Raw genomic sequence first — 49,793 nt, forward strand, 5'->3', positions numbered from 1 at the left:
TATGCAAGGAGTTTAAAATGGCTTTTAGTAGTTACAAAACGATTAGTAGCGTTCTTAAAGAGTATCAGGTTTCCTACGTGGAATCAAATTTTATGGGTGAAGCTGAGTTTAAAGTTTCTGATTACTTTCGTGAAGACTTAGAAACAGTAATGCGGGAAGGAGTTATAAATAACTCAGAGTATGCTATTTGCGAAAATCTAATATATCCAGTTTTAAAAGAAGTTTGGAAACGCTACAGTAGCAAGTTCACTTTATGGAGCCATGAATTTCTTGATTATAACGAAAAGTTAACAGGTTATCCCGAATATATTCTTGCTAAAAGGTCATCTTTAGGAAAAGTAGTATTTGACAAGCCATATTTTATACTTGTAGAAGCCAAACAAGATGATTTTGAGGGTGGTTGGGCACAATGTCTAGCTGAGATGATAGCTGCTCAAAGGCTAAATGGCGAATTTGTGATAACGATATATGGCATTGTTTCTAATGGTACCACATGGGAGTTTGGTAAGTTGGAAGCTAATAAATTTACCAGAAATATTACTCCTAATACTATTTATGAGCTAGATAAACTATTTGCATCTGTTAATTATGTTTTTCAACAGTCTGAGTTACAACTCGATGACTTGTTAGTTACTTAAAGAGAACATTTCATGCGTGCGGTAAAGGCTTAAACATTAAGAGAATGGCTGCTGCTCTTGCCTAGAAAGGATTTAAAGCTATTTTTTAGACGTATTTAGCATAACAAGTAATGAAGAAGCAAAAATATTAGCCATTGTGAATTTTTCTTGGAAATTTAAATTGTGAGACGTGATATATCACGTCTCTACATAATCAACTTGATAGTTGATTTAACCAATTTGCTAAATCCTCTGCGGTTGTAAAATCTAATAAAGCCTCAGCTAAATTTTCTAACTGGGTAACTGTAAGACTGCGAATGCGTTCTTCTACATCAGGCGCCATTAAACCAATTTTGCGGTTAAGCAGACGCATGACAAGTTCTAACTTTCCTTCTTGTTTACCTTCCTCTCTACCTTCCTCTCTACCTTCCTCTCTACCTTCCTCTCTACCTTGTAACTGCCAACTAGTAATGATTTCCATAACTGCCTCCTTTTTAACTGGTTCTAGTTTAACTATTTCTGACTGGAAAATTTGTTCCTCTGCTTGGTTTAGCTTGAGGTAAGTATCTACGAACCCTGAAACCATTTTCGTTCGTGCTTTGTCGAGACGTAAAGTTGATAACAAGCGTAAACACTCAAATTTGACCTTTGGACGGTCTTTAGCTGCTATATTCATTTTAGCCATTAGTGCAGCAGCTACAGGATTTTGTTTCTGTAAAAAGCTGCGCCAGTTAAATTGGTTGAGTTGAACTATTTCAAAATTGAATATATTAACTGTTTTATCAGGAAAATCAACACGATATATCTTTGATTGTGTTGTGCGTGGATTCTCGTAAGATAAAACGGCAATTGAATACACGGGTAATGCGTGTTTTTGAGATAATAGAGCAAAATAAATATACATTCTTCGCTCGAACTTACCTTGTTTATATGATTGATTCTCAATATGAATTAAGAAATGCCCATCTTTATTAGAGAAGCGTGCTTTTACTAATATGTCAGTTTCGTATTCTTCTCCTTCGGTAACATCGGTAAAGATTTCTTTATCCAAAAACTCTATTGAAGATATGTCAGTATAAGCTAACACCTGTGGGAAAAACAGTTCTAAAAATTCAACAAAAAATGTAGAGATTAATTCTTTAAACAGTCGGTCGTGGTCAATCATACTGATATTACTAAATCAATAATGTGATTTTATCAAAATTAAGTACACTAATATTCAACAAAATCTATTAAATATATTTATAAATTAGCCAAATAAATATGTTTCAATTAATTAAATAAAGTGTAAAATACTGTAATTTTTTTTGATAAACAGTGCGTCTAATTTTATGGATATTCCCTATTTGTTCCAAACTCTCACTACCTATAACCCGCGCGCTTTCCAAACGCAAACTATTACTCGCATTCTCAACCAACAAAATACTCTACTTCGGGCGCCTACTGGTTCAGGAAAAACTGAGACTGCAATAGCACCGTTTCTCTTTGCTAAAACCTTTAATCTTGATTTTCCTAATAAGTTAATTTACGTTGTTCCTTTGCGAACGCTTGCCAATAGCTTGCGTCAAAGAACAGAGGAATTAGTCGCGCGTTGGTTGCAGGTTCATGAGTTACCTCATAAAGTTGTAGTAACTTTACAAACTGGGGAAAACCCTGAAGACCCTCGCTTTGAAGGTGATATTGTTTTTTGCACTATTGACCAAATGTTGAGCAGCTTTTTAAATATCCCTTATTCGGTTGGTCGCGGTTCTGCTAATATTAATGCTGGCGCCGTCTTTGCGTCTTACTTGGTGTTCGATGAGTTGCACCTTCTTGACCCTGAGCGCTCTTTTACAACTGTTTTGAAAGTATTGCAGCAGGTTAAAGGTATTTCACCGTTTCTGTTGATGACGGCTACTTTAACTGATGAGCTTGCAAGTCAGATTAAAAATATTATAGAATTTGATCCCCCCTAGCCCCCCTTAATAAGGCTGTCGTGTACACACAACTCCTTGGCAAGGGGGGCTTTTGAAGCAGGGGAGCAGGGGAGGCGGGCATTGGGAGAAAACAGGAGGAGACGGAGGAGTGCCCAAAATGGGTATTAAAATTTTTTCTATTTACGAGTAATTAACCAAGGAGATGGATTATTAATCATATTAACCAAACCAGATAAAATTCGATTGTAGCGAGCGTAAAATTCTCGTCCTAAATCTGAGCTAATATAACCACAATCGACAGCATAATCAATCCAAGTCTGAGTTTCAGCAGCTTCGGCTTCACTATCATTCAATTTTGCAATAAAAGCCGCCTCATAGCGTCTTTTTCTCCAAGCTTCAGCTAGATTTGAGCAAACAGAGCGTGAAGAGCGACGAATTTGGCTGGTTAAAGCAGACTTTTCTTCGGGAGGAAATTTTTTAGATAACTCAAAAATTTCCATTGACACGGAATAAGCAATCTTATAAATCGCTAAATCTTTATGCTCTTTTATCGCTTCTCTAGTTACTTTTCCTTGGGTTTGCTGCATTCAAAGTATCAATAGCCTCCAAGACTGTCTCTTTATTATAGGTCTTGACTCGGACGCCTATTTAAAAAACGGTGACTCAAAGTTTATCTGGTAAGGGTTGAGCTAGCTTCCATCCTAAAAAGATGGATTCAAATTGTCTCAATCCCCGAATTAGAGTAAGCATTCCTGGCTCCCTTTGGGAACTGTAACCAGACCAACCACCTAGTCTGGCAATAAACCAAGTCGCCCAAGGTAATGAAGCACTCGGATAAGGGTTTTGTTGTTTACATGTTGTGCCTTCTAAAGTTGGAGAAAGCGAGGATAAACATTGTTGTTGTCGGCGCCCCCTGAACGCTTACAAAAAACCGACATCTTTGTTATTACCAACAACGCCTAAATCTTCTAACTTCAGCCTACCCACATGAGACTGCAAGTTAACTTCGCTGCTATCACTGATTGCTAGTACATGTTTCCCTTCGACTTGTAAACTGCAATGGTCGGAAAGACTACGTGTTAATTCAGATACTGTCACACTTGAGTTCTCCAAAAAACGATAGTATCCTATTTGTTCTGCTCGATTTCGACTTATTTGTCGAATATTTACAGACTGGTGTCGCAGCATTGAATCATACAATGCCGCCCCCTTTTTTCCAACATTAAGTCTCCAAATGCGGTTGCTTGAATGTTTTGAGCGTGAACCAGAATTGGGTTATCCATCGCTTATGCCTCTCTAAAAAAGCTGATATTAACTAGTTTACTTTCAATACTGCTCTTAGAACTCCCAAGCCCGACAAACAAATTAAGGAGGTGCCAACAGTTAAATAAAGCGACAGAAAAACTTGGCTAAATCACCCCTCCCCTGCCTCCCTGCTCCCCTGCCCCCGATGCCAAGGAGTTGTGTGTACACGACAGCTTAATAAGGGGGGAATAAGAAAGGAAACAAATTTTAGCATTATACATAAACAAATCTTAGTCTCATATATAAACAAATCTTAGCCCCCCTTATTAAGGGGGGGGTTGGGGGGATCAACAATGGAAATTATTCAAATACAAAACACCGACCTACAATTCATAGAAGCGAACCGTTGCCGAACATTCCGCGCACTTTCTCAACTAACAGCACAAATTATTTGGGATGATATCCGCGCGCATGAACGCAAGCGAGTCATAGTTATATGTAACACTGTCTCTCAGTCACAGGCATTATATAAAGACTTAGAAGCACTCGACTTTGACTTTGAGTTAAATATTACCTTGCTTCACTCAAGATTTTTACCCGAACATCGTGCGGCAAAAGAGTCTGATTTAAAGGAAAAATTTGCTCAAAATTGGAAGTTACATGATGAAGGCGCCTGCGAAGTTTTAATATCTACACAAGTTATAGAAGCGGGGATCAATATTACGTGTGAAGTTATGCATGTTCAGCTTTGCCCAATGAACTCATTATTACAACGCGCGGGACGTTGTGCGAGGTTTGCGGGTGAATATGGTGAAGTATTTGTTTATCGTTCGGTGGAAGTTAATCAAGAAAATATAGAATTAGCTGAGGCAGATATTGACCCAGAAGATAATCAAGATAACAAAATCAGCTTTTTGCCGTATCCTAAAGAAACATGTGAGCTAACATGGCAAGTGTTAGAAACACATACAAATTCCGGGATAGTAAATCAAAACGTTGGTTTTAGACTTGAGGAACAATGGATAAATCAAGTTCACACACAAGAAGATTCGCTCGAACAAAAGCGTAGACAAGATAATCGCATGGAGTTTGAGAAACATTTTGAGAATGCTGTTTTTAAAGGAGAAGAACATACTGCGCGCGAGTTGATACGAAATGTTGATAGTCGCAGTATTTTTACTTGGGATAACTCAATTATTACAGATTTTGGAGATTCAGAAACTATTGACCCTAATAAATTACTGCCTTTCTCGGTTCCTGTCTCTACTTTGTGTAAAGCTTGGCATGATTTTAAAGCCAGTCTAGACTTTGGCACTGATTGGATTTTTAAACGAATTGAGGCGCCTGCATCTAAATCAGAAACTTACGCAGAACCTAATTGTACACCAATAACTTCGCGTGATTTCTTAATTAGCAGCATTCGGATATTAGTAAACCCTAGATATATTGCCTACGATGAGCAAATTGGATTACAAATAGGTATAGATATATTTGGTAACGGTTTTGAATCACCAGCAAAGCCAGAAAAAAAAGCCACTAGCCAGTACTGCTACAAAATGGATAATTATGTAGGGCACTTAGTGTTAATGTGGAAATGCTGGCGCCAACCTTTTACAACCACTATCATCAAAAACGGTGCTTCTGAAAAAATCACGTATATTAGCGCGCGGGAAGAACTATTAACAGCAGGTGGAAAATTCATCAAAGCAAAAATCTTTCCTGACGCAACACAAAATCAAACAGAAGCATTATTTGAAATCTTAGTCTTTTTAGCAATCTTTACCCATGACCTAGGCAAACTCCAAACCAAATGGCAGCAAGTCATGCTAGGATGGCAACAAATAGCTCATCAACAATTTAAAGCAACCAATCCCAGAAACCACCTACTAGCACATACAGACTACGACCCAGAAGACAAACAGCAGTACCAAGCGCTAAAAACTTACGAACGTAAAAACAAACGTCCCAACCACGCAGTCGAAAGCGCTTTCCTCGCACACGAAATTCTCAAACAATCTCTAGCTCCACTACTAGGCGCCGAATTTGATGCTGATACTGAGCAAATTAAACACATATGCTACACAGTAATTATGTCAACAGGGCGCCATCACTCAGCTTGGGCAAGTGGATGGAATAGTCAAGACATAGCAAAGCTTCGCACCATAGAGCTACAGAAAGAAGCACACAAAGCAATAACTCAAAGCTGGCGAAACATGAAACGATTTTTACCAACAACCTTACCCTTATCTGAACCCAAATTAAAACAAAACCTCTACTCACTCAAAGAACTCGACTTAAACAAATTTGCCAACGACGAACTAGAATACTTTCAACTATATCTATTAATAGTTAGGGCACTGCGCCTGTGTGACCAAAGGTCTGTACAATTGTTACATTAAGCTAGACAAAAGCAACATCTCGCCTTATGATTAAGCAATCAGCTTGACGTTTGGCAAACCAAAGCGAGGGCAAAAACCCTAGGGGTTCTGCCAAAATCCCCAGAACCTAGACAACATAATAATTACAGCGTTTAGCATTTCTCTGTTATCAGTAATTAGTTGCAATAAGCGCGGCTAAAATGAACCTGATTTTGAGGTCTGCCAAAAACCTTTACAGAATGCTTACTACGCAAGGGTTGCAGCGCGCGGTCTTTCTAAATTACGAATCCCGTTATCGGGACTGAAACGACAAACCTTATAGCGATGACCCAGACGGAAAGGGCTTTCTAAATTACGAATCCCGTTATCGGGACTGAAACTTGCAGACATACGATGTTAACTTTAAAGAACAAGCTTTCTAAATTACGAATCCCGTTATCGGGACTGAAACTCTAAGCTCATCGACACTAACTCAAATCAACGCGACTTTCTAAATTACGAATCCCGTTATCGGGACTGAAACATAGCAAATTGTTAGATAGTCCTCTTGTCTACCTTGACTTTCTAAATTACGAATCCCGTTATCGGGACTGAAACTCCAAATTCCGCCATACTTAAATACCAAAAGCATTTTCTTTCTAAATTACGAATCCCGTTATCGGGACTGAAACATTATTGATGGCCGCGTTGAATTGGATTTTTGATATGCTTTCTAAATTACGAATCCCGTTATCGGGACTGAAACATTGGTGGCGCCTTCCTGGGATTGGGTCAACCAATTCCTTTCTAAATTACGAATCCCGTTATCGGGACTGAAACGGACTGGTAAGCACTAAAAAGGCGCTCTTTGCGTTCAACTTTCTAAATTACGAATCCCGTTATCGGGACTGAAACCTTACATAAGCGACCCTTGTAAAAGCTCCACTTGACTTTCTAAATTACGAATCCCGTTATCGGGACTGAAACATTACAAAAGAAATTCTGATATAGCGGTGGTTATTCGCTCTTTCTAAATTACGAATCCCGTTATCGGGACTGAAACTCTTCGCTTAACCATTTACGACCCGCGCGTACTTCCTTTCAAATTTACGAATCCTGTTATCGGGACTGAAAACTTACCATAGCACTCTGCTCATAATCTGTAAAAATTAAATTTATGATACGAACCGCAAAGGACGCTTCATAGCGCAAAGGAAGAGAGAAAGAGTTTAAATATGATTTTTAAGCTTAAGTAATTTAAAATCTATATTAAAACCTATATTCCGCACTTCAGAATGTCGCATAAAATATTACATGACCACTTACTGGCATTAGTAAATAAACATACTAAGAATTTTTAAGTAAGCTTATATCCTGTATTGAGCATGAAAACTCGTAGAAATAAAATAAAAAACGCACAAAAATAACAACAAAAAAAGATATCTATTAAGTATAATTTATAAAAAATATAACTATGTGTACAAGTATTTTAACGTAAAAAAATATTATTAACATGTAATTACTGGATGGTGCCTAGAATGAAAGAGCCTGTGTAATGGAATTGTTTTGGTCGCTACTAGAAAGCGTTAAAGAGCTTCTTTTTTAGAACAAAGCCACATAAGCAGAAAATAGAATCTATATTACCCCAAATAGTTATGTATTTTATTTGACATAAGTATTATAATTGAAATTATTTATATGAGTTACAAATGTTACAATAAATTTGATGAATGTGAAATATGAGTAAATCGATATTAAGAAATAAACCTAATTTTTTGCTGATAGTTTTTTCGTTGAAAATCCTGAAAGAATAGAGACAATGCTATTTTTAATGTCTTTATGTTTGCTAGTCTATAACCTTGGTCAAAGGGAACTGAGAAATAGCTTAAAAAGAATCAAAATCGGAATCAAGAACCAATTAGGAAAGCTAACTTTATCTCCGACATTAAGATGGGTATTTCAATGTTTTCAAGGAATTCACATTTTAATTTTAGATGGTATTAATCAAATCTTTAATTTAACATCAGAACGCCATTTTATTTTGAGTTGTTTACCATCATCTTGTCAAAAATATTATTTGCGTTCTTAAGTTAAACAAGATAAGAGATGCAAATAAAATTTATCAACATTCAAAGGAACAGTAATTGCTCCTCAAATTTTAGTGCTTGTATAATCTCTTTTATGGGTCAAATCTTTTATCTTTTATTATTTATTTTTAAAAATATATTCGTTTAGCACTCTATTTCTTTATTATCCTAATTTTTTACTTTTTCCTTGCTTGTAATCTTTTGTACTTCAACTTGAAGTGCGGAATGTGGGTTAAAATACACACTTTTATAATTCTCTTCGGTATCCTACCTTTGTGCCCTTTGTGGTTTATTCCTGTAGAGACGCGATTAATCGCCTCTCTACAATCGCGTCTCTACAATCGCGTGTGGTAAAAAAACCATATCACTGCACAGGCGAGGATGCCCGTGCTACAACCCAAAATTAATGACGCGAACCATTAGGAAGACCCCTATTCCAGGTAGGGTGTATTATATTCAAAAGTAAATAAATCCAGGCGCCGAGCCAAATGTTACGATTACTAATTCCAAAGAGCTATGGTAACTACGCTGACACGTTTTTCACTTTGGGTGTAGCGCGCGTTACTGAATACGCTCTCAAGCAAACTAACCAAAAAAGCCAAATTCAACTTATAGATGAGGGGACGCGCTATTGTATCCAGTTCAAAAAGGCTGTGAACATAGAACCTATAGCCAAAATCAGCTATAGTTCTGCTTTTCCACCAGTAAAGGGACAGAAGACAGATATTACTAAGATACCAGAGGAGGTGAACATTTTTAATACTGTTGAACATAATGAAGCTCGCAAGGTTTACCGCGAGTATATGTTTCAACAACGAGGTAAAGTTCAACGAACGGAAGAATCACCACAACCTCCAGACCCTAGAACTCAGAATGGCGCCATCTTAACTTCGATGCGTCATGACCGTAACCATAATGAGTTATGGCTAGCTGGTTGGGAACTTAGGGATTATTTCGGTGCCTTAATTGTTGCGCTATTCCAAGGTTTTAGTCAGGAGAATGCGACAACTGCTCTCGTAGCAGAGTTGTTTAAAACTGCGACTGGATGTAAGTTACCTGATGCTAGCGCGGTTAAGGTTTATTTACCTACTTCTGTACAGGGAGTAAATAGAGTCAAAGCGGATAGTAATAAAGTTGATTCACAAAAAACAGATTGGTTGAGTTTATGGTTAATTGCTAATGGGTTATTTAACTTTGGTGTTGCTGAACGGGTGAAAGTTGCTGAACGTGTTTATGACTGGCGCCTCGTTGCGCTACAACCTCATGATATATCTTTGAGTAAATATGAGGATGTTTTAAAGAAACTATTAATGCATTCACCTGGAGGTGGACATGGTGCCGCGCGGTTTGACGCTGAGTTAGTATTGCGGTTTTGTCAGGAATTACTTAATCATCATTGTGCAGCAGCAGATAATGATTTTGACGACTGGGATAAACCAGTGAATCACTTTGTCAGTAACTTTGCAGGGACTCATTTTGGTTCTAAGGGTCAAGTATATGGAGTTAAAGAAGTCTTTAGTTTAGGACTTCCCGCTTGGATATGTCCTTCTGACTATGATGAGTTACTTGATTATCAAAATGTATTGAATGAACATTTAACTGTAATCCGCGCGCTTTCTGTTGATGAAGGTCATGGTGAATTAATTGCTGCATATCGAGACTTTATCACTGGCAATGATTTATACCAGTTCTTTCGCTTCCAAGTTAGCTATGCCGATTATATTACTAAGAAATTGGCAGGCGCCGATAGTAGAGTGGCACTTTTTTCTAAACGGGGACTCAATTTAATGATAAGAAATTTGAATAATAATAAGTATCGTCAAGATGACCGAGATTGGTCTTTAACAGAAATTACGCAAGACCCAGGATTTTTAAATATTGCAAAAGCAATTAATAGTGCTACTGTTTATGCTGGTACTATTCGTGATAAAGAGAATCAAAGTAAAGATACTGGTTGGGAGAGAATTTACGGTTTGGCACAGCGTTTAAGTAGTCAATCTGGTTCTAAGAAGGATTTTATTATTGAAATCATGTCTTTTCTTGCTAGTTATGAGAATGAGAATCTACGCATTGACGATGATTTACGTACACAGAAAAAGTCTCGCCGCATTTGGACAACTAAAGATGATTTAAATAGGTTAATTAATTTAGTTGAGAAACATGGGTCTAGTTTGGTGGCTAATCTTTTAATTGCTTATGGATATGCAAAAGGTTGGGGTAAACCAAAGGATGAGAAAGAGCAAATAGAGGAAAGTTTAGTTGAATGCGTAAATTAAACGAATTGTGGATTTATAAATTGCATTTTGGCATAACTGATCCCCCCTAACTCCCCGCATGGAAGGGGGGAACAAGAAGGAATATTTTAGTTCTTCTTAATAATTAGAAACAAGAGGGAAGTTTAAGTCCCCGCCTTAATAAGGGGGGTTGGGGGGATTAAATTTTTAACGTCTTTACATTTTCACCCAATAAAATCATGAAAAACACAAATTTTGTTGCTTACTCTATTTCTATCAGCGGTTTACTATCTTGGCAACTTCATGCTTTGAATAATGAAGGTAACGAGGGAAATCAATCTTTGACTCGTCGCTTTTATATTATTCAAAAAGGTATGAACGAACCGGAATATGTAAATGGTGTTTCTGGTGATATGCTCAAACATATCCAAGCTGAACATTTACATAGAGTTGCAATCGAAGAAGGTTTAAGTTTATCTGAAGGTGGTAAGCTATTTAATCCTGATAGAATAGGCTATGATATTGAGAAAAATTTACCCATATTTACTGACAAAGATACTGATTTAGGCGCCAAAACTAATAAAGTCCTGCAATGCTGCACTATTAGCGACTTGGAAGGGTTTATGGTGACGGTTAAAGGAGGGCAAACTCTCAAGCGTGAATCTGCTATTGAGTTCGGCGCCATTGTTGGTTTACCTACTTTTGTAAAAACACAGAGTTACTTTCATGCTAAATATGGTGTTGAAAATCCGACTCCATATAATGTGCAGGTAAGTTCGGGTTTATACGCGACTGTATTAAATATTGAAGCTTTCCGTATTGGCTACAACCCCCATAATTTCAGCTATAGCATTGATGGTGCCGAGCGGAAAAAACGTTTGGATGCTTTGCTCAAGAGTGTACTTTATACATATATGCAACCAAATGGCGCCAAGCGTAATACAAATTTACCTCACCCTGATTATTTTGAAGGAGTAATTACTGTAAGCACTCGTCGCTGTCCGGCGCCTATGCTTAGTCCTTTAGAGACAGACTATCATCGTCAAATTCACAGCTTGGCTGATACCTTGAATAATCTTAACGGCGCCGATACTATTCGCTGCTTTGATTTTGAATCAATGGCGCAATTTGCCGAACAAATTCAAACTATTATTGCACAAGCGCAGCCTTGGGAGAGCGAGAATGCTGAAGCAATTGAATAAATGGTTAATCGTTACATATCTACCTGTAAGTTTATTTTCCCTGAAACGTTCTGATGCTACAAGTATGGCCGCGCGCTCGAACTTAGTGCCAACTCCATACACTATTAAAATGGCACTATTAAAAGTGCTGCTTGAAACACAGGGAAAAAACCATCAACATGACTTTGACTCTTGGATTAAAAACCAGTTTACTTGGATTCGGGATTTACGTATATATGTGATGCCTCCAGAGCAGTTGGTGGTAAATCGCAACGGTTACAAACTGCGTTATTATGACCAAACAGCAGATAAAGCCGATAAAAGTCGTCCCACTATACCCATGCAAGATGGTTTTGTATTTCGGGAATGGATACATTTACAGGGAAACTTACAAATTTGCTGTGGTGAGACAACGCGACTCGACGAACTCACACAGCTATTTGCCCAAATTAATTATTTCGGTAAACGAGGTTGTTTTTTTCAGTTTTTACCCGGCGCCACTCAACAAACTTCGGAACCTGTCTTTACACCAGACCCTAACACCAGCTTTACTATCCAACCAATGGATGACCTAGGTAAAAAAACGACTTTTAACCGTATAAATCCTTTCTCCACAGAAAAAGCTCAACTCCATAAAGACAGGATAATAGAACCTGGATATTTACCTTTACAACTTCGAGCTACTGGCGCCCGTTATGACTTCTACCAAAGATACTCAAACTAAATTTGCTGGACTAAGCGTTGTTTTACGGTCAACCCAAGCTGTATCTGACGCGACCCCGTTAACATCTTGGTTGCCTGAATTATCTCCAGCTTGGATACCATTACGTTATGTAGATGGCGTTACCAAAATTATGCCAGTACTACCACAGCCTGCTTTGTATGAAGACTTAATGCAATCTATTGTACGGCAAATTGGTAGTAATAATTTGGTCGAATGGCGCCAAAAGCTTTATGAATTAACAGGAGTAGAAGCAAACAACAATTCTTTACATAGCATTCAAGTCTCAATTAATCCTGTTAGTCCTCTTCCACCTACCATTGCACGCGCGGTTCATGCTTTGTGTTTTGCTTGGTTTGCCAACACAGACCCAGCTTTGGCACAAACTTTGCACGAACAAGAAAACTTACCAATAACTACAGGGATAGAATATTGCTCTGCTAAAAAGATATTGCTCAAAATCAACTTGTTACAAAAAGAATTACTGGCGCCGTTACTATGGGGAATGAGTAAAGATTTGGGCAACGAGATAAATATTGTGGGAATACCTTGTAGGTTAAATGCATGGGTTGACGTAGTGCAAACAACCAGCTATGAAAAGCTCATGCAAGTACCTGTTCAGAACTTTATCGAATTAGAATTTGTTACCCCTACAAGTTTTAAACAAGGCAAACACATTCAACCTTTCCCATTATTAGAACTAGTTTTTAATGGTTTACTACGACGCTGGAATAAATTTGCCCCCGAAAACTTGCACTTCTCCCCAGTGGAATGGAACGGTTTAGTATCTGCCTACGAACTCAAAACCTACGCTATGAAAATGGAAGGAGGAGGAGAAATAGGCGCCGAAGGTAGGGTAAAATACCGTTTTGCAGATGCAGAACAAGCCAAAATTGCTACCGTCTTAGCACATTTTGCCTGTTTTTCTGGAGTCGGTCGCAAAACCACAATGGGAATGGGAAGAACAATTCTACACACGTCGTAGCATAGGCGTCTCGCCTGTGCAGACGGTCAGGCGGTCAGGCGAGACGCCTAACCTACAATAATAATCACGAATAACAATGATAGAAAACTATTTACCTCTAGCTTATCTAAACGCTTGGGAATATTGCGCGCGCCGATTTTATCTAGAATATGTGTTAGGCGAAATGGAAGACAACGAACATATTATATTAGGGCGCCATATTCACCGCAATATTAACGAAGAAAATATCATTACAGAAGGTGATACGGTAATTAGGCAGCAACAATGGGTGTGGAGTGACAGACTAAAAGTTGCTGGAATTATCGATGCTGTTGAAGAATGTAACGGTCAACTTGTGCCAGTCGAATATAAAAAAGGCAAAATGGCACAACATCTTAACGACCATTTTCAACTTTGTGCTGCTGCTATGTGTATAGAAGAACGCACCGGACGCAGCATTCCTTACGGTGATATTTTTTACCACACCAATAGAAGAAGACAAACAGTAGCTTTTACACCTCAACTTCGACAAGCAACTGAACAGGCAGTTTTACTTGCTCAAAATGCTGCAAATGGCGCCATGCCTTCTCCAATTGATAATACCAAAAAGTGTCAATCATGCAGCTTACAGAGAATTTGTTTGCCTTTTGAAGTTAAAGCATTACGCACGTCTAACCTACCCCAAATTTAAAATCAATATGACAGTTCTTTACGTTACTCAACCTGAAGCGGTTCTCAGTAAAAACTACGAAGCATTTACTGTTGCACTTAAACAAGAAGATGGAACTTGGAGTAAAAAGAGTATTCCTGCACAAACAATAGAGCAAGTTGTACTGATGGGTAATCCTCAAGTTACCGGAGATGCCTTAGTATATGCTTTAGAACTTGGAATGCCTATACATTACCTTTCGCCATTTGGTAAATACTTAGGTTCTGCACTTCCGGGACACTCGCGTAATGGTCAATTAAGACTGGCGCAATACCAAGTTTATAATGATGCAGAGCGGCGCCTGGAATTAGTCAAAGCAATAGTTACAACCAAAATTCACAATCAATATAATGTACTGTATCGCCATAACGAGCGAAACAATCCTCTCAAAGAGCGTAAAAATTTAGTTAAAACTCAAAAGACTATAGACCAAGTTCGAGGAGTTGAAGGTTTAGCAGCACGAGAGTATTTTGCTTGTTGGAACCGCATGGTTGGTAAACAATGGACTTTTAACGGTCGAAATCGAAATCCACCGACTGACCCTGTAAACTCACTATTAAGTTTTGCCTACGCTTTGTTAAGAACCCAGGTAACAGCTGCGGTTCACATTGCTGGACTCGATGCCTATATTGGCTATTTACATGAAGTACATCACGGTCAACCTTCAATGGTACTTGATTTGATGGAGGAATTCCGCGCCTTAGTTGCTGATAATGTTGTGTTAGGAGTTTTGAGTAAGCGAGAAATTCAACCTCAAGATTTTACTGAAAGCCTAGGCGCCTATCGGTTATCAGAATCAGCGAGAAAGTGCTTTATAGAAGCGTTTGAGCGGAAAATGAAAGATGAATTTAAGCATCCAGTCTTTGATTACCGATGTACCTATCGACGCGCGATAGAACTGCAAGCACGGTTATTAAGTCGGCATTTACAAGAGGGAATTCCTTATAAACCTTTGGCTTTGCGCTAGAAACTCCCCTCCAAACCTCTTCCCTTCAAGGAGAGAGGCTTTTAAGAATTTAATTTACCCTATTTTAACTATAATGAGTACACTGTTTTACCTGATTATTTACGATTTACCCGATAACAAAGCCGCGAATAGGCGCCGGACTCGTTTGCATAAAATGCTTACAGGTTTTGGCAATTGGACACAGTACAGCGTATTTGAGTGCTTTTTAACCACGGTAAAATTTACTGAACTGCAAATAAAAATCGAAAAGTTAATTAAACCAGAGGAAGATTCTGTACGAGTTTATGTACTAGATGCAGGTGCAGTCAAACGCACAATTACATATGGTTCAGAAAAACCTAGACAAGAACAAGTAATCGTTTTATGATTAAGCTATCAGCTTGACGTTTGGCAAACCAAAGCGAGGTCAAAAACCCTAGGGGTTCTGCCAAAAAGCCCAGAACCTAGACAATTCAATAGTTTGAGCATTTGAGATTCTTTAGCTAATGCTAAATACTCTCAATAAGTGCGGCTGAAATAAACCTCAAAATCAGGTCTGCCAAAACTTACTGTAGAATGGTTACCCTGTAAGGGTTATAGCGCGCGGGCTTTCTAAATTACGAATCCCGTCTTCGGGACTGAAACTAAAGATAGACACTTCTAGCTTTTGCATATTCAATACTTTCTAAATTACGAATCCCGTCTTCGGGACTGAAACATGATGATGACTCAAAACCTAAAGCACCACCTAATCCTTTCTAAATTACGAATCCCGTCTTCGGGACTGAAACTTTCAACGTTAACAGGTGGAGGAAGCGGAACCGAGTTCTTTCTAAATTACGAATCCCGTCTTCGGGACTGAAACGTTCTATCAGCCTTGTTGCTATGAAAATATCTATTCCAGCTTTCTAAATTACGAATCCCGTCTTCGGGACTGAAACTAAATAATCCTCTATTTGTTCGATTGGAACTGTAACCTTTCTAAATTACGAATCCCGTCTTCGGGACTGAAACTTTAGAGGCGTTACTATCTCTTCCCCATAGTTCCAACTTTCTAAATTACGAATCCCGTCTTCGGGACTGAAACTCACCTTTTAAGGTAGTTCGCCTTGCTACTGATACCCTTTCTAAATTACGAATCCCGTCTTCGGGACTGAAACCTGACTAAGTGACCAATTGGTCGGGTTAGTTTTCAGCTTTCTAAATTACGAATCCCGTCTTCGGGACTGAAACGTTGATACCAACTAATTCCCAGCCCATTTTTCCTTTCTAAATTACGAATCCCGTCTTCGGGACTGAAACGTCAATTTTATACAAATAAAAATATCGAATTATTTCCTTTCTAAATTACGAATCCCGTCTTCGGGACTGAAACTTGACGAAAAATCTTTTACGAACACACCAGTTTTTGCTTTCTAAATTACGAATCCCGTCTTCGGGACTGAAACAGGTCAAGGCAATTGAAAGTCAGGCGCCAACAAGTTCCTTTCTAAATTACGAATCCCGTCTTCGGGACTGAAACCTTATCAGTATCTGACCCCTTTACCTCAACGGCGCCGCTTTCTAAATTACGAATCCCGTCTTCGGGACTGAAACTTTCAATGGGTAAATTTAAACGTGACAATTTTGACTTTCTAAATTACGAATCCCGTCTTCGGGACTGAAAGATGCCTGTGTTTCCATCAAAAGAGCGGGATTTAACTTTCTAAATTACGAATCCCGTCTTCGGGACTGAAACTTATTTTTTCCATTAATCCAATACCCGGTTTATCCTTTCTAAATTACGAATCCCGTCTTCGGGACTGAAACCAAACAAGTTGGACTTCCAATAGAGCAGGCGTTTGTCTTTCTAAATTACGAATCCCGTCTTCGGGACTGAAACGTATAGTGTCTATGTACACAAACAAACCCCCTCCCTTTCTAAATTACGAATCCCGTCTTCGGGACTGAAACAAGTCTTTATTTCAAGCTATTCTTTACTGACTGGACTTTCTAAATTACGAATCCCGTCTTCGGGACTGAAACTTAGCTATGCAACAATTAATGATAAAAGACAATGTTATCTTTCTAAATTACGAAGGCAAACCGCTCTCCCGTCATCAGTATTTTTACGACTATTTACTCTATACCCTTTATTAATTAAATTATTTTTTGACTGACAATAAACTTGATTTATTTAGCGTTGTAAAACGTACTGCTATTAGTCTTGGATTTGAATATATCTGGCGGGTTGCGAATGCAAAACAAATATCTAGGGTTATTTTAAATGATAAGTATTTAATTTTTTGTAGGACGGGCAGGGATGCCCGTTCCACAAGATAGTTCCACAAGATAGTTCCACAAGAGGGGTAGTTTAATTTTTAACTCCATTTTTTTCTGATAAGCTATCACGGTTGTGAGGCGCCTCGAAATCTATGTTTGGTCCTTTGGGCACGATGCGGGTGGGGTTGACTTTGGGATGACTTTTGTAATAATGGCGTTTGATGTGGTCGAGGTTACAGGTTGCTTTGACTCCTGGGTATTGATATAATTCTTTAAGGTAGTTCCACAGATTTGGGTAGTCGATGATGCGGTTGATGTTGCATTTGAAGTGAACGTAATATACTGCATCAAATCTAAATAGAGTTGTGAATATGCACCAGTCTGCTTCGGTAATTTGGGTGCCGCATAAATAACGCTGTGTTTCTAGTACTTTTTCCCAATGGTCTAGTGCTGTGAATAATTCTGTAACTGCTTCGTCGTATGCTGTTTGAGATGTAGCAAAACCTGCTCGGTATACGCCATTATTTATTGGTTGGTATATTTTTTCGATGGTTTCGTCTATTTTGTCTTGTAGATGTTTTGGATAGAAATCAATATCTTGGCGTGCGAACTCGTTAAATTCTGTATCTAAAATTCTGATGATTTCGCGCGATTCGTTATTTACTATTGTCGAAGTTTGTTTATCCCATAATACGGGTACTGTAACACGACCACTGTAATTAGGGTCGGCTTTAATATAAATTTGCCATAGATACTCAGCGTTGTTTACTGTATCGCGTATGGCGCCTGGTTCGTCTGTAAATTCCCAACTGTTTTCTTTTATTTCTGCTGCTACTACTGACATACTAATAGCGTCTTGCAGTCCTTTGAGTTCTCGTAAAATGGCTGTACGACAAGCCCACGGACATGCCCATGATATATACAAATGATATCTTCCTGGTTCTGCTTTGAATTTACTGGAACCATTTGCGGTGATTTTGTCGCGGAATGTGGTAGATGGACGGATAAATTTACCTTCTGTGTCTTCTTGCTCGCGCTCTGGTATCCATTTTCCGTCTTTGAGAATTCCTAAACCCATATTGTTTAACCTACCTGCAAATATAATTAGTGGGCGCCTGTCTTTCATTTATTGATGCAGGTTGTGGTGTTTAAGTCATCTTTCTATAGGATTGTTTAATCCCCCCAACCCCCCTTGATAAGGCTACGGTGTACACACATCTCAAAAAAATCCCGAATTTATAAGCCTCTCACTACAATACACGGGCGCCATTGACGATAACTCTTCAAAAAATCCTCAAGATGCAAAAACAGCCAATAACTATGTGCGTGCGGCTGTAAATAGCGTCCTTAAAGGTGAAGCAGTAAAAACATCTACAACACAACCTTATGGATGTAGCGTCAAATACGCGACTTAATCTCTTTCTCTGCGCTCTCTGTGCCTAATAAGGTAAAAAAGTCCTAATCGTAGGGTGGGCACTGCCCACCTTACCTTCCCTACTCAGGATTTAATATTTTAGGCACTTTGAAAAAATCACCTTCTTGAGAAGGCGCCCCTGTGAGAATTGCTTCACGTTCGGGATAAGGCTGTAGATTATCTGCGCGCGTTACGTTACTAACATCAATTGCGCGCGTGGTTGGCGGGACATCGGTAACATCTAGTTCGCTTAGTTGGTCTACATATTCTAAAATACTTCCCAATTGCGTTGTGAATTGCTCCTCCTCTTCGGGTGTTAATTCTAAGCGCGCGAGGAATGCTACTTTATGTACTAGTTCGCGATCAATCATATTTTTAGTTATGAGTAATGAGTGCTGAGTGCTGAGGAAAAGAGTTAAGAATTTTAACTCAGCACTCAGCACTCAGCACTTTCAACTTTTAAAAGAATATGTCAAGTTGGGAGCGTCCGGTAGTCTTGAGCCAGTTTTGTGCTTCGATGTAGTTATTGGGCGCCAAACGAATCGCGCGTATCCAGTAATCGGTTGCCTGGTCAAACAGCACTTCCCCACCGTCGAGGTCTCCTGCTTCCTTGGCTCTTTCGCCTTTGAAGTGGTAAATCACAGCAATGTTATTCAAAGCTTGAGGCATTCGCGGGTTCAACTCGATTGCTTGATGGTAATATTCCAAAGCTTTTTCATGGTCACCATTACTTGCGTAAATTAACCCCATGTTGTAAAGAACGTAACTGCGGTCTTGGGGGTCTTGTTCGAGCTGTAGCGCTTCGTTGTAATAGTCTAAAGCTTCGGCATACTCACCTTCTGCCTGCGCCGACATTCCATCACGGTAGTATACAAAAGCTTCTTTGGCTTTTCTGTTTGTTGGCAGTATCTTGAGGATGATATCCGCCATTACTGTAAAGGATTTATCGATAAAGTTATCGTTTTTCTGGGTTCTTGGCATATCCGCCTCTTTTTGGTTCGGCTAAGGGCTTAAGAATTTAATTAAATTGTGGCTTTATCAATATTGTAAGGGCAGGTTTAATTAACTTGCCGCTACAGGCGCCACGCATTCTGCAATATTATTCTTAGGGCTGTTGACAACGGTGCTAACTGGGTATGCCGTCATTGCTTCGGCTGAGAATGGCTGCAATAGTGGTTGTAACATTTTTGAGTCCTGTACTTGTGGGTCAAGCCACAAATCGTAATCTTCTGGTCTTAATATTACTGGCATCCGGTCGTGTATTGGCACCATCAGTTCATTCGCGCTCGTTGTCAAAATTGTACATGTATCAATTTCTTCACCCTCTGGTGACTGCCATTGCTCCCATAACCCAGCAAAACCAAATGGTTTTTTCTCTTGAAGCTGAAAATAAAAAGGCTGTTTTTTTCCTTCTGTACGTTGCCACTCGTAAAACCCATCTGCAACGACTAAACACCGACGTTTCTTAAATGCCGAACGAAATGATGGTTTTTCGGCAACCGTTTCTGACCTCGCGTTGATCAACTTCTGACCCATGCTAGGGTCTTTTGACCATGACGGTATTAACCCCCAACGTAATGATTTTAACGCGCGAGTTACGGAAACTCCATCTTGTAGAACTGTTAACACTTGTTGCGTGGGTGCGATGTTATATTGCGGCTTTGAAACTGGAAGGTCCGTCAAATTAAAAACATCAGCTAAATTTTGCTCGAATCGTGTTAGAGTAAATCTTCCACACATAATTTTACTTACCACCTTGCTCAAAATTATTCTCTAAATACGCAAATTAAATATTACATTTTCGAGATAATTCTCTCTTTTTTATACCTTATCGAAGGTATAAATATTATTTTAACCTAATTATCGAATAAATCTGATAATATAGAGTTTTTTCCGCCTTCTTAAAAATTTAAACTTCATCCCAATTTCATGGCATGGAAACACTGCGCTTGTTCGATTTTTTACCTTCTGGGAATGGTTATAAGATACGGCTTTTACTAACACAACTGGGGATACCTTTTGAGCGAGTAAACTTGGATATAACCAAGAGTGAGACCCGGAGTCCAGATTTTCTGAGCAAAAATCCAAATGGTAAAATTCCAGTGTTAGAAGTAGCAAATGGTAAGTACTTAGCTGAATCAAATGCTATTTTAATTTACCTTAGCGAAGGTACTGAGTTTTTACCATATGACCGATGGCAGCGCGCTCAAGTTATACAGTGGTTGTTCTTTGAGCAGTTTAGCCATGAACCTTACATTGCAACACCAAGATTTTGGATTTCTATTCTCCGAACTCACGAGCAATATCATCCAGAAATTCAAAAACGACACGAACATGGTTATACAGCGCTGCGAATAATGGAAAATCATTTACTTTCCAATACTTTTTTTGTTGGAGGTCGTTATTCGATAGCAGATATCAGCTTATTTGCATACACGCATGTGGCGCCTGAAGGTGGTTATGATTTAACAGATTTTCCTGCTATCGGCGCTTGGATCGAGCGAGTCAAAAATCAACCAGGATACATTGACATTACAGAAGAGTAAACGGTCTTCAAAAATACGGTAAAAACTAGGGTTACTATGACAGTATCAATTTCAACTAGCTTCTGCCGCGCGGATAAACCGGACTTGATAGTGACGTGAGATTTAGGAACGTTATATTTTTCAGCTAGCGTTTTGATTAATTCTTCGTTTGCCTTACCATCTACAGGAGGTGATTTTAGGTATACTGTTAGGCTACCGTCTTCTTCAGAGATAATTTTCGGTGTTTTGGAGTTTGGTTTTACTTGGACTCTTTTAAGCATAATTTTCTGTTTTGTTTCTCCACCCAATTTATGGGAAGGACTGAAATCCTTACTACGAGCAAAAAAAAATGCTCACCGTGACGCGAGCAAAGAGAGGATTACATTAAAGCTTCAAGTTTATTTTGACTTTATGGTACTAGAGGCGCCAAAATTTAAAAGTTAAACAAGTAACTTTTTCATGTTTGGCACCTCCAAAAACTAGAAACTCTGTTTTTTACGGTTCGCTACGACTACCGTTACCGATAACTGATATCTTGTGACGGTATACTAGCTCTCCACCATACCATCCTGATATCCCAAGACCTGTAGCTACTATCAGTGAAATAACTAGTCCCCAAGGTAGTATGGCTGACACTGGATGGTTCCAGCGAAGTAGCAAGTTGACAAGTGTTAATGTTAAAGCGGCAATGTTTAATATCATATGCGCCCATCCCGCTGTACGCTTACGAACTCGCTCGATACGCAAGAAGTCAAGCATACCTGTTAAGGCTGCCGCAAGTCCACCTACAAAACCACCCAGTATTAACCAGTATGATGCTAGCGCCCAGAAGCTGTCATGGTTAAAAAAGAACACAACGTCGGTCAAAGTGGCGCCGACTAAGAAAGCGATAGGAAACTGTACGAGAATAGGATGGATTGGATGGCCTGCTACTGCTACTGTACTAGGTACACCAGTGTCACGAAATTCACGACTGTCGCTTTCAAGAACAGCAGGAATATTTGGATATGGAGTAGTGTTTCTTTGTTCGGTTTCCATAATTGCTCGTAGTTGATTAGTTAATAGTTAGTGATTAATTGCTTTAGTAAGGTGTTAAGATGAAGGAATTTGCTCTACATACGCCTCAGTCGCAATGATTAATTGCCCGACTTCCGGGTATAAACCTTTAATTTTTAGCGACATTCCTTTTAAATCGAAATTATCCAGGTTTAAGATTTCGCTTGTCGCATCAACTAAAGGTTCTGTAATTGATGATATTTGCTCACCTTCCGGATATTCGACATTTTCTAAACTAATTGTTTTACCGTCAGCACTGATATTTGGGACTGCGGAAAACGCAACTAGATGACTTTGATTGTCTTGTAACCGCACGTTGGCTTTAATTTCGACTCGATTATTCCCTGGCAAACGAAAGTCAACTTTTTCCAAACTCATTGCTACAGGTTGACCTGATATAATAACTTTTTGGCTTTGCAATTTGCTACGAATGTAATCTGAGTTAAAAGCTGTATTAATGTCAGCCTCAGTTAATACAATCTTTGCACTGCCTTGCGCTGGTCTAATTAGTTCAACTTTACCGAATGCGACGCTAAGAGGGTTAATTGCTACACTATTAACCTGCATGTGTAACTCTTCTACACGCAAGCTTTTTTTCATAACTAAACCTGAACCTTCGATATTGACGCTATCAACCTCTCCCTGCATCATTTTGAGCGGGTCAGTTTTTACTTCTACATCTAGGTTTTCTACTTCATCTAATTGGCTCGATAAACCAACTTCAGCAGCTTTATTCAACGCCTGCTCGCCTAATCCTGAATTATTAGGCATTAGTAAATATTTCTCCCACTCTAAATTCCACTGTCAATCTAGAAAATTTACATCTAATTTTTCTCTATCTAGTGGAGTAGGAGGTGTTTAATTCGGGTCTATCAATAAGTATAAAAGTGTTTTTTTTGATTATTTTTTCGTTTTTATTGACTTGACATCCAGATTAGTACTGCGCTCCAATTTTGTTTCTACCTAAAGGTCTGAGTACTAATCGTTCAAAAGTCAGATGGAGAACTCGTAATCTGGTGGCAAAGTTGGAATTAAGGATGACACGAAACCGTTTCTTTGGAGAACACAATAATGGTAGCTACTTTAGATGATACCAAGCGCTCTGCTATCGGCATGAAGTTAGCCGACATGAAAGCATTACAACAGTTGCTTATTGAGAACGAGCAGTTGTTTTTACGTGAATCGACCGATTCTGAAATTTCTGAGCGCTTCCGCAAGATGCTAGAAGATGACCAGAAGAACATTGGTATTTTGGACACTGTAATCGTACAATACGGCATTCAAGCACAACCTGAAAATACCGTCACCAAAATGATTGAGACGGTTAAGAAGTTGATGCAAGGTTCAGAGTTGAGCTTCTACGAAAAAGTATTTCAACATGAATTGTTGAAGCACCAACAAGTTATGACTGGTTTGACCATTCACAAGGCAGCACAAAAAGTTGGCGCCGATGTTATGTTGGCAATTGGACCTTTGAACACCATCAACTTTGAAAACCGCGCGCACCAAGAACAACTCAAAGGTGTGTTGGAAGTACTAGGTGTTCGTGAACTTACCGGACAAGATGCTGACCAAGGTATCTGGGCACGTGTACAAGACGCAATGGCTGCTTTAAGCGGTGTGTTTGGTAGCGCGGTTTCTCAAACCAGCGATAAGGCTGACATGAACATTCAAGACTTGATACGTCTTGACCACGGTAAAGTAAATACCTTGTTCACTCAGTTGTTAGCAACCAACGACCCTCAAAAAATTCAAGAGTACTTCGGTCAAATCTACAAAGATTTGTTAGTACACTCGATTGCAGAAGAAAAAGTTGTATATCCCGCAGTACGTCCTTTCTACGGTGAAGGCAACACTCAAGAGCTTTATGATGAACAAGCTCAATTGAAAGTAGAGTTAGACCAAGCTAAGGCTTTAGAGCCTGCTTCTCCTCAATTCAAAGAAAAAATCAAACAAATCATGGATGCAGTTGGCGACCACATTCGTCAAGAAGAAAGCACTATGTTTGCTACCATCCGCAACAACTTTAGCACTGAACAAAGTGAGCAGCTAGCTACACAGTTCAAGAGTGCTAAGAGCGAAGAGCAACAAAAAATAGCTAAAGAAGCTGGCTTGATCAAGTAATTGATACGGTGGGCAGTGCCCATCATACGATTCAAAATTATGTAGAGATGCGATTTAATCGCGTCTCTACGTGTTTTATAATATACATATACAAAAATAATTATTATTCTCATTAAATAAATTTGGGTGTGTTTTCGCAATTCTTCTTTCTATCATGGAAAAAAGTATGTAGAAAAATTGAGATATGTTGACTGATATAAAAGACTTAGCAACAAAATTGGCGCCTCGCTTAATAGAAATCCGTCGTCACATACATTCGCACCCAGAACTTAGTGGTCAGGAGTACCAAACGGCAGCTTTTGTTGCTGGTGTTTTATCATCAAGTGGTCTAAATGTACAAGAAGGTGTGGGCAAAACTGGTGTAATTGGAGAGTTACGCGGAACTGGTAATGATAATCGAATTTTAGCAATACGAACTGATATGGATGCACTACCAATTCAAGAACGTACTGGATTGGATTTTACTTCGCGCGCGTCGGGTATAATGCACGCTTGTGGACATGATGTGCATACAACAGTTGGTTTAGGAACGGCGATGATATTATCGCAGTTATCTGAAGAACTACCAGGAAAAATTCGCTTCTTATTTCAACCAGCTGAGGAAATTGCTCAAGGTGCGAGTTGGATGGTTCAAGATGGGGCAATGAGCAACGTTACGGCAGTATTAGGAGTACACGTGTTTCCTTCAATACCAGGTGGTTCGGTTGGTTTGCGTTATGGAGCATTAACGGCGGCAGCAGATGATTTAGAGATTATGATATTTGGAGAGTCGGGACACGGTGCCCGTCCGCACGAAGCAGTCGATGCAATTTGGATAGCTTCGCAGGTAATTACAACATTGCAACAAGCAATTAGTCGAACTCAAAACCCATTGCGTCCTGTAGTATTGAGTATCGGGCAAATCAACGGAGGAAGGGCGCCGAACATAATCGCGGATAAAGTAGAATTAAAAGGAACAGTACGTTCGCTGCATCCAGAAACGCGCGCGAATCTTCCTACTTGGATAGAAACAATAGTAGCAAACGTTTGTAATTCCTATGGCGCCAAATATCAAGTTAACTATCGTCAAGGAGTACCCAGCGTCCAAAACGATTATACGCTAACGCAATTACTGCAATCAGCAGCCGAAGAAGCATGGGGATGTGAGAGAGTACAAGTTTTACCAGAACCCTCATTAGGCGCCGAAGATTTTTCAGTATATTTAGATTATGCACCGGGTAGTATGTTCCGTCTGGGTGTAGGATTCAAAGAAAGAGTCACAAATTATCCATTACATCATCCTCTGTTTGAAGTTGACGAATCAGCCATAATTACAGGTGTCGTGACAATGGCATATACAGCCTACAAATATTGGAACCACACCAACTCGTAATTTGTATTTCGTAAAAAACGGGCAAGGATGCCCGTTCCACAAGAGTGTCAAACCATAAGAGCATCAAAATTAGTGTTTGACAGGGAGCTTTATAGTAAATTCTGTACTACCATATACAGATTGACAATAAATATTTCCACCATGCTTTTCTACCACAATTTGGTAGCTGATAGATAAACCCAACCCATTTCCCTTACCAGAAGCTTTTGTTGTATAAAAAGGTTCAAATATTTTTGCTTTGACTTCATCGCTCATACCTAGACCATTATCAGCAATTTGAACAGCAACCCAGTTATCATCAATAACCTTGGTGCTAATTTTAATCTGACTAGGTTGTTTAATAACTTCTTCTAGCGAACGCATTTGATTATAATCATTCAAAGCATCAATTGCATTATTTATAATATTCATAAATACTTGATTAAGTTGCCCTGAGAAACATTCAACTAATGGTAATTCACCGTAGTCTTTCATTACCTCAATGCTTGGGTACTCTAGTTTTGATTTCAAGCGATAATTAAGAATTGTGAGAGTGCTTTCGATGCCTTCATGTATATTATATAGTTTCATCGTTGTTTCGTCTAAGCGCGAAAAGTTTCTTGTAGATTTAACAATTTCATGAATACGTCTGGCACCAATATTCATTGAGTTGATTAATTTCAATAAATCACTTTGTATAAAATCTATATCAGTAGCTTCTAATTCAGCTTGAATACGAGGTGTTGGAGTTGGATATTCCTCTTGATAAAGACGTAGAATGTTTAAAATATTTTGCGTATACTCTGATGCATGAGTTAAATTACCATACACAAAATTTACTGGGTTATTGATTTCATGAGCAATTCCAGAAATCATCTGCCCTAGACTTGACAATTGTTCGCTTTGTATTAATTTAAGTTGCATTTGCTCTAAGTTTTTATAAGCAAGATTCAATTCGCTATAGTTTTCTTCTAAAAGTGCATTTTTTTTCTCTAGTTTCTCAGCTAAGTCATGCAGTTTTAAATGTAATCTTACCCGTGATATCACTTCTTCTTGCTGAAATGGTTTTGTAATATAGTCAACGGCGCCGATTTGAAAACCTTCTACTTTATTTAGTATATCTGAAAGCGCCGTCATGAAGATAACGGGAATGTTTTGAGTTTGGAAATTTAGTTTTAATTGACGACAAGTTTCATAACCATCTATTTCTGGCATCATTATGTCTAGTAAGATTAAATCTGGTAAAGCATATTTAACTCGTTCTAAAGCAACTTTACCTGACTTGGCTACCCAAATTTCAAAGCCTTCTTGGTCAAGGGCATCTGATAATACGCTTAAATTTGCTGGGTTATCATCAACGATTAGAATTGTGTTCATGTTTTTGTAATAAATCTTGTTTTTATATCGAACCGCAAAGGAAGCAAAAGACGCTAAGAGAAGAGTTTTATTTGTTAGCTTGAATGAGTTCTAAGATTGCTTGGTCTTGGAATTCTTTTGCTAGTTGTTGTACTTTTTTAGTAAAGGGTACATATTTTTTGTCTTTTTGTTCGAGTAATGCTGCTTGTCTAATAATTCCTTTAAAGTTACCAAGCATTGCTAAGTTGTAAAGGGTTTCTATTTCAGAAGCAGGTGGAGCTATTAGTTCTGTTTCATCTTGCTGTATTTGGACTATTTTCTCTTCATAAATCCATGTTAAATCTAGATTTTTTTGTATTGCTTGAAACAAATCAATTGCTTGTATGGGTTTAGGAAGAAATTCATTTCCTCCTACTTTTAAACTCCGGTGTCGGTCGGATTCAAATACACTTGCTGATGACACAATAATTGGAATATTTTTAAATTGTTTGAATTTTTCTGATTGACGTAACTGTTTAATTAAGGCAAACCCGTCAAGTTTAGGCATTAACAAGTCGGTAATGATGATATTTGGCTGAATTTCTAAAATTTTGTGCAAACCTTCTTCTCCATTGGTTGCTTCTGTCACATCAAAACCAATTGGACTTAGCAAATTGGCAATTACCGACCGATTTTCCCATTTATCATCAACGATAAGTAGTTTAGGTTGGTAATTTTTGATGCCGATAATTTGACCTTTATCATCGATTTGAGAGGTTTTCACCCATTCTAATGCTTCAGGTAAGTGTACATCAAACCAAAATATGCTACCAACACCTAATTCGCTTTGAACTTCAACGGTGCTACCCATTAGTTCCACAATTTTTTGACTTATTGCTAATCCTAAACCAGTTCCCTCGGTTTGTCGGCGCCTTTCTCCAGCTTGTTCAAAGGGTTGAAAAATGGTTTGGAGATTTTCTTGGGCAATACCAATACCAGTATCGCGAACTTCAAAACGAATTTTTCCTCTAGATGCATAATTTACAGTAAAGGTAACAGTACCGATATCAGTAAACTTGATAGCATTGGAGAGCAAGTTTACTAGTACTTGTCGTAAACGTTTTTCATCAGCTTTTACACCAACGGGCAATTCTGAAGCTATTTGATAATGGAATTGAATACCTTTAAGTTCCGCGCGGACACGACACATTTCTGCGACACCTTGCAAAAATGCCGGAAAATGGAAGTCAGTGGGCATAATTACGACTTTTTGTGCTTCAATCTTCGACAAATCTAGAATGTCATTAATTAAAGTCAACAAATGTGAGCCACACTGGTAAATGACATCTATTTTAGAGCGTTCATCTTCATGCAAGTTTTTGGAACGCTGAAGAATTTGGGCATAACCTAAAATCCCATTGAGCGGAGTTCGCAACTCATGACTCATGTTTGCTAAAAATTCACTTTTCGCATAACTTGCTGCTTCTGCTGCTTCCTTGGCTTTACCAAGTGCAATTTCAAACTGTTTGCGCTCAGTAATATCTCGTGTAATCGCAATTATACCAAGAATATTACCATGTGCATCCCGCCAAGGCGCCTTTGTTGTTAGAAAAGTTCCGCTCTCCACACCATTCGTAACTTCCTCTTCGTAAGTTTCAGTAAAACCTGTTGTAATAATTTGGCGGTCTTTTGCCATAATTTCACGTGCGACTTCAGGGGGTAGTAATTCTGAATCATCTTTACCGCTAATTTCTTCTATTGACTTACCAAAAAAGTTTGCCAAATTTAAGTTCACGGCAACATGGCGCCCCTGAAGGTCTTTAACGACCATAAAATCCGGTGTATTCTCTAAAATGGAGCACAGCAGAATATTATTTTTGCGTAAAGTTTCTTGAGCTTGTTTGCGTTCGCTAATTTCAATTACGACGCTACCAAGCCCAATAATGGCGCCATCTGAAGCCACCAAAGGATAATAAGATGCTGACCAGTAACGTAAAACATCAGGTTGTTTAGGTGTTTCTCCTGATATTTCATAATCAAATACTGGTTTACCTGTATCAAGAATACCTTGTAGAAATGGTTCTAACTTTGGAGCTAGTTGTGGTAACACCTCACGTAAAGGCTTCCCAAGATGTTCTGCTACATCTAAACCATTGATTTCTGCTAATGCCTGATTTATGTAAACATATCTAAGCTGACAATCCAAAATCATTAGTCCAGCATTGGCGGCATCAAAAAAAGCGTTGAGGCGAGCTTGTTGCAGTACTAATGAATCTAAGTTTTCTATTTGTGTACTATTACAATTTATATATGGGAATGGCTGACTCATGGTTTTGAATTCTAGCTTTGTTTTAGGGTCACTATCATTTGATGTATATCTATATATAAATAGTTTGTACATAGATATATATTTATAGTTCCCTACTAACTTGAACTAATAACACAAGTCGCTTATTTTTTTTGTAGGACTTACGCAAGTGGCACATAATACCCGTAGGGTGGAATGTTGCTTACTTAACGTATTAATGGTGCGTGAAAGCACTGTATTTAGCGTTACATTCCTTGATAGTAATAGCTTTCACGCATCCTACCCAATGCGCGTTGGTGCCTCAAAATGCGTGAAATAGTGCCATTCAACCGTAGGGTGGGTGACGCTACAAAAATATGTGAACGTAGTTATAAGACTTGTAGCGTCACGCACCGACAACAGCGTTGTGAGAGTATCGTAAGTCCTGTTTTATTCAAATGTTAAAGCTTGGCGCCAGTTCTCTCTTTGTTACCTAGAAGTCTCTGTGGTAAAAAAATAACCGTAGTAGCACAGGCGGGACACCTATGCTACGTGGACTAATCTCCTCCGAGTTCAACTAACTTACCGATATTGAAGTCTATTCTTATCCAACCTCGGTTTTTCTGCAAATTCTGAATCAACAGTAAGAAAATTTGCCAGTGTGGAACCATCAAAAACGGTAAAGGATCTTGCCAAGAAAAAATCGCATCTTTCCCAAGTATGATTATTTGCAATCTCTCAATAAATTTTGACCACGAACGCGCGTTGATTAGGCGCCAAATTTCATGGTATGTCCAGTAAGTTGGTTTACTTGTAGGTAGAGGTTGAATAGGTTCACCCAAGTTAGTTTGAATACCCAAATATGCATCTGCTACACCTGGATGGTTGTAAAACATGGTGATAGCACTGTGAGTACGGGGGTTACATTCGATAGCGTATACATTGCCATCTTCTGTTTCGATAAAGTCAAAAGAAACCTGTCCAGTAATACCTAATTGTTTCAAAAAGTGACGTACCCATTCAAAAATCTTTGGATTATCTACATTTTCATAGTTGACTTGAAACGCACTTGACTCACAGCAGCAGTGCAATGTAATTTCCCCGTCACGAACGGTACTATGAGTACAATACTCTTTACCTGGAATAAACTCTTGCATAATCCAAGGTTTTTCTGCACTTATTGGTAAGCTTCGCACGAATGCTGCGGTTGCTTCGGGAGTGTCGCAGGGAAGCTTAGTTAAATCTAATCGACGTACTGAGTCGTATGGGATACTTTTAAGTATATACTTACGCTTTTCTTTGGAGAAATCAAAGTTTATAACTTGTTCTGGGTCAGTTATTTTGAAAGATTTGGGAACAGATAAACCAAAACCGCGCGCTGTTTCTGTAAATGCGTATTTATCATCAAGCATTTGCGTAATTTCCGCATCGCAATGTATGACTTCGCATTGGGATGAAAGAGCTTTTTTCGCGAGAGAATCATAATAACTCGCGACTGGGCTACATACAGGTACGTAGACATTAATGTTCTCTTTCTTTGCAATGTCTACTAATGATTGAATGTAAGCTTCGGGGTCTTTTTCCGGCGCCGTTAAGGTGTAAAACTTAGTTACAGCTGATGAAAAGCGGTGTCCTGTTAACCAGTATTTGTGAGACTCAATTAAAACAACTCGGTGTCCAGCAGCGTGAAACGAGCGCGCGAGTTGTAAAGCCTTGGTCATTTTACCACCGCTAATCAATATATTTTTCGGGTTAGCAGCGGTAGCAGGTTTCGGAGTCAAGAAACTCACTAGTGTTGCAAGCAAAACAAGCATTGCATTAAATGGTAACGCGAATAATAAAAGTGCGAGAGTGCCTAAAGTTTTTAAAGACGCAGAAATGCTAACTCGCTGTTGCGCGCGTGTATCAGGTGAGTTTGTAAGCGAAATTGATTGTACCATTATTACCTGGACTTTTTGTACTTAAATTCTTCTAATCAAAGTTACGCCATCACGCAAAGGTAATATTATTTGTTCTACACGGGAATCATCCGCGACAACCCGGTTAAATTCAGCAATCGCTTTACCATTTACACTGCGCTGTTCGCTATTGTTGTATACTTGTCCCTGCATTAAGGTGTTATCGACACATATTAAACCACCAGGCGCCAATAAGCTGCTATCTAATACTGTATGAAAGTATTCGATGTACTCCTTTTTATCAGCGTCGATAAATATTAAGTCAAATGATTCACCTCGTAGAGCTAGTTTACGAAGCGTTTCAAGAGCAGGCGCCACTTCTACTTTGATTTTACTGCCATGAGGAGAGTTTTGGAAGCAAGACTCGGCGAAGCTAGCAACATAAGAATCTACCTCACACGCCACGAGTGTACCATCACTTGGTAAAGCTTCCGCCATTGCCAACGCCGAATAACCCGTGAACATACCAACTTCGAGGACACGTTTTGCTTTTGTCATGTACACAAACATCTTGAGTGTTTGTCCTTCAACATGTCCTGATAACATTTCTTGTTCGAGTTGGCGAACTGTTTCACCATCGGAAAAACGTTTCGACCAATCTTCTTGACTCGTTTTCTGTGCCAGTTCCGTCAAAGCTTCGGATTCACCTGTTGTGTAATCACTAATATATGGTTCTAGACCTGCTGCAAGTTTATGTATCTCTTGCAGAGATGTCAATACTTCTTGTGGAGTATTTGTCGCCTGCGCGAGTTGCAATGTATTCTGCAACAGTTCAACAAGAATAGTGTGAGGTGTAACGGCTCTAGGTTTGTTTTGAATTGTCGTTGTTGTTTGTGTCATAAGTTTCAGCAAATTGTAGCATAGGCGTCTCGCCTGTGCAGTAATTGTAAAGGGGATAAGAGTGTCCGAGTGGAATCAATAGTTCCCACTCGGACACTTTCTCATATTGTTGCCATTTCAACTTCTTCTGTACCGATGTATGCATCTACACCTGCACCTGCACGTGGTAAGGTTGCACAAATTTGTCGGTGTGCAGCAACCGCTTCGTCAAGTTCAGAGCGAGTTAAATCGTTAACAAAGAAACAAGTTCCAATTGGTTTTGGCATTGCCGCGCGTTGTTTACCATCACGAGTTTGGGTTATTGACTCGGTAGCGTACCATAGTAAATCACCTTCAAGAAGTGGATGGTCGAGTGATAGACCGATGCGAGACATTAGATTCAAAATGCGGTCACGGTCAGAAACTGAGATATATCCACGTCGTTCAGCAATTGTTGCTGATAATGCCATATCTATATTCACTGCATGACCGTGATATAGAGGAACTATTGGCGCCAATTCAAGTGTGGGACTCCAAGTGTGACCATAAGCGATTACTCGGTCAAGATCAATTTCATGTAAATTAGGAGTTTCTAACTCTAACATTGTCTTGATTGCTTCGTAATTCAACCTATGGGAGATTTCTTGCAAATGTTCTGAACCATTTACATAGCCAAAGTGAGTTTCTAATAACTCTTGACCATATTCATATAAAAGTTCAAACACTTCAGAGTTTGAGACAACGGCAATCTTCACTAGTTCTGCCATGCCATTACGAACTTGTGCGATAGGCAGAGTTTTTAAGAACGAGAAGTCTAGAATCACCTTCTGCGGAGCATGATAGGCGCCTAAACGGTTCTTCAATTTCTTATGGTTTACAGCAACTTTAATTGCTACACCTGCATCAATTAAACCAATAAGCGTTGTTGGAATACGAATATAGTTAGTTTTACGACGGTACGCAGAACAAGCAAATCCGACTACATCAGTAACTAGTCCACCACCCACAACTAAAACTGGTTCTTTACGAATTAAACCAAAGTCAGCGAACGCATCCACAACAGATTCAAATGTCGCTAACGTTTTCGCTGGTTCAGGAATGTTGACGGAATGTACAGTTAAGTCAATATCGTAGTAGCGGAAGTAAGAGCGAATTTGCTCACCATACAAACGGTTAACGTTCGCATCGACTACTGCCAAACAACGTCCAAACGGTTGGTAACTATCTGCAACTTCAGTGTTTTTGATGTCAAATGCACCGTTAACATACTCCAGACTAAATTCTATTTTTTCATACCCTGTAACGTGAAACACTTTTTCAGTCGCTGTAAAAGAAGCAGATGGTATACTCATATTCCTCGTCCTTGTGTTTAATAGACTAACAAAATTGAAAAGAGTGGAAAATACTCGACTTGAAATTTGGGTTACGAATGATTTGTCAAAAAGAGTGCTTGACATCAGTAACCTTCATAGAGTATTGGCACATCGCAGATGGTGCAGATATATTTGGCAATATATGTCCCATCAGAAGATGTGCTTGGAGCAGACTCAAAACAAAGCAAGATAAGTAACTGGCTATGTACGTTCTTACATGCAATGCCAATTAAAAAAATAGCCACTCTCATTACTTATCACAAGCCTACGTCCTAATGTTGAACATCAGGCAGCAAAAATATCAATGCTCTTGTTTATATCGTCAACTAGAAGCGGTGTATTTACCGTACAATTCTATCGTAATCACTAGTAAAACTTGTGCAGTAGAAAATAGTTTACTTTCATCTCCTAGTTTCCACTTGAGATTACAGCCCTGATTAAAATTCAGTTCGCTGTTTTTGAGCATTCACTTTCAACCTCATATTGCTAGAAACAGGGAAAAATTGCAGCAAATGTAGCAACATCTACACGCAAAAAAATATGTAGCATTCTTAGGTAATTGTCAAAAATTACACAAGTGATACTGAGCAAATTATACGTGAACTTATATCACTACTAGCCACATAAACTCAGATTAACTCTATTCTGTTACTTATTTACCAATTCTAATATTAGTTTAAATTATCAAAAGTAAATATTTTAATAAATATAAAGTATATATATTTTTTACTCAAAGTATGGTATGTAGGGAAAATTGGGGCAGTCAGATTCCCGACAACTTCTGCGAAGTCGGGAATCTAATTGGTGGTTATTCGCGTCTTTCGGAATTTTGGTCGGTTAATTGTTCGGTTGAGCAAACGCTACCACGCGCGCTTCCTTCAATCTTGAATTTTTCGCAATCACGTTTTTGAGCGCGTTGTAATGACCAACTGTAAGGCTTATCGCCAGTGACATTATTATCAGGCATTGTTGTTAAACGGAAGTAGGCGCCTCGGAAACTGGTCATATTTTGCCTTGCTCCTTTAAGGGTGGCTCCCTCCAAGTTAGCACCCATCATGCTGGTATAGCTCATATTCGCGTTTTCCAGCGACGCTGACTTCAACAAAGCACCAGTAAAAGAAGCAGCAGTAAGATTTGTATTACTTAGTACAGCACCTTCAAGGTTGGCGCCAGTCAAGTCAGCTCCTGTGAGGTTTGCACCATTAAAATTGGCGCCTTTGAGGTTAGCATCACGTAAAATGACCCTAGTTAGATTTGCTCGGCTAAAATCAACACCGCTCAAATCACAACGAGAACAAATACCACTAGCCTTAAACCGCTCCAAATCTTGTTGATTAACCGCTCTGGCTTGTTGGGCTAACCCTAAACAAGCTAGTACAGCGAAAGTAGCAATAATTTTATGTCGTTTATGTCGCATATTTTTAGAATTTTACCAACCGTGCGTATAGCCATACTTACATATACGACTTTTTTCGTAAGTAACGGAAATAAAGTAGATGTAAAGAAATAATAAAAAAACTATAAATTATACGTTTATCGCAATTGTGTTGGTACGATAAATGTAATATGGGAAACTTAATCTCGTCAGTAAGCCTCATTATTGTCAGTGAATTAGGCGCCCGTAAACGTAAAGAGTTTATAAAAAGACTGTAAAAATACGATAAATTAAAGTTTCTGAAGCAGCGAATTCTACACACAAGGACTAGAATGGTCTCAACTACGAATTATACAGAAACTATATAGCCAAGCTTTATGTAATCCCCCGGTCATAACTGACTGGGGGATAAATATTTTTAATAGTGCTGAGTGCTGAGTGCAGAAAAAGTGTAAAATATGAATAATAAAGATGCTTTACGTAGTGAGGATAATATGAAACGACACTTTCAAAATATCCCCTTATAACTCCTAACTCCTAACTCCTAACTCCTAACTCCTAACTCAGCACTCAGCACTCAGCACTCATTACTCATTACTTTCTTTCCTGTGAGACAGATAGGCGCAAGTTCACAAGCCTCACATGCGGGTTTTCTGGCTTTACAAATTGCTCTACCGTGATAGATTAACCGAATTGACCAATTTTCCCAGTCGTGTTGTGGTAACAATTTCATCAGGTCGCGCTCGATACGGATAGGGTCTTCATGGTTTGTAAAGCCTAGACGCTGACTCAAGCGACTGACGTGAGTATCAACTGTTACTCCGGCATTGATTCCAAATGCGTGCGCTAAAACGACGTTAGCTGTCTTTCTTGCGACTCCAGGTAATTTTAATAAATCATCCATTCGTGATGGCACTTGCGAATTAAATTCGTTAACTATCATTCGACAGGCGCCTTGGATGTTTTTTGCTTTGTTACGATAAAAACCTGTTGTTCTAACTAATTCTTCGAGTTCTGTTAAGTCGGCGCCTGCTAAAGAAGGAGCATCAGGAAAACGCTCGAATAAAGCAGGCGTAACTTTATTTACACGTTCATCCGTACATTGTGCGGATAGAATAGTTGCTACGAGCAGTTGTACGGGAGTTGAGTAATTTAATGAACACGTTGCATCTGGGTATAAGCGATTGAGTCGCAGGAGAACTTCGAGCGCCCTTTGTTTCTTTGATGACCGATTACGGATGATGTTCACAACATTACAGAGACAATGCTTCTTTAACAATTAGAAAAATCCCTAATCCCAAAAGTAGCATTAAACCTGTTTGCATAACACCGTCTTGAATACGGGTCGGTAAGGGTTTACCACGTAGACCTTCGATGAGTAAAAAGGCTAGTTGTCCACCATCTAACGCTGGTAATGGCAGAATATTAATAATTGCTAAGTTGATACTGATTAATGAGGCAAAAGTAAATAAGTTGCCTGCATCGTTCTGAGCAATGTTGGCGCCCATCTTGACAATTTTGACTGGCCCTGCAACTTGTCCAGCGGTTTCACTAAATTTAGTGATTAGCTGCCCAAACCCGCTCAGGATGCCAAGAAAGATTTGCTGATATCTGTTGGCTGCAATACCAAAAATTTCACCAATATTCTTAGAGTGGCGATAAATAGGTTTACCGTTAGGGGAGAGTAGTCGAATGCCAATTATTCCTTTACCATCTTTATCGGCTTGGGGAGTTAGCTTAAAGTTAAGTTGCTGTTCTTCACGCTGAACTTTTACTTCTAACTCTTGGTTAGCACGATCTTGAATTTCTTGCTTGAGTACAGGCAGAGCATCTTTAGAAGCTGGTATTTGCTGGTTATTAACAGCGAGGACGATATCCCCATCTCTAAGACCTGCTTTGTAAGCAATGGAAGTTTCCTCAGTCGGTTGGACTATTACACCAGGTTGATATTGAAACCCTTCAGGGACACCAACAATCCCAAACTGTAAAACTAGTAATAAATAAGCAAATATTAAATTCGCGATTACACCCGCACTAATAACGATTGCCCGGTCTAAAATGGGACGGTTACGCAGTAAGTTTGGGTCATCGGGAGGAATAGTGCTATCCGGGTCTTCGTCTGGAAACCCAACAAAACCACCTAAAGGAAAAGCACGAACAGCATACTCGGTTTCCGGGCCTTGGTATTTCCAAATAATTGGACCAAAGCCTAACGAAAAGCGGTTAACATGAATACCTTGAGACCTCGCTGCAATAAAATGACCTAGTTCGTGAACCAGGATTAAAACAGCCAAGACTGCGATTGCCGCTAAAAATGACATAGACTGAAATTTAATTGAACTTTGGGACGCTATACTTCCATTCTAAAGCTAGTAACTAGCTCGTATCTCTACAGAATGTATTATTTAGCTATTTGGAGAACTGAAGTACCAATTCTCCAGAACGTATTTACAGTACTTCGCGCCCTAAGTAAGGTTGTAATGCTTCGGGAATCCGTACAGTTCCGTTAGAAAGCTGATAGTTTTCCAAAATTGCTGCCATTGTTCTGCCAATAGCTAAACCTGATCCATTAAGCGTGTGAATATAAGAGGTTCCTTTTTTGCCAGCTTCTTTGAAACGAATGTCTCCACGTCTTGCTTGAAAGTCAGCAAAGTTAGAGCAACTGGAAATTTCCCGATATTTCTCGGATGAAGGTAGCCAAACTTCTAAATCATAGGTTTTTGCCGCACCAAACCCTAAGTCACCTGTACATAACTCTATGACACGGTAGGGTAATTTTAATGCTTGTAATATGGCTTCGGCGTTGCCTACCAATTTTTCTAATTCATCAAATGAGGTACTTGGATGTACAAATTTAACAAGTTCAACCTTATTAAATTGGTGTAAACGAATTAATCCTCGCATATCACGTCCATAGCTTCCTGCTTCGCGTCGGAAACAAGGGGTGTAAGCGCAGTGGTATATGGGTAAATCCTCTGCTGTTAAAATATCACCTCTATAAAGGTTTGTTACAGGAACTTCTGCTGTTGGTATTAACCATAAGTCATCTGCAGCACATTTAAAGCTTTCTTCGGCAAACTTTGGTAGCTGTCCTGTTGCGGTGAGTGATTCGGTGTTGACTAAAATGGGTGGAATTACTTCAATATAACCAGCGGCTATTTGAGTATTGAGCATAAATTGAATCAATGCTCGTTCTAACGCGGCGCCTGCTCCGATTAAAGTGATAAAGCGACTTTGGGCGACTTTTACCGCGCGTTCAACGTTAATAATTCCTAATTTTTCACCAATTTCCCAGTGTGGAATAATACTTTTATCTTGAGGTATATACTCAGAACCCCATTTTCTGACCTCGACGTTCTCGTCTTCATTTCTACCAACGGGTGTAGACTCACTAGGCAAATTCGGAAGTGCAAGTAAGCTTTGTTGAATTTGGTCTTTAATTTCTTTTTCTTGTGGTTCAAGGGAGCTAATTTGTTCTTTAACAGCTTTACCTTCTTCTCTGAGCGCAGCAATTTCTGCTCCTTTGGGGTCAGCACCTGCTTTGATTTTTTGTGGAATCAAACTAGCAATCTCGTTTCCACGTGCTTGAAGTTGGTTTCGCGTTGATTCTAGTTCGCGCTGCTTTTTATCCAACTCTAATATTGGTTGAATTTCAAACTTATCGCCGCGCGTACTCAAGCGTTGCTGTACTAATTCTGGATTTTCGCGTATTTGCTTGATATCTAGCACAAATTTTCTCTTTCTAACTAATATAGTCTCGCCAACACACCAGCAATAATATAATAATCTTTATTTTGTAATTCGATTTAGCAGCCAAATTGAGCCGATAAGTCCGGCAAAGTGTGCGGAAACAGTATTTGTGTTTGCTTGTACTACAAATATATCTAAGGGTTGTATGACTCGACTGGGGTCGAGTTGTGTATATACACCACCAGTAAACTGCGGTAAGGTTAAGGATTTAGTTAACAATATACCGACAATTGCTTGGGCGCCGACAAGGGTTAATAGGATACCGACGAGATGAACTATCAAACCTAAACGGACGACTTGAACGGTTTCTAATTTACGAGGACGGTTATTGGAGTTTGGAGAATCAAGCTGTCTACCGATTTGAACATAGCGAAAAGCAATAAAAATACCTACGCATAGGGCAACAAGTCCGCTAATTGCGAAAAATACACCTAAACCTGCTCCGGGGTTAGGAGCATTGCCTGCTCTGGGACTGATGCTGGCAAAAAGTAGAATCCCACCAGAAATAACACCTAACACTAATTGCGACCAAAAGGTAATCCAACCTGTAAGGCGGAAAAGTCTGGCAATTGCTCGCAGTTGTGAATCGGATTTTTCGCTCATATCATCTTACACTCGCAGGCGCCTGGGCGATAACTAAGTTTACTATCACATATCACATTACAGAAAAACTTTCCAAGGTCAAAAAAGACAATATTTTCAGTATTATACAGTTTTCGCATGTGTAAATGGGTGTAAATGCTTGACAGCTAAGATTATCAGCCACAATTTTTTAGACAATGGGTACGCGCGGGAATCACTGTCAACAAAAGTGTTTATTAAGTTTTACAAAAAATATCGCATTTTACCTTTAAAATATCTTGAGTGGCATTTTATGCTTAAGCAGTTCAAATTGACTGAGCATCACTTAACACAAAGGTAGTAGCATCCGTTGTTACTACTACCGCTCCTCACCACACTAGATGCAAAGTTGATTAAAGGCTCTTTTTACAGTGCCTTGAGAACCGTCTCTCCCTTCCTGCGAGTAGTCAGCGTGGGAATCTGTATGTTACATATGCTTAGTGGCATTTTACCCTAAGTAACGTTATATACTTACATAGTCAGGGGGTAGCACTATATACTGACTTAGAGATTGTACGCGCTCACTTTCAGGGATTCTTTTAGCCATACTTTTAGCCATTCACAAACCATGAAACTCGAGGATATATATCAGTATTTTGAGAATCCTCCGCCAACTTACTTGTGCCAAGAACTCGCGGTCTGCTATATTTTGTCGGTTCTGCTTAACGAAGGAGAATCATACGGTACCGAGTTGATCCAGAAGTTAGAGAGCGATTATCCAACCTATCGGCTTTCGGATACTGTACTTTATAGTGCAATTAAATTTCTCGAAGACGAAAAGGCTATAACCGGATACTGGAAAAAGCTCGAAGGACGGGGGCGCCCCCGACGAATGTACCAAATTTCTCCGGAATGGCAAGAACACGCGCAAAATTTAGCGTTGTTGTGGCAGGAGTATATCAAAGGGAGAACAAATTGACGAATAATAAATAATGAATAAATCGTCATTATTGTAACGAACACTGCTTGCTATGGATAGTGCAATTCTGCCATCGACGTTGCTGCTAACAGTGCTTCTATTAGTTGGGCAGTTCTTTTTCATCCGTGCCTCAACTAAAGACCGCACCGAAACAGCAAAATTTGTTTCAACGCGAGAAGAAGCAAGACTTTTGCCTCAGTTAAAGGAATATTTCCAAGCGCGGTCTTACCGGGTGGCAGCGGTAGACCCTGAACAAAACCAAGTTAGTTTTGAAGGGTTTGTGCGGCCTAGCTTGTTTCTAGCTGTCTTCTTAACACTTTTATCAACTATAGGTATTCTTTGCCTTGCCTTGGTTTTGTCGCAACTTTTTCCAAATCTGGGTAGTGTTTTTTTGGGGTTGCTGCTTCTGTCGCCTTTAAGTGGATTATTTTATTGGAGAAAAGCTGGAAGACTTGAGAAAGTCTTGCTTAAAGTTGAAACGACTGAGAGCAATGACACTTTCCCAAGCCAAATAACTGTAGTTGCCCACCGTGACGAGCTTATCGAGTTACAACAGGCGCTACAGTTAGAACAAATTTATTGAATACGTACCTAAGAGCGAATTATGCCTCCTAACTTGCAGAATTCCCCACGAACCTTAAGTTCGTGGAGAATTTATGCGTTTGCTCTTGAGGCTTCCTTACTAGTGCAGCCTCCGAACTTTCTTTAATAGCTGTAATGAGGTCGTGACTGGCAATTGAGCCACATGATTAAGAAAAAATTAATTTTTAAATAAAAGCCGCCTTTTTGCCAGTTAATTATTGTCAATAACCAAAAATATCAACAGTCCTTGACATAATGGTGAATGTGTTATCGACCTGCTACAGCGAGTACCTCCTGCCCGGAAGGAGGCTCTAAAGTTCTGAGGCTCGGAAATAAGAAATGATTCTCTTCAACGTATTGAGCACCGAATAAACCTTTTTCAGCCCAAAAGTATCGGTCAGTGGTGTGTTCATTACGCTTTACGAGTAGTAACGCAGGAGGCAAAATGCCTTCGGTTTGTATAAACCTTCTAGCTGCCGTCACGGGTTTTTCCTCGCCACTGTCGATGCTATATTGAGGCACGTGCTCCAGAATTCGCCGTCCTTCCTGGCGCCGACGGCTTTTCCGCTTGCGTCTCCTTGCCAAGCTAAATTCCTCCTCTTTCAAGCAAAAAAGATTGTAGTTATAGCTACAAAATCCGTCGTAATTATAAAAGTTCTAGCTCAAAAAATCAACTGTTTTTAAATAAATGATACATAATAAGCAATACCTTTGAAGGTAGATTAATAAAAAATGCCCAAAGATATAATATTAGACGGGTAGAGCTAAAGTCGGCAAAAGTCAGTTAACATCATCAAAAGGGAGTTACTGGCGTAACAACTGCGCTCTTGTTCTCTGTCAACAGTCGGAAACCACCTCTTAGAAGTCAAAAATGTTCATGTCCGCTAGTTCCGAGTTTATTGCTCTAGTCAGAGAGCAAATGGCGCTGTTAGCCCAAGGGCTGGGAGCCTCTTTAAGTATTTTATACCTAACGCAAGAATTAGTAGAAGCTCACGTTCAAGAGGCAAAGCTAGTTCCAATTGTAATTTACCCCGATACGGCAGCTTTACTCCCGGCTGACGTTAACTATGAGGATTTGACAGATAGTTCTATAGTACTAAATAAAGAGATTAATAGTTTAAGCAATTTAGACGAGTTAGAGTTAACAGTTGGGAAGCAAAAGGTAGTATCAGAATCAATAAGGTCTAATTTATCAGTGCTATCGAGTGATGGAACAAGTTCACCTTCCTTTACAAATCAGCATCAAGAGTTGATGTTGAATGATAATCAGGTAGTTTTACCTTTGATTCACGAGAACATGATGCTAGGGGTGTTAGTAACAACGCCTAGTAATGGTAGAATATGGGATGAGCAAGAAAGAAGCGAGATTCGGAGAGTAGCACAGACTTTAGCAATTGCGTGTATTTTAGACCAAAAGCGAGCATGGTTACAGCAGCAGTTGCATTCATCACAAATTCTTCAGGAAAAGCAGCAAGATTTGCTCGATAGTTTACTGCACCAATTTCGCAATCCGCTAACTGCTTTACGAACTTTTGGTAAATTGTTGATTAAGCGGTTACAGCCTGGAGATAAAAATCGCGATGCCGCAACGTCTATTGTACGTGAAAGCGACCGTTTACAAGAGTTGCTTCAAAAGTTTGATGAAGTGATTGATTTAAGGGCAGAAGAATTAGTACAAGTGTTGGATTCAGAAAAGATTACTAAGGCGCCTTCTAAATTACTAAAGCCAGCTTTGCTATTACCCGGTTCGGATGAAACTCTAACAGATTGTTCCCTAGCAGATATACTACTACCATTATTGGATTCAGCGAATGCAATTGCAAACGAGCGTAACTTGGAACTGATTACTGATATACCAAGTGATTTACCATTGCTTAGAGTAAATAGTAAAGCGTTGCGGGAAGTTTTCAGCAATATTATTGATAATGCTTTGAAGTATACACAGTCTGGAGGAAAAGTTTTAGTAAAAGTTGGGCAGCAAAGAGATAATATGCAGGGAGTGGTGATTAGTGATACTGGGTCTGGTATTCCACAAACAGATTTAGGACATATTGGAGAGAGACATTACCGAGGTGTGCAGGCACAAACGGATATTCCTGGAACTGGGTTGGGGATCGCGATAGCTAAACAGTTGATAGAGCAAATGCAGGGCGAAATTCAAGTTTTCAGCCCCGCAATTAGTTCTATAATTGAGTCTCAAGACACTATTGGTACAACCTTTGTTGTTTGGTTGCCACTTGCTAATAGTTAGTAGCTTAATTATTTGAGAGAGATTTGCAAGTTTTGTCCAATTGTCATTTGTAAGTCGGTATCGGGATCGATGACGATTAAATCTACGCTCTTTTTACCGAAGAAGGCGCCAATTAAACCACCGATAGCTGCACCACCAAGAACTTCTTCTGTTGCGATGGCACGGTCACCTGTGACGGCAGAAACTGCTGCTGCTGCTCCGGCGCCTAATGCTGCATTTTTGAGTGCAGAACCAAGACGGTCACCCTTTTGAATTGTTTGGGTTTTGGTGATAGCTTCTGATTGAGCGTTGATTTTATATTCTTGACCGCCAGTCATGACTAACTTGTCTGCAATAAATTGCGAACCTTTGCTGCCTTTTACTGGTTTTAGTTGGCCTACAACTTGACTACCTGCGGGGATAACGACTCTACCTCTATCAGTTACTACGTTTTGAGCTACAGTCAAGGTGAGAGGCGCCGTTTCATCTTTAGTCAACAGAATTTTCTCTGCTTTGTCGTATTTAACTGGGATAACTGTACCTTGAGGAATTACTACAGCAATAGGTGGTTGTTCTGTATTGTTATTAAGTGCAACTATATATGGTGAGTTAATTGCAGAAACTTGGTTTGTGCTGACTAATGCTTGATAAATAAATGCTGCTACCTGCGCGCGGGTTGCAACTTGTTCGGGGTTAAGGAACTTGAGGTTAGGGTAGTTAACTACAATTCTATTTTCTGTTGCTGCTGCAATTGGTGCGCGTGCGTATGAAGCTATATTTGTAGAATCATTAAAATATTGCAGTGTTCCTTCAACGTTTTGAGCGTTGAAGTCTAATCCGTTTGCTAATGAAACTAATACTTGCTGACGAGGAATTTGTTCTTCTGGACCGAAACGATTTCCGGGATACCCAGACATGAAACCTGTGGTGTAAGCTTGTTGAATCGCACTCAAAGCCCAGTAGTTACTGCGTACATCAGTAAATTGAGTGCCTTGACGAACTTGATTTTTCTGAAACGCTTTGTTGAGCATTGCTGCAAATTGAGCGCGCGTTACCGGAGCTTCTGGACGGAATGAGCCATCAGGAAATCCTGCAATAACTCCACGTTGTCCTAATTCTTGAATGAATTGTGATGCCCAATAATTAGATTGAACGTCAGTAAATGTGGTTGCTGTTTGAGCTACGGCTGGTGCTGATGCAATCATTGGCGCCACTGTTCCTGCGGTAACGCTCATCGCCATGAATGCTGCTAATCCCGATGAAAAACGATTTCTGTATGACATTGTTTTATTTCTCCCCGACACTTTTTGCTTTTTGATTTGTTAGTTGCTTTGACTTTTTTTTGAGTATGAAGTTCCTTTTTTGACTAATTTATTTCAGTATATTTATTGAATTAATTAGTCAAAATACTTGCACATGCACCTAGTAAATACATGAAATTAGCCATTTGAATTAGAACAATACAAATAATTGTATTGCTGTGTGCAAACGGTTATTTTTTTAAATTTGCTGTATTATCAAGTGTGTACTATGAACCAGTTATCAAAATCTAATACAATTGAAAACGTTAGTTTGAACTAGTTATAGCGATTCAGATAAAAAGTATAATTCTTTTGCCTGATGTATTGATTGACGCAGTATAAAAAAAATAGTTGCAGGTTGTTTGAAAGATTTTTGACCGTGGAAGCAGGCGCCAATAATTAAGCGGTCGTCTTTTTGAAGTACGACCGCGCTTGGAATGGGATGTTTAAAAGCCACGATTGAATATTGATTTATCGGTAGTTAGGAGATATTCTCAATTCGTTCGTTAGTCTTAAGGTTAAGTCTCTCTCTGTATCTATCGATATTAGTTCAGCGTTGTTACGGCGAAGTAGAACGCTTGCTAAGGCGCCTGCACCACCACCTGCTAACAATTCACCAACTTCGATCTTTCTGTTACCTGTAATCAGTCCAATTAAAGCTCCGGCGCCTGCACCGTATGCAGCATCTGTGAGAATTTGACCTGTATTGGCACCTTTTGAAATCTTCTCTGTACGGGTAACTATATCAGATTCGGCGCTTATGCTTTGCTTCTGACCATTAGGAAACTCAATCTCACGCGCGACAAACCGGGCGCCTTTTTGTGAGTAACTGTTAGCGGGTTCAATTTTACCTTTGATTTTACTGCCGCTTGGAATTAAGACGTTTCTTCTGTTATCAATAATATTGTCACGTACTGTAAGAGTGACATCAACAGTTTCATCTTTGGTTACAAGAATTTTATCTTTGTCATATGAAGTTGGAATGCTCGCTCCTCTACTAATGGTAATATCACGGTTAAAGCTGCTACCATTTATTCGTTGCCCAATTCTGTACTGAGACTGAGCAAAAGCTGGTGACATTATAAATATGGGGGCAACAGTACCTGTAGTAATAGCCATTGCCATCATAGCGGCAGCACTAGACTTCCAACGGCGAAGACTTTTCATTTTTGGTTTCCTCAACTTTTCTAGTTATAATTCTTGACGCGAGGTTGCAAAGTAAAGTTTCTAATATTTCTATAATCTATGGTAGTAATAACTGTAATAACTTTAGTTATTGAATTTTAGTTATTAAATTTTATGAATGCATCATTTAGGAAGACGTAACTATTTTAAGTTTGTTCCAAATGTTTTCAGCTTTGGTTCAACGTTCAATTAAATAGCTCCGCCAAATTGGCTCACTTTCGTTGCTTTGCTTCTGTGGTTGTAGGAGGCGCCAGGTTTTGCCCTCTTTTTGTAGCTGCATGTATACTTCAAAAGGCTTTTTGGGTTGGGTAAGTTCGCGCTTGTCCAGTTTTAACGACAAGTCGTAGGTTCCAAGAACTTGGTAAGCATGTAAGCTGTTTATATTTTGGGAATTTAGCTGCTTAATTGCTAGATGCTTGATTTCAAATCCTTTAACGTTCAAGTCTAATTGTTTACTAAGTAGCTGCTGTGTTTGTTCGATTTGAATTGCAATGGCTTTTTTCACCAAACCGTTTGTTGGTGTCAATGGGTTGCCGTTACATCCGCTCAATAATACTACTAGTACACCTATAACGATTAACCGAACCATCACTAGGACTCCGATGAACGATATGTTTAGATATTATCCTATGCCAATATCGACTTCATGGTGGCTGCTTGTTGGAGGCGCCTTGACAATAATAAGTTGGAGTCTAATTAACTACTTACGGCTTGCGTCTAATCAAAATTACGTAAATATTTTTTGCTACAATGATAAATAATGCGAGCGCGGCAGGGCTTGAACCTGCGACAGACGGATTAGAAATCCGTTACTCTATCCAGCTGAGTTACGCGCCCAGTTTCTTACGGATTTTAGTATACCATCTAAATTCAAAGAAAGCAATAATAATTTACAAATCTTAGTGGTAAAATTATGGTAACATTGTATGAAGTATATAAGTATACATTTTAAAGATGCAGGGTAAACGCTGTTGGCGAAATACTCAGCGTGCGGTTTATCTTAAGATATTAACAATGCCCCTGTCAGGAGTGAAGCGGTTATCATGTTCATTTTAAAGCGGCAGGATGTTGAGATATCAACGATTCAGCACCCAAAGCGGGAGACTCAGGTGCCCATTCTTTATTATCAAGCACAAACTTTTCGGTTGATTAGTGTCTTTAGGGCAAATCAAGAAGAAGAAGCTAAAGCTCTGTGGCGCGAACTAACGGATAATCGTGGTAAAGCGTGTGTGCTACTCGAAGAACCAGACCGTTACAGTGTTTGGGGAAAAGTTCGCATAGACCAAATCAGTAATGATACAGAAGATTATACAAAGATTTCAGTTTTGCTGATTAGTAGTATTTTTTTACTACAATCATTATATGTTGATATTGAAGAACTTCTTGGGGCAAGACAAGCAGGGTTGTTTGAGAAAGATATAGCAGAGGTGTGTAGACAGAAGCAGTATCCTCAAGTTTCTTCATTGGAGGGGGTAAAATATTTACTGAAAGTCAATCCTTTACAAGTAACTCAACTACCAAGCTGGCAGGAAAATCACGTAAACAGCTTTTTGCAAGAACTGCATCGGTTGGGTAAAATATATTTTGGCAACACTAACTTCGCTCATCCTGTTGTTGATAAGTTGCAAGACATGGCTGATGGTGACCGCTCGTTTTTTATTAGCTGGCTAAATCAATCATCCTTAAATAAATTGTGGCAATAGTATCTGGTAGTTTTACCTAGGCTGAAGTTTGAGTAAAGCGAGTATATTAATGTCTTAAGCCATATTATATGCTTGTTCATTCATCAAACCGTTGGGTCAAAAAAACTACAGTGTGCATAGCACAGTTTAAATAATATGAGTAACACTTATAAGAATTCGTATCCATCAACGCTGTTTTCAACCCAGAATATAGTATTAGCTAGTTTAGGCTGGGGTGTGCTAGCGCTTTTGTACTTTCTGCTGTTTAGTGCCCAAGTGCCTGAAGCAGGTGGTGCCGAAAAACGTGCCGATTGGTACATAGCTGGTACAAATATTTTTGAAGCAGGGGCTTATCTTGGTGCAGGTGTTCTATGCTTAAGGAATTGGCGCAGTCAAAAGATTGTTAGCAGTCGTAATGTTTGGCTACTAATGGGGATAGGCATGCTTTCTTACCTAATAGGAGGAATATTCTTTGGATACACAGAAATTGTTTTGAAGCAAGAACCATTTCCTTCGATTGGCGATATATTTTTTGTGATTACCTATGTAGTTGTGAGTCTCGCGATGGTTTTAGCAGTAGCCTCTAGACGAATAAAACTGGAACCTTGGCAGTGGATTATAATCGCGGCAATAGCTGTGTGTGGTAGTGCTATGGCATGGTTGATATCGAATCAATCAGGTACAGAAAAAGAAAAAGTGGAAGCTTGGGCAGTTCAAATAGCTCCGCTGTTGAACTGGTTTTATGTAACCTGTGACGTGCTGCTATTAATTATTGCGACAGCTTTACTGCTAGCATTTTGGGGTGGACGTGTTTCTTTATCTTGGCGAATGATTGCAGCCGCAGCATTTTCGCTTTACATTGCAGATATGTGGCAAAAATACGCTACAACGAAGATAGCTGATTACCAAAGTGGAGGGATACTAGAAGTGTTTTATGTGTGGAGTGGAGTTTTATTTGGTCTGGGTGCTGTCTTAGAATACGACGCATCGTTAAACCGTTCGCGGCGTGAGCGTTCAAAAAAACGAGCTACTTGAAAGGTATCTACCGTGAGAAAACTAACAGAATCAGACAAACAAGAGATACTTAAGTGCTATCGCGAGAGTGCTGAAACAACTTCAACCTTAGCGGAGAAGTACGACGTTAGCAACTCAACGATTAGCCGTTTACTTAAGAGTACCTTACCCGAAGACGAATACGAATATCTCGTTTCCCTGAAACGGGCTGCCCGTACACCAGAAGGAAGAGCTACAGTAAGTTACGATAACATACCTGAATTTGCTTCGCAGTCAGACGTTGTTGAACCACCTGTAGAAGTTGAAAAACCATCAACTCGTAAACCTAAACCTGTGGTACAGCTACCGGAGCCAGTTGCGGTTGAGACTGTAGAGACAACCGAAACTAGCGAAGAGGGTCTTGGAGTTCGACGAGTTCGTAAAAAACGTTCGTCTGCCGAATTTGAGGCGCCCCATCCGGTTGTTCCTGCTCCCGTACAGTTAGAGTTGCTTGAGTCAAAATCATCAAAACCAAGTTATGCAAATCCTGTATTTGACGAGGATATTGCTCTTGACATACCTCAAGTAGATGCAACAGCGATGCAATTAGAAGCAACGCAAAATACCTTCGCGGAAATGTTTGGCGAAGAACTGCTCGACGAACACGAGGATGAGTTGGATGACTTGGACGACCTGGATGATGAAGATGATGACGACGATGATGAGTGGGAGGCGCCCAGACCATTAGTTACACGACGTAGCGGTGAGAGCTTGGTTAGAGTTTTGCCGCTATCTGCTGCGAGCTTACCCAGAACTTGTTATCTGGTTATAGACCGTGCAGCGGAACTAATTACACGTCCGTTACGTGACTTTGGAGATTTAGGGCAAATACCCAACCCTGAAACTCAACAGCGTACCCTACCGATATTCGATAATCATAGAGTTGCTAAACGGTTTTCAACCAAACGCGACCGCGTGATTAAAGTTCCCGACAGCAGAATGTTGCACAAAGCTCGCTATCAATTGCAGGCTAAAGGCATAACCCGCTTGTTGATCGACGGTCAGGTTTACTCATTATCTTCTGTGTAGCGATTAATCATTAGTCATTAGTCACACATTTATGGACTATGAACAATGAACTACACCTCTACTAACCAGGCTACCATGAGGGTCAGCAACATGCTCGCCCTCATTGTTTTGTTAGGTCATTAATGGTAAAATACGAGACTTTATACTGATGGATTATTGCGTAGTATTAGTGACGACGAGTTCACAACAAGAAGCAGAAACAATAGCAAAAGCGCTTGTTGAATCAAAACTTGCCGCTTGCGTCAATATATTCCCGATTCAATCAATTTATACTTGGCTTGAGCAAGTTCACAACGAAGCTGAATTTCAGTTATTGATAAAAACCGACAGGCGCCACTTTGACACATTAGAAACTAAAATTCGTCAGCTACACTCCTACGAAGTACCCGAAATAATTGCCCTTCCTATCGTCGCAGGTTCACAACCCTATCTCAACTGGATTTCTGAAAATACCAAAATTCAAGACTTGTAGCATAGTGGTTCATGTCATTAATTTTGGGGAGTTGGCATCGTTAAAGTATAGTAGGGTGGAATGTTGCTTACTTAACGTATTAATGGTGCGTGAAAGCACTGTATTTGGCGTTA

At 39.4% G+C, this 49,793-nt stretch carries 43 protein-coding genes, 1 tRNA gene, 3 pseudogenes and 2 CRISPR repeat arrays; of the genes and pseudogenes, 21 read left to right on the forward strand and 26 right to left on the reverse strand.

The window, feature by feature from the left end; translation table 11 throughout:
- Positions 1–17 precede the first annotated feature (17 nt).
- Entirely contained in the window at positions 18–638 is a 621-nt protein-coding gene (locus AC2JBO_RS11560; RefSeq protein ID WP_496953837.1) for a hypothetical protein, read from the forward strand.
- Between the two features lie 193 nt (positions 639–831).
- Here the strand turns inward: AC2JBO_RS11560 and AC2JBO_RS11565 are convergent, their stop codons facing one another.
- A complete protein-coding gene (locus AC2JBO_RS11565; protein WP_496953798.1) occupies positions 832–1,782 on the reverse strand; it encodes an Rpn family recombination-promoting nuclease/putative transposase in 951 nt (316 codons plus the stop codon).
- A 166-nt stretch (positions 1,783–1,948) separates the two neighbouring features.
- On the opposite strand from AC2JBO_RS11565, the gene AC2JBO_RS11570 reads away from it, so the two are divergent.
- Positions 1,949–2,572 carry a DEAD/DEAH box helicase gene (locus tag AC2JBO_RS11570; RefSeq protein WP_496953799.1) on the forward strand — a complete coding sequence of 208 codons (624 nt, stop codon included), beginning with the start codon at positions 1,949–1,951 and terminating at the stop codon, positions 2,570–2,572.
- A gap of 137 nt (positions 2,573–2,709) precedes the next feature.
- On the opposite strand, the gene AC2JBO_RS11575 is transcribed toward AC2JBO_RS11570, so the two are convergent.
- Together AC2JBO_RS11575 and AC2JBO_RS11580 are read right to left on the reverse strand one after the other, a co-directional pair.
- The gene (locus AC2JBO_RS11575; RefSeq protein ID WP_496953800.1) at positions 2,710–3,120 is read right to left on the reverse strand and encodes a four helix bundle protein; all 411 of its coding nucleotides are present in this window, start codon (positions 3,118–3,120) and stop codon (positions 2,710–2,712) included.
- Positions 3,121–3,460: 340 nt separating this feature from the next.
- Positions 3,461–3,721 (reverse strand): annotated as a pseudogene (locus AC2JBO_RS11580) (IS4-like element ISSysp3 family transposase); the annotation flags it as partial.
- A gap of 410 nt (positions 3,722–4,131) precedes the next feature.
- Between AC2JBO_RS11580 and cas3 the strand changes: the two are divergent.
- The 9 genes and pseudogenes from cas3 to cas2 all read left to right on the forward strand — a co-directional run bounded on the left by cas3 (position 4,132) and on the right by cas2 (position 15,365).
- Positions 4,132–6,177: a CRISPR-associated helicase Cas3' gene (cas3, locus tag AC2JBO_RS11585; RefSeq protein ID WP_496953801.1), complete on the forward strand. Its 2,046-nt coding sequence runs from the start codon at positions 4,132–4,134 to the stop codon at positions 6,175–6,177.
- A 250-nt stretch (positions 6,178–6,427) separates the two neighbouring features.
- A CRISPR array of direct repeats spans positions 6,428–7,270; the repeat unit is 37 nt; unit sequence CTTTCTAAATTACGAATCCCGTTATCGGGACTGAAAC.
- Between the two features lie 636 nt (positions 7,271–7,906).
- Positions 7,907–8,224: pseudogene (locus tag AC2JBO_RS11590) on the forward strand (IS1634 family transposase); the annotation flags it as partial.
- A 486-nt stretch (positions 8,225–8,710) separates the two neighbouring features.
- Entirely contained in the window at positions 8,711–10,498 is a 1,788-nt protein-coding gene (locus AC2JBO_RS11595) for a hypothetical protein (RefSeq protein WP_496953802.1), read from the forward strand.
- Between the two features lie 197 nt (positions 10,499–10,695).
- Positions 10,696–11,658: a DevR family CRISPR-associated autoregulator gene (locus AC2JBO_RS11600; protein WP_496953803.1), complete on the forward strand. Its 963-nt coding sequence runs from the start codon at positions 10,696–10,698 to the stop codon at positions 11,656–11,658.
- Positions 11,639–12,361, forward strand: a complete 723-nt coding sequence (locus tag AC2JBO_RS11605) for a hypothetical protein (RefSeq protein ID WP_496953804.1) — start codon at positions 11,639–11,641, stop codon at positions 12,359–12,361. Before AC2JBO_RS11600 ends, AC2JBO_RS11605 begins: the two co-directional genes overlap by 20 nt.
- Complete coding sequence (gene cas6, locus AC2JBO_RS11610) at positions 12,333–13,343, forward strand: CRISPR system precrRNA processing endoribonuclease RAMP protein Cas6 (protein WP_496953805.1); 1,011 nt, start codon at positions 12,333–12,335, stop codon at positions 13,341–13,343. Before AC2JBO_RS11605 ends, cas6 begins: the two co-directional genes overlap by 29 nt.
- A gap of 76 nt (positions 13,344–13,419) precedes the next feature.
- Positions 13,420–14,013 carry a CRISPR-associated protein Cas4 gene (cas4, locus tag AC2JBO_RS11615; RefSeq protein WP_496953806.1) on the forward strand — a complete coding sequence of 198 codons (594 nt, stop codon included), beginning with the start codon at positions 13,420–13,422 and terminating at the stop codon, positions 14,011–14,013.
- Between the two features lie 7 nt (positions 14,014–14,020).
- Positions 14,021–14,998, forward strand: a complete 978-nt coding sequence (cas1d, locus tag AC2JBO_RS11620; protein ID WP_496953807.1) for a type I-D CRISPR-associated endonuclease Cas1d — start codon at positions 14,021–14,023, stop codon at positions 14,996–14,998.
- A 73-nt stretch (positions 14,999–15,071) separates the two neighbouring features.
- Complete coding sequence (cas2, locus tag AC2JBO_RS11625; RefSeq protein ID WP_496953808.1) at positions 15,072–15,365, forward strand: CRISPR-associated endonuclease Cas2; 294 nt, start codon at positions 15,072–15,074, stop codon at positions 15,363–15,365.
- 220 nt (positions 15,366–15,585) lie between these two features.
- Positions 15,586–17,002: direct repeats of the CRISPR family, unit length 37 nt; unit sequence CTTTCTAAATTACGAATCCCGTCTTCGGGACTGAAAC.
- 328 nt (positions 17,003–17,330) lie between these two features.
- Here the strand turns inward: cas2 and AC2JBO_RS11630 are convergent.
- The 4 genes from AC2JBO_RS11630 to AC2JBO_RS11645 all read right to left on the reverse strand — a co-directional run bounded on the left by AC2JBO_RS11630 (position 17,331) and on the right by AC2JBO_RS11645 (position 20,393).
- A complete protein-coding gene (locus AC2JBO_RS11630; RefSeq protein ID WP_496953838.1) occupies positions 17,331–18,317 on the reverse strand; it encodes a glutathione S-transferase family protein in 987 nt (328 codons plus the stop codon).
- Positions 18,318–18,733: 416 nt separating this feature from the next.
- The gene (gene gatC / locus AC2JBO_RS11635; protein WP_496953839.1) at positions 18,734–19,024 is read right to left on the reverse strand and encodes an Asp-tRNA(Asn)/Glu-tRNA(Gln) amidotransferase subunit GatC; all 291 of its coding nucleotides are present in this window, start codon (positions 19,022–19,024) and stop codon (positions 18,734–18,736) included.
- 88 nt (positions 19,025–19,112) lie between these two features.
- Positions 19,113–19,634 carry a photosystem I assembly protein Ycf3 gene (locus AC2JBO_RS11640; protein WP_496953809.1) on the reverse strand — a complete coding sequence of 174 codons (522 nt, stop codon included), beginning with the start codon at positions 19,632–19,634 and terminating at the stop codon, positions 19,113–19,115.
- A gap of 81 nt (positions 19,635–19,715) precedes the next feature.
- Positions 19,716–20,393, reverse strand: a complete 678-nt coding sequence (locus AC2JBO_RS11645; RefSeq protein WP_496953810.1) for an SOS response-associated peptidase — start codon at positions 20,391–20,393, stop codon at positions 19,716–19,718.
- 194 nt (positions 20,394–20,587) lie between these two features.
- Between AC2JBO_RS11645 and AC2JBO_RS11650 the strand changes: the two genes are divergently transcribed.
- On the forward strand, positions 20,588–21,199 hold the full coding sequence (locus AC2JBO_RS11650; protein ID WP_496953811.1) for a glutathione S-transferase family protein: 612 nt from the start codon (positions 20,588–20,590) through the stop codon (positions 21,197–21,199).
- A 44-nt stretch (positions 21,200–21,243) separates the two neighbouring features.
- On the opposite strand, the pseudogene AC2JBO_RS11655 reads toward AC2JBO_RS11650, so the two are convergent.
- The 3 genes and pseudogenes from AC2JBO_RS11655 to AC2JBO_RS11665 form a co-directional block, all read right to left on the reverse strand.
- A pseudogene (locus tag AC2JBO_RS11655) lies at positions 21,244–21,459 on the reverse strand (DUF167 domain-containing protein); the annotation flags it as partial.
- A 214-nt stretch (positions 21,460–21,673) separates the two neighbouring features.
- Entirely contained in the window at positions 21,674–22,216 is a 543-nt protein-coding gene (locus AC2JBO_RS11660; RefSeq protein ID WP_496953812.1) for a DUF2231 domain-containing protein, read from the reverse strand.
- Between the two features lie 54 nt (positions 22,217–22,270).
- Positions 22,271–23,005 carry an LmeA family phospholipid-binding protein gene (locus AC2JBO_RS11665; RefSeq protein ID WP_496953813.1) on the reverse strand — a complete coding sequence of 245 codons (735 nt, stop codon included), beginning with the start codon at positions 23,003–23,005 and terminating at the stop codon, positions 22,271–22,273.
- A 300-nt stretch (positions 23,006–23,305) separates the two neighbouring features.
- Here AC2JBO_RS11665 and AC2JBO_RS11670 point away from each other — a divergent pair, with 300 nt between their 5' ends.
- A complete protein-coding gene (locus tag AC2JBO_RS11670; protein ID WP_496953814.1) occupies positions 23,306–24,358 on the forward strand; it encodes a hemerythrin domain-containing protein in 1,053 nt (350 codons plus the stop codon).
- A 184-nt stretch (positions 24,359–24,542) separates the two neighbouring features.
- A complete protein-coding gene (locus tag AC2JBO_RS11675; RefSeq protein ID WP_496953815.1) occupies positions 24,543–25,730 on the forward strand; it encodes a M20 family metallopeptidase in 1,188 nt (395 codons plus the stop codon).
- 69 nt (positions 25,731–25,799) lie between these two features.
- Here the strand turns inward: AC2JBO_RS11675 and AC2JBO_RS11680 are convergent, their stop codons facing one another.
- From AC2JBO_RS11680 to AC2JBO_RS11725, 10 genes are all read right to left on the reverse strand, one after another.
- On the reverse strand, positions 25,800–27,086 hold the full coding sequence (locus AC2JBO_RS11680) for a sensor histidine kinase (RefSeq protein WP_496953816.1): 1,287 nt from the start codon (positions 27,084–27,086) through the stop codon (positions 25,800–25,802).
- A gap of 67 nt (positions 27,087–27,153) precedes the next feature.
- A complete protein-coding gene (locus tag AC2JBO_RS11685; protein ID WP_496953817.1) occupies positions 27,154–29,373 on the reverse strand; it encodes a PAS domain-containing protein in 2,220 nt (739 codons plus the stop codon).
- A 515-nt stretch (positions 29,374–29,888) separates the two neighbouring features.
- Complete coding sequence (locus AC2JBO_RS11690) at positions 29,889–31,271, reverse strand: ATP-grasp domain-containing protein (protein ID WP_496953818.1); 1,383 nt, start codon at positions 31,269–31,271, stop codon at positions 29,889–29,891.
- Between the two features lie 21 nt (positions 31,272–31,292).
- Positions 31,293–32,129: an O-methyltransferase gene (locus AC2JBO_RS11695; RefSeq protein ID WP_496953819.1), complete on the reverse strand. Its 837-nt coding sequence runs from the start codon at positions 32,127–32,129 to the stop codon at positions 31,293–31,295.
- A 101-nt stretch (positions 32,130–32,230) separates the two neighbouring features.
- A complete protein-coding gene (locus AC2JBO_RS11700) occupies positions 32,231–33,460 on the reverse strand; it encodes a sedoheptulose 7-phosphate cyclase (RefSeq protein WP_496953820.1) in 1,230 nt (409 codons plus the stop codon).
- 829 nt (positions 33,461–34,289) lie between these two features.
- Entirely contained in the window at positions 34,290–34,898 is a 609-nt protein-coding gene (locus tag AC2JBO_RS11705) for a pentapeptide repeat-containing protein (protein WP_496953821.1), read from the reverse strand.
- Between the two features lie 535 nt (positions 34,899–35,433).
- The gene (nth, locus tag AC2JBO_RS11710) at positions 35,434–36,105 is read right to left on the reverse strand and encodes an endonuclease III (protein WP_496953822.1); all 672 of its coding nucleotides are present in this window, start codon (positions 36,103–36,105) and stop codon (positions 35,434–35,436) included.
- A 4-nt stretch (positions 36,106–36,109) separates the two neighbouring features.
- Positions 36,110–37,177 (reverse strand): RIP metalloprotease RseP, encoded by a 1,068-nt coding sequence (gene rseP, locus AC2JBO_RS11715; RefSeq protein WP_496953823.1) that lies wholly within the window; start codon positions 37,175–37,177, stop codon positions 36,110–36,112.
- A gap of 127 nt (positions 37,178–37,304) precedes the next feature.
- Complete coding sequence (gene serS, locus AC2JBO_RS11720; protein WP_496953824.1) at positions 37,305–38,585, reverse strand: serine--tRNA ligase; 1,281 nt, start codon at positions 38,583–38,585, stop codon at positions 37,305–37,307.
- A 60-nt stretch (positions 38,586–38,645) separates the two neighbouring features.
- Positions 38,646–39,209 (reverse strand): DUF3611 family protein, encoded by a 564-nt coding sequence (locus AC2JBO_RS11725; RefSeq protein ID WP_496953825.1) that lies wholly within the window; start codon positions 39,207–39,209, stop codon positions 38,646–38,648.
- A gap of 586 nt (positions 39,210–39,795) precedes the next feature.
- Between AC2JBO_RS11725 and AC2JBO_RS11730 the strand changes: the two genes are divergently transcribed.
- Together AC2JBO_RS11730 and AC2JBO_RS11735 are read left to right on the forward strand one after the other, a co-directional pair.
- Complete coding sequence (locus AC2JBO_RS11730; RefSeq protein WP_496953826.1) at positions 39,796–40,146, forward strand: PadR family transcriptional regulator; 351 nt, start codon at positions 39,796–39,798, stop codon at positions 40,144–40,146.
- A 52-nt stretch (positions 40,147–40,198) separates the two neighbouring features.
- Positions 40,199–40,729 (forward strand): cofactor assembly of complex C subunit B, encoded by a 531-nt coding sequence (locus tag AC2JBO_RS11735; RefSeq protein WP_496953827.1) that lies wholly within the window; start codon positions 40,199–40,201, stop codon positions 40,727–40,729.
- A gap of 266 nt (positions 40,730–40,995) precedes the next feature.
- On the opposite strand, the gene AC2JBO_RS11740 is transcribed toward AC2JBO_RS11735, so the two are convergent.
- On the reverse strand, positions 40,996–41,313 hold the full coding sequence (locus AC2JBO_RS11740; RefSeq protein ID WP_496953840.1) for a DUF3155 domain-containing protein: 318 nt from the start codon (positions 41,311–41,313) through the stop codon (positions 40,996–40,998).
- A gap of 286 nt (positions 41,314–41,599) precedes the next feature.
- Here AC2JBO_RS11740 and AC2JBO_RS11745 point away from each other — a divergent pair, with 286 nt between their 5' ends.
- On the forward strand, positions 41,600–42,979 hold the full coding sequence (locus AC2JBO_RS11745) for a sensor histidine kinase (protein ID WP_496953828.1): 1,380 nt from the start codon (positions 41,600–41,602) through the stop codon (positions 42,977–42,979).
- 8 nt (positions 42,980–42,987) lie between these two features.
- Here AC2JBO_RS11745 and AC2JBO_RS11750 read toward each other — a convergent pair whose 3' ends face one another.
- The 5 genes from AC2JBO_RS11750 to AC2JBO_RS11770 all read right to left on the reverse strand — a co-directional run bounded on the left by AC2JBO_RS11750 (position 42,988) and on the right by AC2JBO_RS11770 (position 46,281).
- Positions 42,988–44,241 carry an S-layer homology domain-containing protein gene (locus AC2JBO_RS11750; RefSeq protein ID WP_496953829.1) on the reverse strand — a complete coding sequence of 418 codons (1,254 nt, stop codon included), beginning with the start codon at positions 44,239–44,241 and terminating at the stop codon, positions 42,988–42,990.
- Positions 44,242–44,539: 298 nt separating this feature from the next.
- Entirely contained in the window at positions 44,540–44,716 is a 177-nt protein-coding gene (locus AC2JBO_RS11755) for a hypothetical protein (RefSeq protein ID WP_496953830.1), read from the reverse strand.
- A 14-nt stretch (positions 44,717–44,730) separates the two neighbouring features.
- A complete protein-coding gene (locus AC2JBO_RS11760; protein ID WP_496953831.1) occupies positions 44,731–45,426 on the reverse strand; it encodes a conjugal transfer protein TrbI in 696 nt (231 codons plus the stop codon).
- Between the two features lie 196 nt (positions 45,427–45,622).
- On the reverse strand, positions 45,623–46,033 hold the full coding sequence (locus AC2JBO_RS11765; protein WP_496953832.1) for a hypothetical protein: 411 nt from the start codon (positions 46,031–46,033) through the stop codon (positions 45,623–45,625).
- A gap of 174 nt (positions 46,034–46,207) precedes the next feature.
- Positions 46,208–46,281, reverse strand: a tRNA-Arg gene (locus AC2JBO_RS11770).
- 206 nt (positions 46,282–46,487) lie between these two features.
- On the opposite strand from AC2JBO_RS11770, the gene AC2JBO_RS11775 reads away from it, so the two are divergent.
- The 4 genes from AC2JBO_RS11775 to cutA all read left to right on the forward strand — a co-directional run bounded on the left by AC2JBO_RS11775 (position 46,488) and on the right by cutA (position 49,680).
- Positions 46,488–47,147 carry an Npun_F0813 family protein gene (locus AC2JBO_RS11775; protein WP_496953833.1) on the forward strand — a complete coding sequence of 220 codons (660 nt, stop codon included), beginning with the start codon at positions 46,488–46,490 and terminating at the stop codon, positions 47,145–47,147.
- A gap of 135 nt (positions 47,148–47,282) precedes the next feature.
- Entirely contained in the window at positions 47,283–48,161 is an 879-nt protein-coding gene (locus tag AC2JBO_RS11780) for a hypothetical protein (RefSeq protein WP_496953834.1), read from the forward strand.
- A 12-nt stretch (positions 48,162–48,173) separates the two neighbouring features.
- Positions 48,174–49,208, forward strand: a complete 1,035-nt coding sequence (locus tag AC2JBO_RS11785) for a transposase (RefSeq protein ID WP_496953835.1) — start codon at positions 48,174–48,176, stop codon at positions 49,206–49,208.
- Between the two features lie 148 nt (positions 49,209–49,356).
- Positions 49,357–49,680: a divalent-cation tolerance protein CutA gene (gene cutA / locus AC2JBO_RS11790; protein WP_496953836.1), complete on the forward strand. Its 324-nt coding sequence runs from the start codon at positions 49,357–49,359 to the stop codon at positions 49,678–49,680.
- Positions 49,681–49,793: the final 113 nt, after the last annotated feature.

Source organism: Calothrix sp. CBUCES-K 9914, from assembly GCF_059640475.1.

Excerpts from the sequence above, each read along its gene's own strand:
- AC2JBO_RS11560 (WP_496953837.1), top strand. The coding sequence starts at position 18 with ATGGCTTTTAGTAGTTACAAAACGATTAGTAGCGTTCTTAAAGAGTAT.
- AC2JBO_RS11565 (WP_496953798.1), bottom strand. The coding sequence starts at position 1,782 with ATGATTGACCACGACCGACTGTTTAAAGAATTAATCTCTACATTTTTT.
- AC2JBO_RS11570 (WP_496953799.1), top strand. The coding sequence starts at position 1,949 with ATGGATATTCCCTATTTGTTCCAAACTCTCACTACCTATAACCCGCGC.
- AC2JBO_RS11575 (WP_496953800.1), bottom strand. The coding sequence starts at position 3,120 with ATGCAGCAAACCCAAGGAAAAGTAACTAGAGAAGCGATAAAAGAGCAT.
- cas3 (WP_496953801.1), top strand. The coding sequence starts at position 4,132 with ATGGAAATTATTCAAATACAAAACACCGACCTACAATTCATAGAAGCG.
- AC2JBO_RS11595 (WP_496953802.1), top strand. The coding sequence starts at position 8,711 with ATGTTACGATTACTAATTCCAAAGAGCTATGGTAACTACGCTGACACG.
- AC2JBO_RS11600 (WP_496953803.1), top strand. The coding sequence starts at position 10,696 with ATGAAAAACACAAATTTTGTTGCTTACTCTATTTCTATCAGCGGTTTA.
- AC2JBO_RS11605 (WP_496953804.1), top strand. The coding sequence starts at position 11,639 with ATGCTGAAGCAATTGAATAAATGGTTAATCGTTACATATCTACCTGTA.
- cas6 (WP_496953805.1), top strand. The coding sequence starts at position 12,333 with ATGACTTCTACCAAAGATACTCAAACTAAATTTGCTGGACTAAGCGTT.
- cas4 (WP_496953806.1), top strand. The coding sequence starts at position 13,420 with ATGATAGAAAACTATTTACCTCTAGCTTATCTAAACGCTTGGGAATAT.
- cas1d (WP_496953807.1), top strand. The coding sequence starts at position 14,021 with ATGACAGTTCTTTACGTTACTCAACCTGAAGCGGTTCTCAGTAAAAAC.
- cas2 (WP_496953808.1), top strand. The coding sequence starts at position 15,072 with ATGAGTACACTGTTTTACCTGATTATTTACGATTTACCCGATAACAAA.
- AC2JBO_RS11630 (WP_496953838.1), bottom strand. The coding sequence starts at position 18,317 with ATGGGTTTAGGAATTCTCAAAGACGGAAAATGGATACCAGAGCGCGAG.
- gatC (WP_496953839.1), bottom strand. The coding sequence starts at position 19,024 with ATGATTGATCGCGAACTAGTACATAAAGTAGCATTCCTCGCGCGCTTA.
- AC2JBO_RS11640 (WP_496953809.1), bottom strand. The coding sequence starts at position 19,634 with ATGCCAAGAACCCAGAAAAACGATAACTTTATCGATAAATCCTTTACA.
- AC2JBO_RS11645 (WP_496953810.1), bottom strand. The coding sequence starts at position 20,393 with ATGTGTGGAAGATTTACTCTAACACGATTCGAGCAAAATTTAGCTGAT.
- AC2JBO_RS11650 (WP_496953811.1), top strand. The coding sequence starts at position 20,588 with ATGGAAACACTGCGCTTGTTCGATTTTTTACCTTCTGGGAATGGTTAT.
- AC2JBO_RS11660 (WP_496953812.1), bottom strand. The coding sequence starts at position 22,216 with ATGGAAACCGAACAAAGAAACACTACTCCATATCCAAATATTCCTGCT.
- AC2JBO_RS11665 (WP_496953813.1), bottom strand. The coding sequence starts at position 23,005 with ATGCCTAATAATTCAGGATTAGGCGAGCAGGCGTTGAATAAAGCTGCT.
- AC2JBO_RS11670 (WP_496953814.1), top strand. The coding sequence starts at position 23,306 with ATGGTAGCTACTTTAGATGATACCAAGCGCTCTGCTATCGGCATGAAG.
- AC2JBO_RS11675 (WP_496953815.1), top strand. The coding sequence starts at position 24,543 with ATGTTGACTGATATAAAAGACTTAGCAACAAAATTGGCGCCTCGCTTA.
- AC2JBO_RS11680 (WP_496953816.1), bottom strand. The coding sequence starts at position 27,086 with ATGAACACAATTCTAATCGTTGATGATAACCCAGCAAATTTAAGCGTA.
- AC2JBO_RS11685 (WP_496953817.1), bottom strand. The coding sequence starts at position 29,373 with ATGAGTCAGCCATTCCCATATATAAATTGTAATAGTACACAAATAGAA.
- AC2JBO_RS11690 (WP_496953818.1), bottom strand. The coding sequence starts at position 31,271 with ATGGTACAATCAATTTCGCTTACAAACTCACCTGATACACGCGCGCAA.
- AC2JBO_RS11695 (WP_496953819.1), bottom strand. The coding sequence starts at position 32,129 with ATGACACAAACAACAACGACAATTCAAAACAAACCTAGAGCCGTTACA.
- AC2JBO_RS11700 (WP_496953820.1), bottom strand. The coding sequence starts at position 33,460 with ATGAGTATACCATCTGCTTCTTTTACAGCGACTGAAAAAGTGTTTCAC.
- AC2JBO_RS11705 (WP_496953821.1), bottom strand. The coding sequence starts at position 34,898 with ATGCGACATAAACGACATAAAATTATTGCTACTTTCGCTGTACTAGCT.
- rseP (WP_496953823.1), bottom strand. The coding sequence starts at position 37,177 with ATGTCATTTTTAGCGGCAATCGCAGTCTTGGCTGTTTTAATCCTGGTT.
- AC2JBO_RS11725 (WP_496953825.1), bottom strand. The coding sequence starts at position 39,209 with ATGAGCGAAAAATCCGATTCACAACTGCGAGCAATTGCCAGACTTTTC.
- AC2JBO_RS11730 (WP_496953826.1), top strand. The coding sequence starts at position 39,796 with ATGAAACTCGAGGATATATATCAGTATTTTGAGAATCCTCCGCCAACT.
- AC2JBO_RS11735 (WP_496953827.1), top strand. The coding sequence starts at position 40,199 with ATGGATAGTGCAATTCTGCCATCGACGTTGCTGCTAACAGTGCTTCTA.
- AC2JBO_RS11745 (WP_496953828.1), top strand. The coding sequence starts at position 41,600 with ATGTTCATGTCCGCTAGTTCCGAGTTTATTGCTCTAGTCAGAGAGCAA.
- AC2JBO_RS11750 (WP_496953829.1), bottom strand. The coding sequence starts at position 44,241 with ATGTCATACAGAAATCGTTTTTCATCGGGATTAGCAGCATTCATGGCG.
- AC2JBO_RS11760 (WP_496953831.1), bottom strand. The coding sequence starts at position 45,426 with ATGAAAAGTCTTCGCCGTTGGAAGTCTAGTGCTGCCGCTATGATGGCA.
- AC2JBO_RS11765 (WP_496953832.1), bottom strand. The coding sequence starts at position 46,033 with ATGGTTCGGTTAATCGTTATAGGTGTACTAGTAGTATTATTGAGCGGA.
- AC2JBO_RS11775 (WP_496953833.1), top strand. The coding sequence starts at position 46,488 with ATGTTCATTTTAAAGCGGCAGGATGTTGAGATATCAACGATTCAGCAC.
- AC2JBO_RS11780 (WP_496953834.1), top strand. The coding sequence starts at position 47,283 with ATGAGTAACACTTATAAGAATTCGTATCCATCAACGCTGTTTTCAACC.
- cutA (WP_496953836.1), top strand. The coding sequence starts at position 49,357 with ATGGATTATTGCGTAGTATTAGTGACGACGAGTTCACAACAAGAAGCA.